This is a genomic window from Chryseobacterium barbadense, from assembly GCF_042849955.1.
GTDB lineage: Bacteria > Bacteroidota > Bacteroidia > Flavobacteriales > Weeksellaceae > Chryseobacterium.
Map to the genome: position 1 here is coordinate 1 of NZ_BAAFHL010000020.1, position 57,249 is coordinate 57,249.

General features: G+C 36.9%; 54 protein-coding genes and 2 tRNA genes. 30 read left to right on the forward strand and 26 right to left on the reverse strand.

Annotated features, from left to right (window positions below; genetic code table 11):
• Window positions 1-286: 286 nt before the first annotated feature.
• Complete coding sequence (gene uvrB / locus ACGHIN_RS09520; protein ID WP_390452858.1) at window positions 287-2,278, reverse strand: excinuclease ABC subunit UvrB; 1,992 nt, start codon at window positions 2,276-2,278, stop codon at window positions 287-289.
• 162 nt (window positions 2,279-2,440) lie between these two features.
• Window positions 2,441-3,928 carry a S41 family peptidase gene (locus ACGHIN_RS09525; protein WP_390452860.1) on the reverse strand — a complete coding sequence of 496 codons (1,488 nt, stop codon included), beginning with the start codon at window positions 3,926-3,928 and terminating at the stop codon, window positions 2,441-2,443.
• Between the two features lie 11 nt (window positions 3,929-3,939).
• Between ACGHIN_RS09525 and ACGHIN_RS09530 the strand changes: the two genes are divergently transcribed.
• Window positions 3,940-4,329 carry a hypothetical protein gene (locus ACGHIN_RS09530; RefSeq protein ID WP_390452862.1) on the forward strand — a complete coding sequence of 130 codons (390 nt, stop codon included), beginning with the start codon at window positions 3,940-3,942 and terminating at the stop codon, window positions 4,327-4,329.
• A 105-nt stretch (window positions 4,330-4,434) separates the two neighbouring features.
• Here ACGHIN_RS09530 and ACGHIN_RS09535 read toward each other — a convergent pair whose 3' ends face one another.
• Complete coding sequence (locus ACGHIN_RS09535; protein WP_390452863.1) at window positions 4,435-5,754, reverse strand: M56 family metallopeptidase; 1,320 nt, start codon at window positions 5,752-5,754, stop codon at window positions 4,435-4,437.
• An 83-nt stretch (window positions 5,755-5,837) separates the two neighbouring features.
• On the reverse strand, window positions 5,838-6,209 hold the full coding sequence (locus ACGHIN_RS09540) for a BlaI/MecI/CopY family transcriptional regulator (protein WP_390452864.1): 372 nt from the start codon (window positions 6,207-6,209) through the stop codon (window positions 5,838-5,840).
• 109 nt (window positions 6,210-6,318) lie between these two features.
• On the opposite strand from ACGHIN_RS09540, the gene ACGHIN_RS09545 reads away from it, so the two are divergent.
• Complete coding sequence (locus ACGHIN_RS09545; protein WP_390452865.1) at window positions 6,319-7,536, forward strand: PQQ-dependent sugar dehydrogenase; 1,218 nt, start codon at window positions 6,319-6,321, stop codon at window positions 7,534-7,536.
• A gap of 45 nt (window positions 7,537-7,581) precedes the next feature.
• Here ACGHIN_RS09545 and ACGHIN_RS09550 read toward each other — a convergent pair whose 3' ends face one another.
• From ACGHIN_RS09550 to ACGHIN_RS09575, 6 genes are all read right to left on the reverse strand, one after another.
• On the reverse strand, window positions 7,582-10,026 hold the full coding sequence (locus ACGHIN_RS09550; RefSeq protein ID WP_390452867.1) for a TonB-dependent receptor plug domain-containing protein: 2,445 nt from the start codon (window positions 10,024-10,026) through the stop codon (window positions 7,582-7,584).
• A 177-nt stretch (window positions 10,027-10,203) separates the two neighbouring features.
• Window positions 10,204-11,361, reverse strand: coding sequence for a pyridoxal phosphate-dependent aminotransferase (locus ACGHIN_RS09555; protein ID WP_390452868.1), 1,158 nt, complete (start codon window positions 11,359-11,361; stop codon window positions 10,204-10,206).
• 1 nt (window position 11,362) lies between these two features.
• Window positions 11,363-12,451 carry an FAD-dependent oxidoreductase gene (locus tag ACGHIN_RS09560; protein WP_390452870.1) on the reverse strand — a complete coding sequence of 363 codons (1,089 nt, stop codon included), beginning with the start codon at window positions 12,449-12,451 and terminating at the stop codon, window positions 11,363-11,365.
• An 18-nt stretch (window positions 12,452-12,469) separates the two neighbouring features.
• Window positions 12,470-13,399 (reverse strand): DsbA family protein, encoded by a 930-nt coding sequence (locus tag ACGHIN_RS09565; RefSeq protein ID WP_390452871.1) that lies wholly within the window; start codon window positions 13,397-13,399, stop codon window positions 12,470-12,472.
• Window positions 13,400-13,546: 147 nt separating this feature from the next.
• Window positions 13,547-14,164, reverse strand: coding sequence for a DUF502 domain-containing protein (locus tag ACGHIN_RS09570; RefSeq protein ID WP_390452873.1), 618 nt, complete (start codon window positions 14,162-14,164; stop codon window positions 13,547-13,549).
• Between the two features lie 6 nt (window positions 14,165-14,170).
• Complete coding sequence (locus ACGHIN_RS09575; protein WP_390452875.1) at window positions 14,171-14,749, reverse strand: MiaE family protein; 579 nt, start codon at window positions 14,747-14,749, stop codon at window positions 14,171-14,173.
• Window positions 14,750-14,902: 153 nt separating this feature from the next.
• On the opposite strand from ACGHIN_RS09575, the gene ACGHIN_RS09580 reads away from it, so the two are divergent.
• The gene (locus ACGHIN_RS09580; protein WP_390452877.1) at window positions 14,903-15,151 is read left to right on the forward strand and encodes a hypothetical protein; all 249 of its coding nucleotides are present in this window, start codon (window positions 14,903-14,905) and stop codon (window positions 15,149-15,151) included.
• Between the two features lie 10 nt (window positions 15,152-15,161).
• On the opposite strand, the gene ACGHIN_RS09585 is transcribed toward ACGHIN_RS09580, so the two are convergent.
• Both ACGHIN_RS09585 and ACGHIN_RS09590 read right to left on the reverse strand, forming a co-directional pair.
• A complete protein-coding gene (locus ACGHIN_RS09585; protein WP_390452879.1) occupies window positions 15,162-16,250 on the reverse strand; it encodes an acyltransferase family protein in 1,089 nt (362 codons plus the stop codon).
• 108 nt (window positions 16,251-16,358) lie between these two features.
• Window positions 16,359-17,243: a neutral zinc metallopeptidase gene (locus ACGHIN_RS09590; protein ID WP_390452881.1), complete on the reverse strand. Its 885-nt coding sequence runs from the start codon at window positions 17,241-17,243 to the stop codon at window positions 16,359-16,361.
• A 182-nt stretch (window positions 17,244-17,425) separates the two neighbouring features.
• On the opposite strand from ACGHIN_RS09590, the gene rplU reads away from it, so the two are divergent.
• The 3 genes from rplU (at window position 17,426) to ACGHIN_RS17340 (ending at window position 18,607) form a co-directional block, all read left to right on the forward strand.
• A complete protein-coding gene (gene rplU / locus ACGHIN_RS09595) occupies window positions 17,426-18,013 on the forward strand; it encodes a 50S ribosomal protein L21 (protein WP_121462701.1) in 588 nt (195 codons plus the stop codon).
• Between the two features lie 16 nt (window positions 18,014-18,029).
• Complete coding sequence (gene rpmA / locus ACGHIN_RS09600) at window positions 18,030-18,287, forward strand: 50S ribosomal protein L27 (RefSeq protein ID WP_390452882.1); 258 nt, start codon at window positions 18,030-18,032, stop codon at window positions 18,285-18,287.
• A gap of 158 nt (window positions 18,288-18,445) precedes the next feature.
• Window positions 18,446-18,607: a bacteriocin-like protein gene (locus tag ACGHIN_RS17340; RefSeq protein WP_166668354.1), complete on the forward strand. Its 162-nt coding sequence runs from the start codon at window positions 18,446-18,448 to the stop codon at window positions 18,605-18,607.
• Between the two features lie 217 nt (window positions 18,608-18,824).
• On the opposite strand, the gene ACGHIN_RS09605 is transcribed toward ACGHIN_RS17340, so the two are convergent.
• The 5 genes from ACGHIN_RS09605 to ACGHIN_RS09625 all read right to left on the reverse strand — a co-directional run bounded on the left by ACGHIN_RS09605 (window position 18,825) and on the right by ACGHIN_RS09625 (window position 23,965).
• Window positions 18,825-21,353 carry a DUF5686 family protein gene (locus ACGHIN_RS09605; protein ID WP_390452883.1) on the reverse strand — a complete coding sequence of 843 codons (2,529 nt, stop codon included), beginning with the start codon at window positions 21,351-21,353 and terminating at the stop codon, window positions 18,825-18,827.
• A 219-nt stretch (window positions 21,354-21,572) separates the two neighbouring features.
• Window positions 21,573-21,646, reverse strand: a tRNA-Asn gene (locus tag ACGHIN_RS09610).
• Between the two features lie 137 nt (window positions 21,647-21,783).
• Window positions 21,784-21,857, reverse strand: a tRNA-Asn gene (locus tag ACGHIN_RS09615).
• An 82-nt stretch (window positions 21,858-21,939) separates the two neighbouring features.
• Window positions 21,940-23,421 carry an RIP metalloprotease RseP gene (gene rseP / locus ACGHIN_RS09620; protein ID WP_390452885.1) on the reverse strand — a complete coding sequence of 494 codons (1,482 nt, stop codon included), beginning with the start codon at window positions 23,419-23,421 and terminating at the stop codon, window positions 21,940-21,942.
• A gap of 103 nt (window positions 23,422-23,524) precedes the next feature.
• Window positions 23,525-23,965, reverse strand: coding sequence for a DUF6646 family protein (locus ACGHIN_RS09625; RefSeq protein ID WP_390452887.1), 441 nt, complete (start codon window positions 23,963-23,965; stop codon window positions 23,525-23,527).
• 104 nt (window positions 23,966-24,069) lie between these two features.
• Between ACGHIN_RS09625 and ACGHIN_RS09630 the strand changes: the two genes are divergently transcribed.
• Window positions 24,070-24,822, forward strand: a complete 753-nt coding sequence (locus ACGHIN_RS09630; RefSeq protein WP_390452888.1) for a nitrilase-related carbon-nitrogen hydrolase — start codon at window positions 24,070-24,072, stop codon at window positions 24,820-24,822.
• A 33-nt stretch (window positions 24,823-24,855) separates the two neighbouring features.
• Here ACGHIN_RS09630 and ACGHIN_RS09635 read toward each other — a convergent pair whose 3' ends face one another.
• The 4 genes from ACGHIN_RS09635 to ACGHIN_RS09650 all read right to left on the reverse strand — a co-directional run bounded on the left by ACGHIN_RS09635 (window position 24,856) and on the right by ACGHIN_RS09650 (window position 28,116).
• Window positions 24,856-25,155, reverse strand: a complete 300-nt coding sequence (locus ACGHIN_RS09635) for a thioredoxin family protein (RefSeq protein ID WP_390452889.1) — start codon at window positions 25,153-25,155, stop codon at window positions 24,856-24,858.
• A gap of 21 nt (window positions 25,156-25,176) precedes the next feature.
• On the reverse strand, window positions 25,177-25,542 hold the full coding sequence (locus ACGHIN_RS09640) for a rhodanese-like domain-containing protein (protein WP_390452890.1): 366 nt from the start codon (window positions 25,540-25,542) through the stop codon (window positions 25,177-25,179).
• 1 nt (window position 25,543) lies between these two features.
• Window positions 25,544-26,953 (reverse strand): MBL fold metallo-hydrolase, encoded by a 1,410-nt coding sequence (locus tag ACGHIN_RS09645; protein ID WP_390452892.1) that lies wholly within the window; start codon window positions 26,951-26,953, stop codon window positions 25,544-25,546.
• A gap of 107 nt (window positions 26,954-27,060) precedes the next feature.
• Complete coding sequence (locus ACGHIN_RS09650) at window positions 27,061-28,116, reverse strand: hypothetical protein (protein WP_390452894.1); 1,056 nt, start codon at window positions 28,114-28,116, stop codon at window positions 27,061-27,063.
• Between the two features lie 125 nt (window positions 28,117-28,241).
• Here ACGHIN_RS09650 and ACGHIN_RS09655 point away from each other — a divergent pair, with 125 nt between their 5' ends.
• From ACGHIN_RS09655 to ACGHIN_RS09710, 12 genes are all read left to right on the forward strand, one after another.
• A complete protein-coding gene (locus ACGHIN_RS09655) occupies window positions 28,242-29,768 on the forward strand; it encodes a helicase HerA-like domain-containing protein (protein ID WP_390452896.1) in 1,527 nt (508 codons plus the stop codon).
• A gap of 16 nt (window positions 29,769-29,784) precedes the next feature.
• A complete protein-coding gene (locus ACGHIN_RS09660) occupies window positions 29,785-30,141 on the forward strand; it encodes a hypothetical protein (RefSeq protein WP_390452897.1) in 357 nt (118 codons plus the stop codon).
• Window positions 30,142-30,146: 5 nt separating this feature from the next.
• Entirely contained in the window at window positions 30,147-31,370 is a 1,224-nt protein-coding gene (locus tag ACGHIN_RS09665) for a 3'-5' exonuclease (RefSeq protein WP_390452899.1), read from the forward strand.
• Between the two features lie 255 nt (window positions 31,371-31,625).
• Window positions 31,626-32,828, forward strand: a complete 1,203-nt coding sequence (gene lysA, locus ACGHIN_RS09670; RefSeq protein WP_390452940.1) for a diaminopimelate decarboxylase — start codon at window positions 31,626-31,628, stop codon at window positions 32,826-32,828.
• A 104-nt stretch (window positions 32,829-32,932) separates the two neighbouring features.
• On the forward strand, window positions 32,933-33,415 hold the full coding sequence (locus ACGHIN_RS09675; protein ID WP_390452901.1) for an energy transducer TonB: 483 nt from the start codon (window positions 32,933-32,935) through the stop codon (window positions 33,413-33,415).
• An 88-nt stretch (window positions 33,416-33,503) separates the two neighbouring features.
• Window positions 33,504-34,229 carry an energy transducer TonB gene (locus ACGHIN_RS09680; protein ID WP_390452903.1) on the forward strand — a complete coding sequence of 242 codons (726 nt, stop codon included), beginning with the start codon at window positions 33,504-33,506 and terminating at the stop codon, window positions 34,227-34,229.
• A 94-nt stretch (window positions 34,230-34,323) separates the two neighbouring features.
• Entirely contained in the window at window positions 34,324-35,766 is a 1,443-nt protein-coding gene (gene miaB, locus ACGHIN_RS09685; RefSeq protein WP_390452905.1) for a tRNA (N6-isopentenyl adenosine(37)-C2)-methylthiotransferase MiaB, read from the forward strand.
• A gap of 60 nt (window positions 35,767-35,826) precedes the next feature.
• Complete coding sequence (locus ACGHIN_RS09690; protein ID WP_390452906.1) at window positions 35,827-36,252, forward strand: hypothetical protein; 426 nt, start codon at window positions 35,827-35,829, stop codon at window positions 36,250-36,252.
• A gap of 100 nt (window positions 36,253-36,352) precedes the next feature.
• Window positions 36,353-37,636, forward strand: a complete 1,284-nt coding sequence (locus ACGHIN_RS09695; RefSeq protein ID WP_390452908.1) for a sigma-54 interaction domain-containing protein — start codon at window positions 36,353-36,355, stop codon at window positions 37,634-37,636.
• Window positions 37,637-37,642: 6 nt separating this feature from the next.
• Window positions 37,643-38,338 (forward strand): hypothetical protein, encoded by a 696-nt coding sequence (locus tag ACGHIN_RS09700; protein WP_390452910.1) that lies wholly within the window; start codon window positions 37,643-37,645, stop codon window positions 38,336-38,338.
• Entirely contained in the window at window positions 38,328-38,876 is a 549-nt protein-coding gene (locus ACGHIN_RS09705) for an LptE family protein (RefSeq protein WP_390452911.1), read from the forward strand. The genes ACGHIN_RS09700 and ACGHIN_RS09705 overlap by 11 nt, the downstream gene beginning before the upstream one ends.
• Before the next feature lies 1 nt (window position 38,877).
• The gene (locus tag ACGHIN_RS09710; RefSeq protein WP_390452912.1) at window positions 38,878-40,902 is read left to right on the forward strand and encodes a hypothetical protein; all 2,025 of its coding nucleotides are present in this window, start codon (window positions 38,878-38,880) and stop codon (window positions 40,900-40,902) included.
• 62 nt (window positions 40,903-40,964) lie between these two features.
• Here ACGHIN_RS09710 and ACGHIN_RS09715 read toward each other — a convergent pair whose 3' ends face one another.
• From ACGHIN_RS09715 to ACGHIN_RS09730, 4 genes are all read right to left on the reverse strand, one after another.
• Entirely contained in the window at window positions 40,965-41,570 is a 606-nt protein-coding gene (locus ACGHIN_RS09715) for a DUF4126 domain-containing protein (protein ID WP_390452914.1), read from the reverse strand.
• A 122-nt stretch (window positions 41,571-41,692) separates the two neighbouring features.
• Window positions 41,693-42,067, reverse strand: a complete 375-nt coding sequence (gene rnpA, locus ACGHIN_RS09720) for a ribonuclease P protein component (protein ID WP_390452916.1) — start codon at window positions 42,065-42,067, stop codon at window positions 41,693-41,695.
• A 60-nt stretch (window positions 42,068-42,127) separates the two neighbouring features.
• Complete coding sequence (locus tag ACGHIN_RS09725; protein ID WP_390452918.1) at window positions 42,128-42,853, reverse strand: tRNA threonylcarbamoyladenosine dehydratase; 726 nt, start codon at window positions 42,851-42,853, stop codon at window positions 42,128-42,130.
• Entirely contained in the window at window positions 42,846-43,472 is a 627-nt protein-coding gene (locus ACGHIN_RS09730) for a TatD family hydrolase (protein ID WP_390452920.1), read from the reverse strand. The genes ACGHIN_RS09725 and ACGHIN_RS09730 overlap by 8 nt, the downstream gene beginning before the upstream one ends.
• Before the next feature lie 97 nt (window positions 43,473-43,569).
• Between ACGHIN_RS09730 and ACGHIN_RS09735 the strand changes: the two genes are divergently transcribed.
• From ACGHIN_RS09735 to ACGHIN_RS09775, 9 genes are all read left to right on the forward strand, one after another.
• Window positions 43,570-44,199 (forward strand): TetR/AcrR family transcriptional regulator, encoded by a 630-nt coding sequence (locus ACGHIN_RS09735; RefSeq protein WP_390452922.1) that lies wholly within the window; start codon window positions 43,570-43,572, stop codon window positions 44,197-44,199.
• A 98-nt stretch (window positions 44,200-44,297) separates the two neighbouring features.
• Window positions 44,298-45,293 (forward strand): outer membrane protein assembly factor BamD, encoded by a 996-nt coding sequence (locus ACGHIN_RS09740; RefSeq protein WP_390452923.1) that lies wholly within the window; start codon window positions 44,298-44,300, stop codon window positions 45,291-45,293.
• A 41-nt stretch (window positions 45,294-45,334) separates the two neighbouring features.
• Complete coding sequence (locus ACGHIN_RS09745; protein WP_123264213.1) at window positions 45,335-45,658, forward strand: DNA-directed RNA polymerase subunit omega; 324 nt, start codon at window positions 45,335-45,337, stop codon at window positions 45,656-45,658.
• Between the two features lie 114 nt (window positions 45,659-45,772).
• On the forward strand, window positions 45,773-46,978 hold the full coding sequence (gene coaBC / locus ACGHIN_RS09750) for a bifunctional phosphopantothenoylcysteine decarboxylase/phosphopantothenate--cysteine ligase CoaBC (protein ID WP_390452924.1): 1,206 nt from the start codon (window positions 45,773-45,775) through the stop codon (window positions 46,976-46,978).
• 37 nt (window positions 46,979-47,015) lie between these two features.
• Entirely contained in the window at window positions 47,016-47,918 is a 903-nt protein-coding gene (porD, locus tag ACGHIN_RS09755) for a type IX secretion system protein PorD (RefSeq protein ID WP_390452925.1), read from the forward strand.
• 81 nt (window positions 47,919-47,999) lie between these two features.
• Window positions 48,000-49,649 carry a DNA repair protein RecN gene (locus ACGHIN_RS09760; protein WP_390452926.1) on the forward strand — a complete coding sequence of 550 codons (1,650 nt, stop codon included), beginning with the start codon at window positions 48,000-48,002 and terminating at the stop codon, window positions 49,647-49,649.
• Window positions 49,650-49,699: 50 nt separating this feature from the next.
• Complete coding sequence (locus ACGHIN_RS09765; protein ID WP_390452928.1) at window positions 49,700-51,166, forward strand: DUF5687 family protein; 1,467 nt, start codon at window positions 49,700-49,702, stop codon at window positions 51,164-51,166.
• A 4-nt stretch (window positions 51,167-51,170) separates the two neighbouring features.
• Window positions 51,171-51,893, forward strand: coding sequence for an ABC transporter ATP-binding protein (locus tag ACGHIN_RS09770; RefSeq protein ID WP_390452930.1), 723 nt, complete (start codon window positions 51,171-51,173; stop codon window positions 51,891-51,893).
• Window positions 51,894-52,031: 138 nt separating this feature from the next.
• Window positions 52,032-53,660 (forward strand): ArnT family glycosyltransferase, encoded by a 1,629-nt coding sequence (locus ACGHIN_RS09775; RefSeq protein WP_390452932.1) that lies wholly within the window; start codon window positions 52,032-52,034, stop codon window positions 53,658-53,660.
• A gap of 57 nt (window positions 53,661-53,717) precedes the next feature.
• Here the strand turns inward: ACGHIN_RS09775 and fumC are convergent, their stop codons facing one another.
• The gene (gene fumC / locus ACGHIN_RS09780; RefSeq protein WP_390452934.1) at window positions 53,718-55,112 is read right to left on the reverse strand and encodes a class II fumarate hydratase; all 1,395 of its coding nucleotides are present in this window, start codon (window positions 55,110-55,112) and stop codon (window positions 53,718-53,720) included.
• 137 nt (window positions 55,113-55,249) lie between these two features.
• On the opposite strand from fumC, the gene ACGHIN_RS09785 reads away from it, so the two are divergent.
• Window positions 55,250-56,857 carry a fumarate hydratase gene (locus tag ACGHIN_RS09785; protein WP_390452936.1) on the forward strand — a complete coding sequence of 536 codons (1,608 nt, stop codon included), beginning with the start codon at window positions 55,250-55,252 and terminating at the stop codon, window positions 56,855-56,857.
• Window positions 56,858-56,949: 92 nt separating this feature from the next.
• Window positions 56,950-57,249 (forward strand): serine hydrolase domain-containing protein (locus ACGHIN_RS09790; RefSeq protein ID WP_390452938.1); only part of this gene is annotated, 300 nt, incomplete at its 3' end.

Here is a 57,249-nt window from a genome sequence, read left to right on the forward strand (position 1 = left end):
AAATAAAGCTGAATGGCTTGATGGATCTCCTGATTACCATTCGGGGAGCGGTCAGCAATGAGAAGCCTAAAAATAAAACGTATAAATTTTAATAGTTTCGGGGGCGTCGCACTTTGCGCCCCCACACTTTTTTTTTTTTTATTTTTTTAATATATGTTTATGGTTTTTTGGTACGCGTTGTCGCGGTGGGGGGGGGGGACACTAAATAAAACAAAAAAAAAAAAAATTAAAATATTAAAATGGGGCCGCCCCAACCAACCCCCCCCCCGAAACTATTTTTATGTCATTATTCTTTTAATGCCGCAATTTCATCCCTCAGTTTTGCAGCTTTGATAAAGTCGAGGTTTTTCGCTGCAGCTTCCATCTCCTTTTGCTTCTGTTCAATCATTTTTTCAATATCTTCACCGGAATAGCTTGCTTTGGCTTCGGCAACCTTCTGAAGAATTTCTTTTTGGGTATATTTTTCGTCCGGGAAGTCTTTGCTTCTGCCTACAAGGCTTTCGGAAATCTTTTTGTTCAACGCCTGAGGTACTAAACCGTTGTCTTCGTTGTACTTCATTTGTTTGGCTCTACGATATTCTGTTTCATCCAATGTTGCCTGCATGGATTTGGTGATCTTATCAGCATACATAATGGCTTTTCCATTGATATTTCTAGCAGCACGTCCCACCGTTTGAATCATCGATCTTCTGCTTCTCAGCATTCCTTCCTTATCTGCATCCAGAATAGCCACTAATGAAACTTCAGGTAAATCAAGTCCTTCCCTCAATAGGTTAACTCCGATTAATACATCAAAAAGCCCCAGACGCAGATCCTGCATAATCTGAATACGTTCTAAAGTTTCAACATCAGAATGAATATATCTCGTCCTGATCCCGAATTTCGTAAAATATTTTGTCAGTTCTTCTGCCATCTTCTTGGTTAAGGTCGTAACCAGAACCCTTTCATCAACATCTGCTCTTTTCTGGATTTCCTCCATCAGGTCATCAATCTGATTCAAAGTCGGCCTTATTTCAATAACCGGATCTAAAAGACCCGTCGGTCTGATGATCTGTTCAATATAAGCACCGCCTGTTTTTTCCAATTCATAATCTGCAGGGGTTGCAGACACATAGATAACCTGGTTTTGCATGCTTTCAAATTCATCAAACTTCAATGGCCTGTTATCCATGGCAGCCGGAAGCCTGAAACCATATTCCACAAGTGCCTCTTTTCGGCTTCGGTCTCCCCCGTACATGGCATGAACCTGTGGGACGGTTACATGGCTTTCATCAATGACCATTAAAAAGTCTTTCGGGAAATAGTCAATTAAACAGAAAGGTCTGGAACCCGGTAATCTTCCGTCTAAATATCTTGAGTAATTTTCAATTCCGGAACAGTAGCCGAGCTCTTTGATCATTTCAAGATCAAGCTCTGTCCTTTCCTGGAGCCTCTTGGCTTCCAAAGGTTTTTCAATGGAAGTAAAAAAGTCAACCTGCTTTACCAGATCATCCTGGATATTCCGGATAGCTCCATTTAAAGTTTCTTTTGATGTTACGAAGAGATTCGCTGGATAGATCTGAATCTGTTCGAAATTGGACGTCACATTTCCGCTAACGGGATCAAAGCTTTGAATTTTTTCTATCTCATCTCCAAAAAACTGTATTCGGATAGCATTATCGGCATAAGCCGGAAATACATCAATCACGTCTCCTTTTACCCTGAACGTACCTCGTTGAAACTCATTTAAAGTTCTGGAATATAAAGCATTAACTAAAGAATGGAGAAGGGCTGTTCTTGTAATTTTCTCACCAATTCCCACAGAAATTAATGACTTATGGAATTCTGTAGGATTTCCGATCCCGTAAATACATGAAACTGAAGCTACAATCAATACGTCCCTTCTGCCTGAAAGCAAGCTGGCTGTTGCTGAAAGACGCAATTTTTCAACCTCTTCATTAATGCTCAGGTCTTTTTCAATATAGGTTCCGGTAGTCGCGATATAAGCTTCAGGCTGATAATAATCGTAATAACTCACAAAATACTCAACGGCATTCTCAGGAAAGAATTCTTTGAACTCCATGAAAAGCTGCGCCGCCAAAGTTTTATTGTGCGCCAGGACTAAAGTCGGTTTTTGAACATTTTGAATAACGTTGGCGACGGTAAATGTTTTCCCAGACCCGGTAACACCCAGTAAAGTCTGGTATTTTTCACCAATCTCTATACCTTCTGTAAGCTTTTTAATGGCTTGCGGCTGATCTCCCGTAGGCTGATATTCTGATTGAAGTTTAAAATTCATATCTCAAATTTACAAAATAAAAAAGAGTCCTGAAGAGAACTCTTGCCATAAAATATTCTTAAAATCTTATTGAAATTGCAATTTTTCTTGTTAATAATTAAAATAATTCTAAAATCTTATAATTCAGATGTAGAGTGAATTTTTCACACCTGGAACCTTCTTTTATTTAAGATTTTGAATGTAGAGCTCTGTTTCGAACCTTTTCAGTGTCTTATTATTAGCGATAAAGCTTTGACTACGGCTAAAGTTGGTCTGAGGAAAGGATGTTTTAAATACATGCCCCGTAATAAGATAAAGTGCTTTAGAAAGAGCAGGATCAGTTGGATTTCCAAACTCTTTGATATTCCCGAAATTATCATAATTATTAATAGGATGATCGGGAATAAAGCCTTTCGTAGGATGAGGATCATTATTTGAATTGAAATAGGCAAACGTTATAGGCTGCATGGCCCAGTTGTGTCCTTTATTCCTTGCACTGTAGGATGTAAAGTCCTGACCGGGAGAATCAAATAAGGTGATAGATCCAACGAATTTCCCGTATGTCTCTGCTCCTATCGTAACCACATTGATGTAAGGGGATAATGAGTCGATAGTTAGCTCACTGGCAGAAGCCGTTCCGCCGGATGTAAGAATATATACGTTGTTTAAATTAAGACTATTGACGGTTTGTTCTCCTGTTTGCTGTGTACTTCCGTTAACGGATGAATATAATTTAACCTTATTGGAGAAGCTTTCCGTTTTGTCAAACTGATTATGCTTATCATTGAAGTCCGTCCTTACATAGGGGCTTCCGGTAAATTGCCCGGTAATCATCTGTCCTAAAGCAATGGCGGTTTCCACAGACCCTCCTCCATTATATCTTAAATCCAATATCAGGTCGGTAACCTGATCCTGCTTCATCTGTGCAAAAGCGGCGTTTAATTCATCATTGTAATTAGATTTAAAGCCATTATATACCAGATAGCCTACAGTTTTACTATTGTGAGAGAAGGTTTTATAAAATGCCACCGGATTTTCTTCAATAACGGCGGTTGTTATAGAGACTGTTTTGGATATTCCTGATGTAGTCACTCCGTTTCCGGACACGGAAACATTTTGTGCAATGGATAATGAAAATTGGTCATTAAGCAATTGACGATAATTATTAATATTCAAATCTGCGCCGTTTACAGCGACAATGACTTCTCCTCTGGACAATCCTGCCTGTGAAGCTGGAGAATTAGGAACAACATAATTAATGATCCCTGCCACATTGTAGTTACCATTGTCTTTATAATACAATGTAAAATCAATCCCAGAGCTTTTTGAAATTCCGTTAAAGCTTTGTAACAGGGCGTCTACATCATCTACAATCCAGGAATAGCGGTCTTTATTAGGATAATCGTACAGTAAGCTGTAAAAAAGATTATCAGGAGACTTATTGCTCAGGAATTCCTTATACTCAGAAGGTGAAGAAAAGGCATGATCGGCCAACGAGGGAACATTGGGTTTCCAATAGTACCAGGAATTGAGTCCTTTCCATACAAAATCATTGATGTCTGTCGTCGTAACGTCATCATCATCTTTATGGCATGAAAATATTAAAAAAACACTCAAAACCATAAGGGATATTTTGCGTAAAAATTTCATAGTTTCATATATTTGTTTCATAATTCAAAATTATGAAAGTCAGGGACATATACAATATTATTGTTTTATCTTTTTTTGGGAGTGTAGTATTTAGTTCTTGTCAACATAAGAATATGCCAAAAGATTTTCCTGAAATTAATAATGCAGAGTATTCTATTTACCAAAATAAAGATGAAAAGGGCTACGATGTTTCATTTGTATTATCAAACGAAAAATACCAGCCGATAGCGGTTGTGATCAATAAAATAGAACGAAAAATTGATCCGGAACACCAAAAAGGACTTCATTATCACATAGATGTAAAGGCTGAATCCAGGGTATTGCACAATTTTATTCCTAAGGCTTCAGATCATCCTAATGGAATACTATTTAAAACAAATTCTGGAAATTATTTTCAAAAAGTGAATTTTAAACGAAAATAGAAATTTTACAAAAGCAAACGTTCAATGAATGTCGCTGCGGATAAAGGGTTCTGGTTAGGCCTAAAAAAGAGCCCGCTCAGGGCTCTTATGGAATATTCCTGAAATTTAATCAAAACTCATGACTAATGGTATTTTCATTCGGTTGCGTACGGCCTTGCCTTCTTTGGTTGCAGGTTTCCATATAATTCCTTCATTGGCTTTTAAAAAGGAAGATTTTGCTTCAGCATTAAATGCCTCATTAGGTCCTTCTGCCTGAACGTCCATCACTTTACCTGTCTCATCAACGGTGAAATTGATCTCAGATTTATATTTCTCCTTGGAGACAATGCTTATTTTGGATGCATCAAAGAATGTTGCCATTTTAGTCCTAAGCTGCTGATTCCCTCCAGGATATTCAGGAGCCGTATCATCTTGAAACTCCGTCGGTGAGGGCGTTGTATCAAAGCTGGATTGAGATTGATAAGGTTCTTCTTCATTTGTATTTTTCATTTGCGAAGAAGTATCCTTACCAAAGTCTTCAAATTTTGTCATCATTTTGGATGGCTCATCCTTTTGTACGCTTTTGAACTCCTTATATTTATTGGATGGGGAGATGTTCTGATGTTTGTAAGAATCCTGAATATTACTGTTTTTATCAGGTTGAGGGCTTACAGTATGAGCATAGGTTTTTTGTACGAATATGCTGAATGCGATTACAAATACAGGTATGCTTACCAATTTTTTATATACGGTGAATTTTGACTTTTTGCTTGTCATCATGATAAATCTTTTTTTAATGTTATTAAAATGGAATGAATGGGTAAGATTATATTTTTGAGATGAAATAATTTCTTGCAGAATAAGGTTTTGGTATTCTTTTACGTTAAAATTTTCTTTCAGAACTGCGGCATCAGCTAAAAATTCATGATTCGCTATCATGGCTTTTTTATAAATATAAATAGCGGGATTGAACCATGAGAAAATTTTTAGAAATTCAACCAACAAAATATCTAAACTGTGTTTTTGGTCGAGGTGTCCTTTCTCATGCAGTAGGATTCTTGGATCTATCCGGTTATTTAACCAGTAGTTTTCTCCAAGATAAATGGTGTTCCAAAAACTAAATGGGGAGAGGTTTTCTTTTGTTAAAAAAATGTTGATGCCTTGATAATTAAGTTTTTTTCCTTTTAAATTTATTATTGTTAAAAATGAAATAATAGTCTTTATGAGAAGAATAAGCGTCACTATTCCGTAAACAATCCATACAAGATCCATCCAGTCAAATGTTTCCCGTCTTATTGGAAACACCATAATTTCCTGAGATTTTGTTTCGAGAACCAAAAGTGGATTAGCTGTCATTTCCGGTAACTCTGCTGTTATGGAAATGAAGGGTGCTGTGTAAGAAAAGACCAATGAAAACAGCAAATAAAACCTGTTAAATACATGCATTTTTTCTTTTCTTAAAAGGACAAAATAAATGCTGAGAAGTAGAGATGAACACAACATTATTTTTAGAATTATAAAGCCCATTGTTATTCTTTTATCTGTTGATCAATTATTTCACGTAGCTCTTTCAGCTGCTGTTGTGTCAGTTTAGCATTAGATGTAAAAAACGATGCAAATTGAGTCACCGAACTGTTGAAAAAGCGGTCAATCATAGAAGTCATTTCTTCCTTGAAATATTCCCCTTTTGCTATTTTAGGATAGTATTCACGGGAATTTCCATATAGCGTATAACCCACTAAATTTTTATTCTGCATTCTTTTCAGCATAGTAGCCACAGTTGTAACTGCAGGTTTTGGCTCCGGATAAGATTCCAAAATGTCTTTCATGAAAATCTTCTCTTTTTCCCAAAGAATTTCCATTAGAATTTTTTCGGAATCTGTTAACTTTATTTCTTTCATCTCTACAAAAATATAATGCCTTCTACAAATGTAGAATAAAAATTTAAATTACCAAATTTTTGTGGCATTATTTTTCCATTCATTTAATTAACTACCTAATCACAAAACTATGAGATTCAGCAATTTTTATGTACCGGTTCTAAGTGTTTTTCTGATCTTGACATCATGTCAGAAGAATAATGCAAATGCACAGCAAGTCAGTAAAAATGGAAGTGTGGAGACCCAAGAACCTAATTCTGATTATAAGCCCGCTTTTGAAGGACAAACCAGAATTAAGGCAGTAAAAACAAGCATTCCTTATAATGTAGAAGTATTGAGTACGGATTTGGGAAAACCGTGGGGAATTATTAATTTACCGGATGGAAGATTTTTAATTACCGATAAAAGAGGACATATGAATGTGGTTTCCACTGATGGAAAACAAGTTTCAAAAATTTCCGGATTTCCCAAAGTTGATTCTAAAGGCCAGGGCGGAATGCTGGATGTAGCTCTTGACCCGGATTTTAAAACCAATAATATTATTTATTTCAGCTTTTCCGAACCTTTTGGAGAAGGTAACTTAACATCTGTCGCAAAAGGCAAACTCTCAGCAGATGTAAAGAATATAACGGATGTGAAAGTTATTTTCAGGGCAGAACCCTCTTATGACGGGGATAAGCATTATGGAAGCAGGCTGTCATTTGATAAAGACGGGCATTTGTTTGTAAGTACCGGAGAAAGGTCAGATAAAGTCACCCGGGTATACGCTCAGAAAACAGATAATTATTTAGGAAAGATCCTTAAAATAACCAAAGACGGAAAACCGGCTCCCGGAAATCCTTTTATAGGTAAAGCAGGTTACAAACCTGAAATCTATGCTTATGGAGTAAGAAATCCACAGGGAATGGCCATTGATTCTAATGGAAACCTCTGGGATGTGGAAATGGGACCACGTGGAGGAGACGAGATCAACCTTATTCAACCGGGTAAAAACTATGGTTGGGGGGATGTTACTTATGGAATCGAATATTCGGGAGAGAAAGTAGGAAAGGGAATTACGCAAAAAGAAGGAACGGAACAGCCGGTCTATTATTGGGATCCGGTAATTTCTCCGAGTGGAGTTACTTTTTATACCGGAAATATGGAAGAATGGAAAGGTAACCTGATCATCGGATGCTTAAGTGGAGAGCATATTGCAAGAATTGTCATGAAAGACAATAAAGTGGTAGGTGAGGAACGCCTCCTTGCAGATCAGAAAGAAAGATTCAGAGATGTGCTGGATGGGATGGACGGTAACCTGTATGCGGTGACAGACAGCGGAAAGCTATATAAAATTTCCAAAAAATAAAATAAAAAGCTCCCGGAATTTCCGGGAGCTTTTTTAAAAATAATATTAAAATTTGAAATTGAGTCTGGCAAAAGCCTGTCTCCCGGAAAACCCCATTTGCACAGGGTCAAAGATTCCTCCGGATTCGGTATTTCCATCAGAGACATGGTTGGTTTGTAATGTAGGATATCTGTTGAATAAGTTCTTGCTTCCGATCGTCAGATTAAGATTTTTCGAAAATTCATATCCGAAAGAAATGTCGGTAGTCACTTTTGGGTTATAGATTTGATAATCATCTGCTCCGCCGTATCCGATAAGGGTTACTTTATCAAATCTCACCAATTGTAAATTCGCATTGAACTTGCTGATTTTATAGTTTACATTTAAATTGATTTTTGTTTTTGGAGCGGAAGCCAGGATAAAAGCACGCTCTCTCGGACTTAAATAAATTTCTTCTTTTCCCGCTAATCTTTCAGAAGTATGCACATCCGTGATCTCCATTTCATTATAATTTCCGGCTAAAGTAGTTGTTAGCTTCCCGCTTCCCAGATTATCACTATAGCTTATGATAACATCAACTCCTTTAGTGCGTGTGTCAATAGCATTGGAGAAAAACTGTGCCTGATCAATATACGGATAGGCATCCTGAACATTTTGCGGCAAGTCCTCTCTTGAAAAGTTTCCAGTAAGTACAATTCTGTCCTTTACCTTAATATAATATCCGTCAATAGTTGCCGTAAATTTCCCGGTGTTAAATGTAAAACCGGCACTTCCATTCAGGGAAGTTTCCTGCTTTAATTCCGGAATCCCCGTGTCTTTTGCAAGATTACTGTCATTAGATGCCAATTGGATGGTTACTAATTCATTACCCTGGAAATTGGTGAATTGAAGGCTGTAATATTTCTGTGCAAGAGAAGGCGCCCTAAACCCGGTAGAAACAGAGCCCCTGAAAGCAAATTGAGGCGTAAAGGCATATCGTGTTGCAAATTTACCATTGATAGTGCTCCCAAAATCATTATAATTTTCAAATCTTCCGGCAAGACTGATCATCCATTGTTTGGTGATATCAAGCTCCGTATCGATATATGCCGCAAAATTGTTTCTACTTTTATTAACTTCTTGTGAATAGCCGGGAAAACCCTGTGAGCCGCCTGGTCTGATGCTTCCTGGCGGATCCGAAAGTGGGTTTGTGACCAATAATCCGGGATCCGTATCAGGTGTTACGATATTTCCATTTATGTCATACATGGCATAAGAAGCTTCTTCTCCCTTAATGATATTGAATTTCTCATATCTAAATTCAGAACCAAAGGCAATATTCAATCCTTTCAGTACCTCGAATGCCTTCGTGGCATTAAAACCAGTTGTATTTTGTAGCAAAGAATGACCGCCGGCATCAAAACTTCTTGGTGAATTGACTCCTAAGGTAGCATTAATGGTATTTTCAATCTGATATGTAAAACGGTTGCTTCCGAAAGCGTTGTAAAAATCAACATCCCAGTCGGCTACTTTGAATTTCAGTCCGTTATCAAATGTGAAATCGGTAATGCTGGTATTCTGTACAGGATTAAATCCGTTAGGATATACTTCAGGAACGTTTCCGTCTGCATCCGCACTTCTTGTCCAGGCATAAGCATCAGTATTTCTTTGAGAAAAGCCGGGACGCGAATAGAATTTTAAATTATCGGTTAAAGGAACCTCAATATTTCCAAAGAAATAAAAATTCTGGGATTTGGCATCACCAAAACGTTGTCTCGGAGCTTCATACTTTTCCGGATTGGCATTTCTGATCGCAAAATCTTTATTGACGAATTCTGCTGTGAAATTAGCAAAGCCTCCTTTAGAACCTATTTTTGTTCCGTAGTTACCACTGAAGTCAAAAGTAATTCCATCTACTTTTTTATCTGAGACCACATCATGGTCGCCGGGACTTTTAAAAAGGTTCATTCCATAAAACATATTCCCTTCAAAACCATGGTCACGATCATTCAGAACTACATTAATAACCCCTGCAATGGCATCGGAACCGTATTGCGCAGAAGCACCGTCACGAAGCACTTCCACTCTTTTGATCGCCCCAATGGGAATGGTATTCATATCTGAGCCTGTATTTCCTCTTCCTTTGGTTCCGAAAAGATTGATGAGAGAAGATTGATGATATCTTTTACCATTCAATAATAACAGCGTCTGGTCAGGACCCAATCCTCTTAAGGTCGCCGGATCCACTGCATCCGCCCCATCTGAACCGGATTGTTTATTGGAATTAAACGAAGGGGCTGAAAATTGAAGAAGCTGATTCACTTCAACCTGTCCGGTTGACTGGCTTACCTGCTTGATGTCAATTATATCAATAGGGACCGGTGTATTGACGACCGTTCTCTTTTTATTTCGGCTACCGGTAATAGATACTTCTTCCAATTGAGATTCTTTTGAAATCGTATCTTTTACTTCCTGCGAATACAACATCGAGGCTGTACCCAAAAAAAAGGCGGCAATACATCTGTTTCTCATACTCTTTTTCAGTTTTTCAGATTGTTAATTATATCAAATGTATTAAATTTTGATGGCAAATTGGCAAAAAAAATCACACTTCTTTGAGGAAAAGTGTGAAATTTGTATGCAATGTATATAAATCAGAAAAATTTCAATTTGTAATACTTTTGCTTAGAATTTTTTTAACATAAAGATCTAAAAACTATTAATGATTCTATGCAGACCTTCTTTTAAAATCTCCTGAGAGGTTGAAAAGCATATTCTCACGTGTCCTTCAGCACCTTTTCCAAACCATCTTTCTGAGCCCGGAACAATGGCTACTCTTCCTTCTTTCAGCACATGTTGTGCAAAAGCATCACTGGATAATCCGTTTTGTATTTTCGGAAAAATAACAAATGTGGCTTCAGGATGGTTAGGTGCTAAAATCCCGGAATTACTGAGCATGCTGTATGCAAGATCACGGTTATGTTGCAAATGAGTGAGAAAATCTCTGAACCATGGTTTTGCCCTGTCGATAGCTACACTTGCAGCAATCTGAGATAATGTGGAAACCCCCTCTATGGTTGAATTGAAGTTTGATTTTTCAGTAAAATCATCCAACAGCTCCTGATCGTTACAAAGAACAGCTCCTATTCTCAATCCTGCAATTCCAAAGGATTTGGAAAATCCGAATACGGTAAAGCTTTTTCTCTTAGCTTCTTCGGAGACAGAAGAATAAGTATTGAATTCAATATGGTCATAAACAATGTCGCTCCATATTTCATCACTCATTACCCACAGGTCATGGGCGGCGGCAATCTCGGAAATTTTCTTCAGAATTTCTTTAGAATAGACTCTTCCTACGGGGTTATGGGGATTGCAGATGCTGATTAGTTTCGTTTTTGGAGAAATTAAAGAAACCAGCATTTCAAAATCAATATCTCCTGTTTTAGAGTCTACGGCGCAAAGCTTAATGTTTCCGCCAACAGCATCAACCGTTTTTTTGAAAAGGAAATCAACAGGATCGAAGATAATGGCCTCATCTCCTGGCTCCAAAACATATTTGGCAATTAAAAACATTCCCTGTGCGGCACTATTTACGGCAAGCACATTGTCCGGAGTGAAAGTTCCTTTCTTTTCAGTATTAAAATGTTCCGCAACACTTTTTTTAAACTCCGGAATACCTGAGAAAGGGCCATAGCTTAAATAACCGTCTTTAATGTATTCTATGATTCCCTTTTCTATTTCTTCAGACATTCTGAAATCCGGGTCTGCGGCTGTAAGGGGAATAATTCCGTCTTCCAGGGTAGCCCACCTTCCGTTATATGCTTTTCTTTTAAGGGCCTCGAAATTAATATCAGTATTTGTAAACATTTTATTTATAAGAGATTGGTAAAGTATTTTTGGGTTGCTGATTCAAAGGCAGCAAGAATTGATCTAATAAAGTTCTTCCATTTTTGATATGTGTTTCAATTTCAGGCTTTCTTTCATTCTCATATTTAATAAAGGCATCCTGTATGTTTTTTTCATCCAGCAAAAGGTTCGTTAAGGTATAAGAATCTTTTAAAGCAGAAGTGACACCCTGGCTGGTAAAAGGAATCAGAGGATGAGCAGAATCACCAATAAAAACAACATTGTTATGATGGAAGGGATTGAGTTTTTCAAGCTCATAGACCCTCCAGATATGTGCGTTTTCGTAGCTTGAGCCTTCTATAATGGAGGAAACTAAAGGGTTCCACTTCCCGAAATGATCCAGCATGAATTGTCTGATACAATCCGGCGTATAATCTTCGTTGATGAAGAAGCGGGTAATGTCGAACTGGCAATACCATAATATTTTAGTGGAAGAAAGCTTTAAAACACCGAATGTTAATCCCCCGTCTTCATGATGAAATTTTAAAAAGTTACTTTCAATCTGGCCTGCAAGTTCTTCGTTTTCAATAATATTAACGACTTCATTTTCCAAAACAGCCTTCATGATCTCATCTTCGAAAATATTTCTTCTGATTCTGCTTCGCGAACCATCTGAAGCTACAATTACATCGGCATCTAAAACAGAACGGTCGTCAAAATGTATTTCCGCTTTACCTTCATGTGAAAACCCCTGGAGATTAAGCGTTTTCTCATAAGTGATCTTCTCTGCAGGAATGTTTTTACTTAAAATCTCAATCAAAGAGCTTCTTGAAACTACAAAAACATCTTCAAGGTCTTTCTCTGAGATAATTTCCCCGGTGTGATTGTAATGAATATATTTTTTCAGAAAACTGCCTCTTTCATAAAGTTCGTTGATATCGATGATATTAGAAAGGTATTCAATGCCTTCTTTAGGAAGAATAAAGCCATGCCCTTTCAGGTCATCTTTTTTTCTTCTTTCGTAAAGGTGATAATCAATATTATTCTTTTCCAGATAATTCGCCATGCTGAGTCCTGAAACTCCTGCACCGATGATTGCTACTGTATTCATTCTTAGTATAAATGGTTCTTAGTTATTATGCTCATTTAAGATCCAAAGATCTCCGTTCTTTATTTTCTTGCGAGCGATTTTATGTTCGGAGGTAAGATTTTCTAAAACTTCCAGCGCCTTTTCAAAAGAAATATTGGAAAGAACTGCAAATTCCTGTGTCGTAAGAGTCGGGTAAATGGCAAACAGCTTTTTCCATTCTGTAGAGTAAGTGTTTTTCTTGGCCTCAGGATTAATTTTTTTTACTCTGTGCTCAAAGTCAGCATAAGGCTTGGATCCATAAAGCACATCCAGCATCTCTTCATCTTTTACGAAGATCAGGGTAGGAAATCCTCGTACTCCTAACTGTCTTCCTAAGTCAAGATCTTTTTTAAACTCCAGTTGGGCGGTAGATTCATAATCCTGTTTCCATTGCTCTACATTGAGTTTGGCTAAAGAAGCCGCTTTTTCAAGGTGCTCTACCTTGGTAATATTCAGTTTATCCAGGAAAACCATTTCGCGGATGATTCTCAGGAATGTAATTGCTTTGTTTTTATCCTGCATCTGTGCAGCCTTAAAAGCAATAGAAGGGGGGTAAGATGAGTTCAAAGGATCTTCCAGCCATACGCCTCCATCTATAGGCATTTTATAATAAGGGCTCACTTCTTCCCAATGCACTGCTACATCACTTGGCTTACTGATTCCCCCGGAATTGTAAATATCCCATGAAGGCAGTAATCCACCCATCCGGTAATCGATATCTACGTAATCACCATATTCAAGTTTCAGTTTTCTTAGTTGAGGCTCTATCCCCCAGCAAGAGGAGCAGATAGGGTCTGTATAATATATAATGTGGATTTTATCAGCAGTTAAATCTTTTAATTGTTCAGAAGACGATTCTTGGGCAGGAGTTTCAAGAACTTCACACACACCTTTTTCATAATCGCAATTTAAAAGAGGATTCTTGTTCATTTTATTAGAATTATTGGGATTGATTAGATTAATTAATAGAGATAAAAATGTAATTAGGGTAATATCCAAAGTATATGATTTTGGTTAACATAATATTTGAAAATACTAAAGCACTGAGAGTCAGAACGACATTAAGAACACAACTGCTTATTCAGGAGCCTTGAAAATATTATCATCTGAGTGGAAGCCTGCCACACCACCGCTTACAGCAAATTTCATGGCAGAAGCAGCTGTCATCCCAACCACAGGTTTGATATTTTTTTCTTCAGTAATAATTACCCATCCGGAAATTGCATAAGAATGAGGCAGATACACAGCTACATAATTATGTTTCTCAACATCGGCCATTTCTTTTTGAGTTAAAAATCCTATCCTCCAAATTTCGGGGTTTTCATTGGTTTTTACCCAGACGGGATCATTGAATTTCTTTTTATCACCCACAAATGATGACATTACATCTTTGGTGGGTGTGTAAATATGTTTTACTCCCGGAGTTCTTTCCAGGAGACTGTCCATTGTGTCAAAAAAGAAACGTCCTACCACAAACTTATTCCCTAAATATCCTAGAATAGCGGTCATTAAGATAAGGGAAACAAAAACGAGTCCGGGAATTTCTTTAGCAACAGAAGGAATAATATTATCAATAGAAGTAACGACGTACCAGATGACAAAAACCGTAAGACCAATTGGGCCAATAATAACCAGGCCCTGAAAGAAATTTTTCAGGAAAAAATTGGCGATATTTTCAAAGGTCAGTTTTTTCACAGTGGTTTATCCGTGTATTGTTTGTTTATTTCCGTATGAACTGATGATTTGGGCTTCATATTCAAGCCATTCTTCCCAGCGTTTATTTACCTTTTCAGGGTCTCCCAGCTGTCTTGCAAATCCGATAAAAGTAGTATAATGATTAGCCTCAGAGATCATCAGTTCGCGATAGAACGTTTTCAGTTCTTCATCTTTGATATTCTCCGTAAGAACCTTAAATCTCTCACAGCTTCTGGCTTCAATCATCGCTGCAAAAAGCATTTTATCAACAATCAGGTTTTCTCTGCTCCCCTGAACGATAAATCGTGCAAGCTCATTCACATAATCATCCTTTCTCGCTCTCCCGAAAGTATAGCCTCTCTTTTTTATAATTTCATGCACTTGGTTGAAGTGGTCCAGCTCTTCCTGTGCAATGGCAAGAAGTTCAGTAACGATTTCCGGGTATTCAGGAAGCATGGTAATGAGGCCAATCGCATTAGTGGCCGCTTTCTGTTCACACCAGGCATGATCCGTCAAAATTTCTTCAATGTTTCCTTCCGCAATATTTGCCCACCTTGGATCAGTAGGAAGTTTCAACTTAAACATGCTACAAATTTTCTGTAAATTTAAAATAAATTGTCGTAAGTAAGAAGCATTATTGTGATTTGTGATTGGCAATACTTTTTAAAAAATTATTAGAATCTGGTAAAAAGCTGGTATTTTTTTTGATATTACCATGATAAGTTAAAAAATTAAACAATGGAAACAATTGCACTTTTAAAAAATAAGGGTAATAAACTAATGGTTTATTTATTGACAGTATTCTTTTCCGCAATGGCTTTTGCCCAAGACAAAGTCGGAGAAGCACAAACCACTGAAAATTCAACATCTACAAAAAGTACCACAACTACGGAATGGTATGCCGATCCTGTTTATCTCATTGCAGGGGCTGCTATTCTTATCATCATCGTTGCTTTTTTAACAAGAGCGAGAAATAAAGAAGATTAAAAAGACTGCTCTAAGAAGCAGTCTTTTTTCGTAAGAATTCTAATATTTTCCATCCTGACTGATCTACTTTCTTCAATCCTTCGGCAATGAGGAAAGCCAGAACGATATTGATAATATAGATAATGATCATTAATATCCACCACGGCATCTTCTCCTGAAGCGGAACAACAATAAAGTAAACCAGGGAGGAGCTGATTCCTTGTGCAAAATAAAAGAAGATGGCATTTTTCCCAATATGGGTGATGAAGTTTTCTTTCGAAATCTTTAATCTGTTATATAAGACAAATAAAGTAACCAGAGAAAATAATGACCATATAATATAAGGAATCTTCGGCGGGAATTTATTCCTGTTGATCTTATAAAAAATATCATTTCCGTAATACCAGAACATCCAAATCAATGCTGCTGCAATGATTGCATAAAGGATTGGAGTTGCTTTGGCCGGGATTTTTTTACCCCGCATCTTATGAGCAATTAAAAATATACTTAAATAAAAAGCGACATAGCCAACCTGTCCTGTCGGATAATACCAGGGAAAAATGTTAAAAATTAATGTTAAGAGAATGCAGGCTACAATAAACCAGTTGATATGCTTTGGAAAAAATCTTAATATTAAAACTCCAAAAACCGTCAGGATAAAATAGACTTTTAAATACCAGAAACTTCCCATCACCACCGGAAAAGTATCTGCATTGGTATATTGATGAAGATACCAATTGCCCAGGTTTTGCCACTGCGGATTTGTAGAAATGCTTGTGGTAGCATACTTGGAACCAAATGTTGAATAGAAATTCTGAAGCCATTCCAAAGAGAAAAAGCTTAATCCAAATACTTTGAAAAAATAATCCACAAAAAACAGGAATGTTACAAAGATCATATAAGTGACCTGTAATTTTAATAAGCGGTAAAACGTTTTTTCAATATTAGATCCTGATGTAATTCCGCTTAATGCATAGAATAAAGCAACATCGAAAACCAAAGAGAAAACCCTTACTTCCGCCGGAATATAAAATTGTCCCGACCAGAAAGCCGTATGAATGAAAATAATGGATAACGTTGCTAATCCTTTAGCAAAATCTATGTAGAGATCTCTGTTCATTGTTAGGTTAATATGATCAAAAGTAAATAAAGTTTATGAAAAAATAGAAATAAAAAAGAGGCAAGCCAATGCTTCCCTCTTTTTTGAAAATATGTTAATAATGAATGTTTACAGATTTTTAAACTCTTCTGCAGAAATTTCGCCGGACTGAATTTTTCTCAGCTCATCCATATATTGACTCATATACGCATCAATTTCAGGATTTCTTGTGTTTTTCCCCATTTTATAAGTGCCATCCAGTACTCCTTGGTAGTAATAGAAGAAATTATAATCAAAATCGGAAGCGGAAAGGCTGTATTGTCCTAAAAGGAAACCTAAACGAACGGCAGATCTTCTTTGTGCCGGAGTTCCATGATGTCCCGGATCTGTTGTGTAATAATCTCCTATGCTTTGAGCAAATTCGTAAGCTGCGGCAATCTCTGAAAAGTTAGTTTTGTTGTATCCTGCAGGTCGTCTCAGGTAATACCCTGCAAACCCGTCAGCCTCAAGTTCATTGGGTCTTGCTGTAGACTCATTTACAGAAGGCAAATTAAAGATGTATTGTAACTGATGGCCATATTCATGAGCAAGGATCATGGCGTTCACGATATCTCCGCCTTTGGATTTTGCATCATAATAGATAGCGTAGCCATAGTAGATTTTTCCGGTGGAATAAGAGATTGCATTATAAGTAGAACTGGGGTTGTTGGGGTCATCTACAAAACGTAGCGTGGGATTACTTCTTCCCCAAAGACTGGCAATTTTTGTCATTTGCCCGGTCATGAAATTGGTATCCGTAGTAGTTTTTAATGATGTCTTCAATACAGAAGATGAGGTCCAGTACTGGTCTACATAAGCACAAATCTTTTCGAGATCTCCCGGTTGCTCAATTTTGGCTGCTTCCGTTTGGGATTCTGGTAAGACGGTGTCTTCCATTTGGTCGTCGTTACAGGCTGTAAGGGTGAACGCAGCCATTGCTCCTGCTAATAAGCAGAATTTAAAGTTGTTTTTCATATAATATTGGTTTGGTGAAAACGAAGTTATAAAATTATCTTCTATGTATGAGCACTTTAGAGTAAAAAATTATTCAAAACATAGTGAATTTTTGTTTTAAGAAAAAACATGGAGTTGATTGTTAATTAATTAGAAAATTATTATTATATTTGCACCTCGAAATAACTAAAAATTTATAAACAATGTTTGCAATTGTAGAAATAGCAGGGCTTCAATACAAAGTTGAGCAAGACCAGAAGTTGTTTGTAAACCGTTTAAAAGGAGAAAAAGGAGATTCAGTTTCTTTTGATAAAGTTCTTCTTACTGTAAACGGTACAATCACTGTAGGCGCCCCGGCTGTAAACGGTATTACTGTTAATGCTGAAATCTTAGATCACGTAAAAGCTGATAAAGTAATCGTTTTCAAAAAGAAAAGAAGAAAAGGTTACAAAGTGAAAAATGGTCACAGACAATCTTTAACTCAAATTCAAATTACTGGTATTACAGGTTTTGAAGGAGCTCCAAAGAAAGCGGCTAAAAAAGAAACAGCAAAAGCAGAAGCTAAAACAGAAGTTCTTTCAGACAGCGCAACAGTTAACTTCGGTGAAGATCATGAATTGAACTACCACTTGAAGAAACACGGATTGTCTCAGTCTAAAGAAAATAGAGAAACTTTAATTACTTTAGGTAAAGCAGTTAAAGTTGAATTAGAAAAGACTGTTCTTACTCACGAAGAAGTAGATGCTGCTATCGTAAAGAACATCGATACTTTTAAAGCACTTAATAAATAAATAATCCACTAATACAATGGCACACAAGAAAGGAGTTGGTAGTTCCAAAAACGGTAGAGAATCTCACTCTAAAAGATTAGGGGTGAAGATTTTCGGAGGTCAAGAAGCTATTGCTGGAAATATTATCGTTAGACAAAGAGGTACTCAGCACCACCCAGGTTTAAACGTTGGGATCGGTAAAGACCACACTTTGTTTGCTTTAGTAGACGGTAAAGTAGTTTTCACTAAAAAAGCAAATAACAGATCTTTCGTATCTGTAGAACCAAACGCATAATCAGCGTTTCATAAAATAAAAAAGCTTCAACACTTGTTGAGGCTTTTTTTTATTTAAAAAATCAATATAATGTGAAATATTTTTTATATTTGTTTAATATCAAATCAGTTGCGGGCGCCGAAAAGCATATAGAGTAGGCCAAATTAAAACAAAATATTATGAAAAATCTAAAAAAACTTAACAAGAAAGAATTGAAGTCAATCGGTGGAGCTGGTTCTTGCCCTCCACTAGCAAGTTGGTGCGCCGACTGGTGTACCTGGACCGAATGGCAAAAACAACATTGCTTAAACGCAGTTATTGATACTCCATGTAACTGCTAATCATAACTTAACTATTCATTGATAAACAAACAGTAGAAATTTGTTTTAGATTGAGCCTCAGCATATGTTGGGGCTTGATTGTTTTATGTATAGAATACTATTTTGAATTATTACCCGTTTAGATGATATAGAAACCGGACAAATATTTTTAAATCTACCTACTATTTTAAATGGTAAATAAAAAAGAGCGCTCCTTAAAAGCGCTCTTTTATTTTTTTTAAAATCCAAACTGGAAACCGGCTTTGATTCCAAATTTGGAAATGTCTGGTCTGTCGAGATAATTTCCACGCCAGTTAAAATCTACCCTGAAAATTCTTAAGTTTCCAAAACCTATATTCTCAATCCCGAAACCATATTCATAATAAATATGCTCACTTGGGGCGGAATATTTAAAACCTTCCACGTTTATTGCCTTTGAAGCATCGCTTAATGTTCCATAGGCTCCTCTGATAAAAGCCACTTCTCTCAACTTCAATTTCTTAACTAAAGGGATGAAAGAAAGAATTTTACCGTTGAAATGATGCTCCAAATGTAATGTAGTGTAGGTGTCAGCTACAAATTCATAATAGTTCAGCTGGGCAAAAGTATTAGCCGCTAAGCTGTATGACTGGTTCCCGGGGATTACGTTCTGTAAAGCCAAAGGAACTGTATTGAAGTTTTTACCCGCTTCAAAATTAATTAAAGTCTTACCCCAGCTACCTATCAATACAGGCTTGTAGAACATGAACTGTAATTTATTGTAGTTGAAGTCAGCATTGAATAGTCCTTCGATTCCCCTTGTGTATTTTAAAACAATGGTAGGGGCTAAAGTACCGTGCTCATACCTGTCGATACCGGTTTGTGAGAACTTGGCTCCCGGTCTTGCAATCAGGCTGATCGTAACGTGGGAGTCATTTGTTGTTTTTCTTAAATCTCCATTTTTATAATACATCAGATTAAATCCGGCTGGATTAGCAGACTTGATGCTTTGCATTGTTCCGTCTACTCTGATCTGGAAATTTTTCCAGGGTTCAATAGCGGCAAAAACACTGGTTTGGTTCACAGAGCTTAATGATGCATTTTCTCCTCTTGCAAACACTGTTGACGAAGCAAATGAACGAGCCATAATTCCATCATCGTTGGTAAGCTGAACTCCCAGCTGCATCACGTCTCTCCTTGTTCCTGCGCCAATCATGAACCGGTTTACTCTGTTAAACATATATCTTGCTTCTGCTCCGTATTTAAACTGCTGATCCTTGAAACCGTAAGCAGTGTAAAACTGAACCCTCCACGGATCATTTCGCGTAAAATAGGTTCTTGCTCCCAATCGTATTCTGTCTCCTTCTACCTCGTTTACTCCGTATACGGAAAATATAGGTCCCAGATCAATTCCTTTGGTAATATTATAATATCCTGAACCAAGGGTCTCATATAGTTTTACAATTCTGTTGAATTTTGGAGTTTGCTGAAGCTTGTCCAGCATATCATAAATTCCTTGCTCACTTTTAGACAAAGAATCCGGTCTCGCCTTCAACCAATATGCATCATCTTTATCTGCAAACTTATCATCATATTCCTCCTCTTTTCTAATGAACACATTAGCGTCAAGCGGTTTATTAAACTCATATTCAGAATAATCTACCGTACGTTTGGCAACGATACTCTTTGAGGTTTTCTTTTTAGAAAAAGGGGTCATTTCAATCTCGGTGACAAACTTTTTCGGGAGAAATGTATTTTCGTCTGGATTATCATATTCAAGCTCTGTGGAAATACTGTTAATGAAGTTGACATTAATTTTTTGGGTGGATTTCAATGTAGCCCCCAAAACGGCATAATTATCCGTATCTATATATAAATATCCCTGAAAAGCAAGGACTTCTGTTCTTTTAGGCTGGTATCTGATTTTATAGGCATTTTCCCCGCGAACAGATACCGTGTCGATCAGATTATAGTCATAGGTACTAAAACCGTCTGTCCCTACAGGGCTGGGAAATCCAATGTCAAAATAATTTAAAGTATTGTTGTAAATATTAATGTCACGGTACAGATTCTTGGCGGTTAATGTAACCACCTGGTTATCTTGGAATCCGGAAGTTTTCTGGGCAACTAAAAGCTTTTTGGCCTTTTTTCCGGGCTTATTTTCACCATAATTTTCATAAACGGCTTCATTCAGGAAAATAGGAAGAGCCATTTTGCCCCTTGCAGTGGAATCGGCATAATCAAAGATAAAATCTAATTTATTAAAGATCTTTTTCTTCATAAAGGCACTATCCAGATTATTGGCGTCAAACTGTATTTTTTCGTATTCCTTATATGTGTAAGTATCAAATTTATCTAAACCGTTGTTTCTTTTTCTTTTCCAGACCTCCTGCATGATGGCGTAAGCCGGATTTTCCTTTTTATTCTTGAATTTAGGTCTTTCGTTATGGATCACTACTTCATCAATGCTGCTCACTTTTGCCTGAGAAAGTTGTATAACCAGATTGTCGGAATTTTCAGGACTGATATCTACACTTTCCAACGTGTAGTTTTTTCTTACAAATTTCAATTTATAGATAACGCTATCGGACTGCACCCTAAAGTTGCCGGAGGTAGTCGTTGCATACGGCTTATTGCTGTCATTGATAAAAATATCAACCCCGCTGATCTCTTTATTGGTCCTGTCGTCAACAATTTTACCGGATGCTGTATTTTGAGCACGGATAAAACCTGTGAAAACTATTAAAAAAAATAAATAGTAGTATTTAGAATTATTATTTAACATCATTCGTTTCTTCGAGCATTTAGCATAAACAAAAAGCGTGCACTTATTTAAAAATATTAATAAAAATTTAATGACTTTATAATTTGGGTATAAAACTGCAAATGTAATGAATTAACGCGATGTATCTTATTATATTATGAATCAAATATTTAATATGAAATCATGAAATAAAACAGGTTGAATATTTAATAAAAAAAGACCTACATTTCTGTAAGTCTTTTGCTCCTCCTGCTGGGCTCGAACCAGCGACCCTCTGATTAACAGTCAGATGCTCTAACCAACTGAGCTAAGGAGGAATGTCCTTTGTTTTTAAGTGGTGCAAATATAGAAGGAAAATCTATATCAAGCAAATAAAATTCACCAATTTCATCAAAAAAAGATGTGAAAAGATATTTGAAATAAAAAGACCTACATTTCTGTAAGTCTTTTTTTGCTCCTCCTGCTGGGCTCGAACCAGCGACCCTCTGATTAACAGTCAGATGCTCTAACCAACTGAGCTAAGGAGGAATGTCCTTTGTTTTAAGTGGTGCAAATATAGGACGAATATTTATACCGGACAAATTTTTTCAGGCAAAATTTTGAAAAAAAATTATAGATTCCCTGTGATGGATTTTACAATATCATTTCCGAAAATCAGTAACATCAAGCCTAACAGGAAGATAACCCCGATCATCTGAGCGTTTTCCAAAACCTTCTGCGGAACCGGTTTTCCTGTAATGATCTCCCACAGGGTAAATAATACATGTCCCCCATCCAACCCTGGAATAGGAATCAGGTTTAAGAAAGCTAACCACACAGAGAACATCGCGGTAAAACTCCAGAAAGCAGTCCAGTTGATAGAAATACTACCATCTTTGGCTTTATCTACAGGCATATTTTTTACAATCGCAATGGGTCCACCTACTTTTTTATATCCCTGAACTTTTCTGTTGAAAATCAGTTTGAATTGCTTAACCTGATATGTTAAGCTTTCAATACTTCTTGTAAGGCCTCTTCCAATAGACTGTCCTACTGTAAAGTGCTGTGTTTTTGCATATTTTTCTAATTGCTTATAGGAAGCAATACCAATAGCTCCTTCTTTGGACACAGGAATGGTTAAAGGTAATATATTTCCATTTCTTGAAACTTCTACATCAAGGTTTTTTCCGCCGCTTTTCTCCACAATGCTCCTGAATTCATCATAATAACTGATTTTCTGACCATTCACAGAAACTACCTGGTCGCCTACTTTTAAACCGGCAGCAATGGTTGTCGGGTTGAAAATAGAATCAATGACCGGGGCATATCTGGGAGTAAGGAATGCTTTCGGGTTTTCATCCTTGAAGGCTAATGCTTTACCATCATCATTCGTATTGAACGTAACTTCCTGTCCGTTTCTCAACACGGTAACCTGGTCACTTAAAAGGATATCTAGTGATAATTTATCCAGGCTATTCTGTACTTTGCCGTCTACTTTCAGGATTTTATCTCCATCCTGGAACCCCATCGCTTTAGCGATATGCGTATAATGCATTGGAGCATCTACTTTTGTCGTATCAAATGAAGTTTCACCATTGAAATAAGAAAGACATCCATAGATAAGCCATGCTAAAAAGAAGTTAACAGTAACTCCGCCAAGCATAATGATCAGCCTCTGCCAAGCCGGCTTAGATCTGAACTCCCACGATTGAGCGGGCTTTTTCAATTGCTCGGTATCCATGCTTTCATCCACCATTCCGGCAATTTTTACGTAACCTCCTAAGGGAAGCCAGCCGATACCGTATTTGGTTTGTTCAGGATATTTTCTCCAGTCGTTATCAGGTAACTTGGATATATCAATAGCAACTTCTTTCTTTTCACCGTTTACTTCAATGATTTCTGTATCCGGAAGGTTTTTTGAGAAAAATTTGTATTTCCATTTTCCATTGATTTTTTTCATGGAAAATAAAGAAAACCACGGATCAAAAAACAGGAAGAATTTTTCTGCTCTGGTTTTAAACCATTTAGCGGGTAAAAAATGCCCGAGCTCGTGAAGAATTACTAAGATTGAGATACTTAATATAAATTGAAAGATCTTGATTGCTAATTCCATTAATACATTTAGATTTTAATTTGCAAAGGTAACAATTATCAAAACTATGCCAAATAAAAAAGCTTCCCGAAAAGAGAAGCTTTGTCATATTTATGATGGTTCCTTATAAATTAAATGAAACACCAAGGCTGCCATTGTTACCAACTTCTGCAAAAACACCTATTTTATCATTGAAAAAGTAACGGGCACCAATGTGAGCGCCTATTCCAAAATCTTTTCCAAGAACTCCAAGGTCAACGCCCGGATAAATATCCCATTGCTCCGGAAGCTGTAGTGCTTCCTGAAGATGGAAATTTAATCTTCCGAAAACAAACACCCTGTTGTCTTTATCATCATCCTTATAGCCATCAAAATAAGCATTCAATCCTGCTCCGATTGATAGGAGCTTATTCAGACCATAATCATACGTTCCCGTAACACCGGTCCCATATCCCCAGGCATTAAGCCCTAATTGTATTTTCTGATCTCCTTTCCCCGTCCATGCCTGTGCACTGGCAGCCGTTCCTAGAAAAACCACCATCAACATAAAAACTAATTTCTTCATAAATTTTAAATGTTTATTGTTACTATCCGAAAATAATGAGAAGCAAAAATGAAACCGAAATCAATTAAAAATCTTATTTTTATAGAGATTTTGAATACGATTTTATGAAAATTACGGGACTTAATTTAGATATTACCTGGAAAGATAAAACAGCCAACTTTCAACAGATTGAAAAGCAACTTGAAAATCAGGAAGCCGATATTTTTCTCCTTCCCGAAATGTTTTCAACCGGTTTTTGCATGGATGCTGCTGAAGTTTCGGACAGGAATTACGAGTCCCTGGAATTTCTGGGAAAAATATCGAAAGAAAAGAATGCCGCTTTTTGTGGAAGCGCTCCTGTTGAACAGGACGGAAGTTTTTATAACAGGATGTATTTTGTTCAACCTAATGGGGAAACTGTTCATTATGATAAAAGACATTTATTTTCTTTTTCGGGGGAAGATAAAGTATATACTCCGGGAAAAGAAAGAGTGGTTGTCAATTACAAAGGAATCCGGTTTCTGTTGCAAGTTTGCTATGACCTCCGATTTCCGGTGTTTGCCAGAAATAATGATGATTATGATGCTGTTTTGTATGTTGCCAATTGGCCTCAAAAAAGAGTGGAAGCTTGGGAACATCTTTTAAAAGCCAGAGCTATTGAAAATTTATCTTTTGTCTTTGGACTTAACAGGATAGGAACGGATGGGAATCATCTTTTTTATCAGGAAAGCTCTCATTGTTTTTTTGCGGATGGAACCAAGATCTCTCAAAAAACCGGAAATTTAGTTGCTGCTGAATTGAATTTGGATGAGTTGAAAGATTTCAGAAATCATTTCCAGTTTCTGAATGACAGGGATCGTTTTTCCATAGAATTATAAAAACAAACCCTGTGAAACTCACAGGGTTTTTATTTAAATATATTGTTTCAAAAGTTGAGTTAATGTATTGACATCATGTACTCCGCTTTCTTTCCACAGCATTTCGCCATTTTTAAAAATCGCCAGAGTAGGCACTCCGCGAACGCCATATTGTGCTGCCAAAGCCGGATACTGGTCCACATCCACTTTGATGATTCTTGCGCCTTCACCTACGTTTTCTTTTACCGTATTTAAAACCGAAGACTGAACCTTGCATGGCTGACACCAGGTTGCAAAGAAGTCAATGAGAACGGGTCTCTCGGAATTAATGATTTCTTGAAATTTTTGTGACATAGCTCTAATTTTAGCTTTAATTTATTGTTTTTGTTCCTGGATAGCTTTTACGTTTTTCCATGTTGTACCATCATAAGCTTCAATCCCGTTTTTCTTTAGAATATCCATCGCCTGATCGGCCTGCATTCCTTTATTACAAAATACCACCACTTTTTTACCTTTGAGAGCTTCAATATTGTTTTGAATTTCCGCCAGAGGAATATTGATGGCATTTTTTGCTGTTCCCTCCGCATATTGTTCAGGAATTCTTACATCTACCAATGTTACATCGGGGCTGCTGACAACGTCTATGATATTTAATGCAGTCACTGACGGTTTTGATGCTGTTTTACATGAGCTCAATACAAGAGAGGTGACCAGAACAAAGCCGAAGAATATATTTTTCATTCTACAATGTTTTAGACTGGCAGACGAAATCTGTTGTCGGAAATTTTTCCGTCTTTTTGATCCCGTTGAATCCGCCTTCTATTTCAGTGAAATTTCTGATTCCGTGTGAGTTAAGGATGCTGGCTGCGATCATGCTTCGGTATCCTCCCGCACAATGTAAAAAGAAATGCTCAGAATCATCAATAGAACTTACCCAATCACTGATGGTGTCCAAAGGTTTGTTATAAGCATTAGCGATATGTTCTGCTGAGTATTCTGTAAGCTTTCTCACATCTATTACAGTAGAATTTCCGGTAAATTGCTCAGCAAATTCAGCAGGGGATATTCTTTTAATTTCATCAATCTCTTTATCTGAGGATTTCCAGGCTTCAAAACCGCCTTTTAAATATCCTAATACATGATCGAAACCGACCCTGCTTAATCTTGTGATAACTTCTTCCTCGGTTCCTTCATCAGAAACCAATAGAATCGGATGTTTTACATCTACAATCAAAGTTCCTACCCAAGGGGCAAAATCACCTTTCAGTCCTATATTGATAGAGTTGGGAATAAACCCTTTGTGGAACTCTGCGGCACTTCTGGTATCCAGGATCAAAGCACCGGTTTCTTCTGCGTAGGCTTCGAAATCTTCTACGGGAATAGGGGTTAAACCTTTATCCATAACCACATCAAGACTTTCATAGCCTCCTTTATTCATAGCAACGTTCATTCCGAAGTATTTTGGCGGAGCAGTAAGCCCATCCAGAACTTCCCTGATGAAAGACTCCTTATCCGGCTGATTCAATGCGTAATTGGTTTTTTTCTGATTCCCTAAGATGTCTACGGTTTCCTTTTGCATGTTTTTCCCACAGGCAGAGCCTGCTCCATGTGCAGGGTACACCGTAATACTGTCGTCTAAAGGCATGATTTTGTTCTGCAGGCTGTCATATAAAATTCCCGCCAGATCTTCCTGGGTTAAATTAGTTGCTTTTTGGGCAAGATCAGGTCTTCCAACATCTCCCAGAAAAAGGGTGTCCCCTGTAAAAATTGCATTTTCAACACCATTTTCATCAATTAAAAGATAAGTTGTACTCTCCATCGTATGGCCAGGAGTGTGTAGTACTTTTATTTTTATCTTTCCGATATTGAAAACCTGATTGTCTTCCGCAATAATGGCTTCAAATTGCGGCTGAGCTGTAGGCCCATACACAATAGGGGCCCCTGTTTTTTGACTTAGATCTAAATGCCCCGAAACAAAATCGGCGTGAAAATGAGTTTCGAAAATATATTTTAAAGTTACCTTGTCTTTCTCCAGACGATCCAGGTAAGGTTTTACTTCTCTTAGAGGATCTATAATGGCAGCTTCATTTTCTGATACTATATAGTACGCACCCTGAGCCAGACATCCTGTATATATTTGTTCAACTTTCATTTATTGAGGTAGCTTTTATTATTAAAGTACAAAAATCGTGTTTATTTTTTTAAAACCGGCTAAAATAAAACATCGGTACCGATAGAATAAATCTATAAAGTAGGGAATTATTCTAATTCATAAAAGATTTTATAAAAAATTTCATTCGTATTTTCGGAAATATTCTTATCTATTTTGAATTGAATGTAATCTGCTTTTCGTGATTCTCCTTCAGGATAATTAATTATACCATGATATTTCTCATAAATATGATCTTTTAATCTGTCGCTTTCTGAGATTCTGATCATTTCAGCAAAATACTTTTTGGTGTCGTCTGTCATTTCTCCGTCTTTTTCATGAATTTTATAATATTCAAGCATTTTTTGAAGAGAATAAACTTCAGAATCAATATTTACATCATTGAAACCCGTTAAAAAATCCTTTCGATCCAAATTCCTTGCCATCCAGTCAATTTTTGCTCTGGCTGCTTCTGAGATTGCCTTGATCATCATAGAATCTCGTTTTACAACTGGAGATAAAAGGATACCTGGGGCATCGTATTTCGGAAGGGTTTTTATGGAGGCTATCTGTAAAACGTTGAAATACTGCTCAGCTTTGTTTTTGAGTTCCTTTAATTGCCCCTCGGTCATTTCATCACTGGAGATTCTTATTTTAAAACCCCAGCCACCACACTCATAAATGGAAAGCAAAGAATTTTTATTAACATATTTTACCCCTTTGAAAAAATCAGACTGACCCATTGAATTATTGAAAACAGTATAGATGTAATTTACTCTCAGACTATCATTTGACAGATTTCCGAATAAAGGTTTTAACTCAATGTTTTTATTAGAGTTTTGATTGAGCACATAGTCGTATGAATAAAACTCGTCCCGCAACAATTGATTGTCTACCATCTCCTTAGGGTAAAGATAAATATTAATAACAGTTTTACTCTTTTTAGATATTTGCTGTACATAGCTTACGGCAATGTGCTTGTTTTTTAGGTCATAAGAAAAAACGGCTTCTCTCTGAAAACCGGACCATAACGTTGGGAAAAGGGTTTTCGTCCATACATGGGTATAGTCATTTTTTATTTTCAGATCAATGGCTTGCTTTCTATTTTGAGATAAAGCTGTAACAAAAATTAAGCAAAAAATTAAAAGAAGATTCCTCTTTATCATAGGTTGTGTTAAGGGGACTAAATTAAAAAATATTACAGACAATAATAACAGAACATATTTATATTATTACTTTGATACGTAAATATTTTATAAAAAACTTTATATTTATAGGTTAAAAATATCAAATGGCAGACAAAGCGCAATTTATTGAAGAACTCAACGCAAGGTACACTCCGAAAGGAGAGCATATTATATTAGGAAAGGGAATGTTAGACGGAGAAGTTGTTCCTGAAGTAAACGTTACCATCCCTTTAAAAACCATCAATCGTCATGGCCTTATAGCCGGGGCTACGGGAACAGGAAAAACCAAAACATTGCAGGTTTTTGCCGAACAGCTTTCCCACGCAGGAGTTCCGTCCTTGGTTTTAGATATCAAAGGTGATTTTTCCGGCATTGCAGAATCTGGAGAGAAGAATTCCATTATTGAAGAAAGGTATGCAAAAACGCAACTGCCTTACAACCCGCAGGCTTTTCCGGTGGAGCTCATGAGCATTTCCGGAGGAAAAGGTGTCAAATTAAGAGCTACGGTTACGGAATTTGGTCCGGTTTTGTTGAGCAAGATTTTAGAATTGAATGATACTCAGCAAAGTATCATGTCTATCGTTTTTAAATATTGTGATGATAAAGGTCTGCCGCTGATTGATCTTAATGACCTGAAGAAAGTTTTACAATATGTAACGGATAATCCACAGGGCAAAGCCGAGCTTTCTGCCAATTATGGTTCCATTGCGCCAGCTTCACTCGGTGCCATCTTACGATCTATCGTAGCGTTGGAGCAGCAGGGAGCCGCAGGTTTCTTCGGAGAATTAAGCTTCGACGTTGAGGATTTGCTTCAGACAAGAGATGGAAAAGGGGTTGTCAATATTTTAAGAGTGGCAGATATTCAGAATAAGCCTCAACTTTTCTCTACGTTCATGTTGTCACTTTTTGCTGAAATCTATATGACGTTTCCGGAGGAAGGAGATAGTGGAAAACCAAAATTAGTGTTATTTATTGATGAAGCTCACCTGATTTTTGATGAATCTTCCAAAGCATTGTTGTCACAAATTGAAACTATGGTAAAACTGATTCGCTCCAAAGGAGTCGGAATTTATTTTATCACCCAAATTCCGGGAGATGTTCCTGAAAATGTGCTTTCACAGTTAGGATTGAAAATTCAGCATGCTTTAAGAGGATTTACGGCAAAAGATAAAAAAGAAATATCAAAAGCGGTAGAAAATTATCCGACTACGGAGTTTTATGATGCTTCCACCCTGATCCAGAATTTAGGGATTGGAGAAGCATTTGTAACGGCTTTGGATGAAAAAGGAATTCCAACTCCTTTAGTGCATACGTATCTGATCTCACCGGAATCTCGAATGGACGTTCTTAATGATGCTGAAGTTTCAGAATTAACGAGTAAATCTGCGTTGGTCGCTAAATATGAACAGGTTGTAGATAGTGAATCCGCTTATGAAATGTTAGTCAACAGAATGGAACAGGCTGTTCAAAATTCAGCCCCAACACAAAAAACAAAACCGGTAAAAGAAGAGCCGGGAATGTTTGAACAGGTATTACAAAGCAAAGCCGGAAGAACATTTACCAGCACATTAATGAGAGAAGGAGCCAAAGCCATCTTAGGAATGTTTGGATTGGGAGGAAGAAGGAGATAAACTAAAAACAATAACCATGAAAAAATTATCACCTTTCTATTTTATCGATTTGGCTGTCTTGGATTTAATGATGAATGGTGTTTATAGACGCCTTAGTTTTTTTGATATTATTTTTGTTATATTAGCGATATCGCCTTTACACATCAATAAAAAAAGAATATATCAGATTTATGGAGGAAGTGTTTTTTTATTCTGTCTATATATTCTTTTAGCAATTTTTGTTTCTCAGGGCATGCAAAATCAGCCGAAGCATCTGAACCGGCTTTGGACGTATGGCATAGGTTATGTATTGAGCTTGATAACGCTCTGTTTCGGGCTTCTTATGACAGGAATTATTAACATTAATCACACAAAGTTAGTTGTTAACAGATAAAGTAGATGTATTCAATAATAGATATAGAAAGTAATGGTGCAGGTTATAGAAAAGAATGCATTATAGATATTGCTATTTACAGGTATGATGGTCAGAAAATTGTCGATCAGTTTATTTCTCTGGTCAACCCTGAAAGCGATATTACCCCTTTTGTGCAAAAATTAACCAGCATTACTCCTAAAATGGTTAAGACGGCACCCAAATTCCATGAAATTGCCCGCAGGGTTATTGAGATTACGGAAAATACGACTCTTGTGGGGCATAATATTGATTTTGACTACAGGATGCTGCGTCAGTCTTTCAAAAGGCTGGGTTATGATTTTAAAATCAATACCTTGGATACGATTCCTCTGGCGCAGAAGCTTATTCCGGACGAAGTAAGCTATTCTTTGGGGAAATTGGTCAGATCATTAGGAATTCCTTTAACCAACCATCATAGAGCAGAAGGGGATGCCAGAGCAACATTGGAATTATTCAAGCTTTTGATTTCAAAAGATACAGAAAATGAAATCATTCAGAAACAGCATGAGGAAACCAATGCCAAAACCTATATCAATAAAATCAAGGAATTAACTCAGGACCTTCCCAATGAAAAAGGTTTTGTTTACTTTCAGGATGAGGCTGGAAAAATTGTTTTTACGGATCATGTTCAGGATATTAATAAGTTTTCAAAAAAGGTCTTTAATTCTAAGTCCAAAAAATGGGATGAGATTCAAAAAAATACGGAACAGGTTAATTTTGAACTTACCGGAACTGATATCATCGCTAAGCTTATCCTGAATTCCAAAAATATAAAGAAAAGAGAAGCCTTTCCTTTCGGCCTTTATTTCAGAAACAATAAATATATTGTAGAGAAAAATAAACTGAATAAAACTGAAAAACCGATTTTAAAATTCAGATCGTTTACACAGGGGTCTAAAGCGATTCAGTTTATTAACACACAGGAAGCTTTCAAAGAAATCAATTCTTTCAAGAAAAAAATAGATTTCAAAAAAAGAAATGAACTTTGGCTTGGGCAGGGAAGGAAGCTTGGAGAAAAATTATTTTTGATCATAGAAAACGGAAAAGTGAGTTCCTATGGTTTTTATGAGCTTTTTACTCAGATTCAGACTTTAAGTAAGCTTTCTAAGCTAAAAATAGACCTTCCTGTTTCTTCATCGGATTTAAATAATGAACTGCAGTTGGCCTTACTTCGTGGCGATTTCGAAACGCTGCCATTGCCAAAGTAACTTCTTAAATCGATAAGGTTCCGCATAATTTTGTAGTGCGGTTAGTTTGTCTGATTCTGATTTTAACTGGTTTTCTTCAATTGGGAATTGTTCAAATAGCTAAAATAAAAAGCTTTTAAAGTAACCTTTAAAAGTTTTTTATTCTGAAAAAATGAAATTAAAAGAATAATGTTCTATGTTGTTGATTTTAAATTATAAACAATTTCTTAGTACCTTTGCACTTTCTTATTAACAAAAAAGAAGTTTACCTTATTAATTATGAATTCAAAAGATTTGCTACAGATTGCCAATGAATATGGCACACCGGTGTACGTTTACGATGCTGAATCTATTAAAACTCAATACGAGAAACTTACATCTTCTTTTTTAAAACATACGAAGTTCTTTTATGCTGCAAAGGCATTAACCAACATAAATATCTTAAAATACGTCAAGAGCCTGGGTGCTTCTTTGGACTGTGTATCAATTAATGAAGTTAAACTGGGTCTAAAAGCGGGTTTTCCGAAAGAAAAAATATTGTTTACTCCCAATTGTGTTGATCTGGCTGAAATTGAAGAAGCTATGCAGTATGGAGTACATATTAATATTGATAATATTTCTATCCTTGAACAGTTTGGGAATAAATACGGAAATACCTATCCGATTTTTGTAAGAATCAATCCGCACATTTTTGCGGGAGGAAACTATAAAATCTCTACAGGGCATATAGACAGCAAATTCGGGATCTCCATTCACCAGCTTCGTCACATCGAAAGGGTAATGAAAACAACTAATTTAAATGTAGAAGGTCTTCATATGCATACCGGGAGTGAAATTAAAGATCCGGAAGTATTTATTCAGGCATTGGATATTATGCTGGAACTTTCCGAGCATTTCCCTAATTTAAAATATCTGGATATGGGAAGCGGTTTCAAAATTCCTTATCAGGATAGTGAAATGGAGACGGATGTGAAAACTTTAGGTAAAAAAGTAGAGAAAGTACTTTCTGAATTTGCGAAAACAAACGGAAGAAAGTTCGAACTTTGGTTTGAGCCCGGGAAATTTTTGGTAGGAAAAAGCGGTTACCTTTTGGTAAAAGCCAATGTAATCAAGCAAACGACAGCAACGGTTTTTGTAGGAGTCAACTCCGGGTTTAACCATTTAATCCGTCCAATGTTCTATGATTCTTACCATGTAATCGAAAACTTATCTAACCCGAAGGGAGCGGAAAGAATCTACACTGTCGTAGGGAATATCTGCGAAACGGATACTTTCGCATGGGACAGAAAACTGAATGAAGTAAGAGAAGGCGATATCCTGGCTTTCCATAATGCAGGAGCATACGGTTTTGAAATGAGCTCCAATTTTAATTCAAGACTAAAGCCTGCGGAAGTTTTATTCCTGGATGGTAAAGCTCATTTGATCCGTAAAAGAGACGAGTTTGAAGACCTGTTGAGAAACCAGATAGAAGTATTGTAGCTTTTATCAGAATTGAAATAAATAAAAGAAAACTTCACACAACAGTGTGAAGTTTTTCTTTTTGTAAATTGTAATTTTGCAGTATAATCACAAATAGAAATCTTATGAAAGCATTAGCATTATTAATAGGAATTTTCTTCGCAGGCTTTTCATTTGCCCAGGATCTCGAAGACAGAGATGATTCTTTCATCACAGAAAATAATAAGAATATTTTAAAAATAGATATCAAAGAGCCTTTTATGCAGGTGGGTATAAAAAGCTGCAATGATTTTAAGCCGGCAAGTTTTGAAGGAGGTGCCTCTGCATATAAAGAAATTCTTAAAAAATATATGTATACTTATTTAAATTCGGATTTCTATACATTAAACGGAGAATTTACTTTTACCCTTACCATTGATGCTACTGGTAAAGTAGTCGATGTCGAGGGAGACCCAAAAGTTGTAAACAGCGAAATATTCTTCGATGATATGCAATATGTCGTAAGAAGAATTAAGAAAAACTGGGCTCCGGCTGTATGTAACGGCCAACCCGTAAAATCTGAAATGAAACTGAAAATGAATTTTTCTTCGCTTTCTGCGGATATGTAGTACTAAGGGAAGTATTTTACAGATTAAAAAGGAACCAATCGCCTCAAAGAAAATAATTAAAATTAATTTTACAACAAACCATTTGACCATGATTAAGAATATTATTGTTTTTTGCTTGATATCTTTGTCTTTCTGTAATGCACAAGTTCTTGATGAATATCCTAAAAAACAGGACTTTTATGAGGGTGGTTTAACAAACTTCTATAAAGAAGCACATGATTACCTTCTGAACAATAATTTTAAAGAATGTGATGCAAGGGAGATATATCAGCCTAGGATTTTAGTGACTAAAGATGCTGTTGTTAAAGTGGTAAAAGACAATGATACGGCTTATATTGCAAAAAATAAATGCGCATATGACTTATCAATTGAAATTATCAAGAATCTTAAACATTGGAAATCCGCAGAAGTGAAAGGGGGGAAAATAGGCGCTATTACCGAATTTATATTTTATCCGAAAGATATAATGAGCAATTACAAAGATAAATATAATGCTAATAATTTTGTGATTTCTGCTCAATATCCTAAAGGTGATAAAGCCTTTCATAGAGATTTTCATGACGAGTTTATGGCCCTTTTTGCCGACTATCATATTAATGGGACTATTAATCTTGAATTTTATATTGATAAAGAGGGTCATATCACAAACTCAAGGATTTATCCTCAGATAAGTGATAAAAAATTTAATATAGATTTTCTGCGAACCCTTTCAAGATTAAAAGAAACTTGGAAGCCTGCATTATATTTAAATATCCCAATTAAAGAGAGATTTGTATATCCAATGAATTTTTCCACAAATTTTCGGGAGAGATAATCCTGCCATTCTGTCACAATATTTTGTATCTTTGCAAACTAAACTATTTTTGAATCAGGACCATGTCTGATTCATAAATTTAAGATTTATAAAAGTGCAGGAAAAATATATAGATGAAACAAAACAGGGAGAAGCTTTTGCTATTGCAGAAAAGGAGGGGAATTCCAAGAAATTATTCTTGGAAAGCTATGGCTGTCAGATGAATTTCTCTGATTCCGAGATCGTTGCCTCTATCCTTAACGAGCAAGGTTACAATACAACCCTGAAAGCCGAGGAAGCCGATCTTATTCTTTTAAATACATGTTCTATTCGTGAGAAAGCAGAGCAAACCGTAAGAATGCGTCTTTCTCAATTCAAAAATCTTAAGAAAGAAAAACCAAACATGACCGTTGGGGTTTTAGGATGCATGGCGGAAAGATTAAAAACTAAGTTTTTAGAAGAAGAACAATTAGTAGATCTTGTTGTAGGTCCCGATGCATACAGGGATTTACCTAACCTTTTAAAAGAGACTGAAGACGGAAGAGATGCCATCAACGTCATTCTTTCCAAAGAAGAAACCTATGCAGATATCAATCCTGTCCGTTTAGGCGGAAATGGAGTGACAGCTTTTGTTACCATTACAAGAGGTTGCGATAACATGTGTACCTTCTGTGTGGTACCATTCACAAGAGGAAGAGAAAGAAGCCGCGATCCACATTCTATTATTGAGGAATGTAAAGGCCTTTGGAACAATGGGTATAAAGAAATTACCTTATTGGGACAAAATGTAGACTCTTACCTTTGGTATGGAGGCGGCCCTAAAAAAGACTTCGCAAAAGCATCTGAAATGCAGAAAGCTACAGCCGTAAACTTCGCACAGCTCCTTGATCTTGTTGCTAAAGCTGTACCTGACATGAGAATCAGATTCTCTACATCCAACCCTCAGGATATGAGCCTGGATGTATTCAGAATGATCGCAAAGCATGATAATATTTGTAAATATGTCCATCTGCCAGTTCAGAGTGGAAGCGACAATATGCTGCAGCTGATGAACAGGCAGCATACCCGTCAGGAATATCTGGATTTAGTGAGAGAAGCTAAAACTATTGTTCCGGACATTGCCTTTTCACAGGATATGATCGTTGGCTTTTGTAACGAAACGGAACAAGATCATCAGGATACTCTAAGCTTGATGAGAGAAGTGGAATATGATTACGGATATATGTTCGCTTACTCTGAAAGACCGGGAACTCCGGCTCACAAAAAACTGGAAGACAATATTCCTGCAGATATTAAACAGAGACGTCTTGCGGAAGTAATTGCTTTACAGGGTGAACTTTCAAGAAAACGTATGGCTTCTTATGTAGGAAGAGTACATCAGATCCTTATTGAAGGAACCTCTAAAAAGAATGAAAATCAATGGAAAGGAAGAAATTCTCAGAATGCCGTTTGCGTATTCGATAAATTGGATGGCCAGAAAATTGGTGACATTGTGGACGTTTTTGTCTTTAATAATACACAAGGCACACTTTTAGGGGAAACAGTAGAGAATAAATAACCTTTTCAGGAATTTTATGAATAACAAATTATTATCAACACCTTTTAATAAGCTCAGACAATGGAAAAATTGCAGAAATATTGCCTCAGTGTTTTATTGGTGATAATTTGTGGAAATATTCCAGCACAGATCGCTAATGGTAGCACTGAGCCTACCGAATACAACAACCTGTGTGAAATATATACTCAGCTTTTAGGGCAGAAGCCTGGGGATACACACCAGAGCTGTGCTTCAAAAAAGCCAAAATATTATCATGCGATACATCATAAGCAGAATGCAATTGGTGTTATAGGAAAAGCAGGCTTTGAAAAAGAATACAACAAGGTTAATCCTCATGATGCTGTTCCCTGTCTTGGAATTAAAAAGCATGATCTTGTAAGGGTAAATTTTAAAAGTTATAATAAGAATAGTTCTACAGGAACGTTATATTTTAGAACCATAGTTTCGAAAATCAGGAACAAAGATTATTTGGATTTATTAGGTTAATAATTAGAAAAAAGACATTCAAATTTTAAAAAATTAACCGGAATTCTACAAAAATCAGATCAGTAGAATTGTAATTAAAACCATAATCTAACATTTACTTATGAGCAACGAGTTACAAAATATAAAAAACCGTTTCGGAATTATCGGAAACTTTCCGGCCTTAAATCGTGCTTTGGAAAAAGCGATCCAGGTAGCACCAACAGATATTTCAGTATTGGTTATTGGAGAAAGTGGTGTAGGAAAGGAATTCATCCCCAAAATTATTCATTCGGAATCCAGAAGAAAACACCAGCCTTATATTGTAGTGAATTGCGGAGCTATTCCGGAAGGGACCATAGACTCCGAATTGTTCGGACATGAAAAAGGAGCCTTCACGGGAGCTACAGCCACGAGGAAAGGATATTTTGAAGTGGCAGACGGAGGAACGATCTTTTTGGATGAGGTAGGAGAATTGCCATTGCAGACACAGGTACGTTTGTTAAGGGTTCTAGAAAGCGGAGAGTTCATGAAAGTAGGTTCTTCGCAGGTACAGAAAACGAATGTAAGGATTGTGGCTGCCACCAATGTAAACATGATGAAGGCTATCCAGGACGGAAGATTCCGAGAAGATTTATATTACCGTCTGAATACGGTGCAGATCGACATGCCGCCGTTAAGAGACAGAAAAGGGGATATTCACCTGCTGTTCAGAAAATTTGCTATCGATTTTGCCGAAAAATACAGAATGCCGGAATTGGAGCTGGATCCAAGCGCCGTTCATTATATTGAAAATTATACCTTTCCGGGGAACGTCCGTCAATTGAGAAATCTGGTGGAACAAATGACCGTCGTAGAGAGAAACAGAAATGTTACCGTAGAAAAACTGGCGGAATATATCCCGATGGAAAGCCACCTTCCAATGGTCGTTAATACGCCTAATACACCCAAGCAAAACGATTTTGCAAGTGAAAGAGAGATCATGTATAAGATCCTCTTTGATATGCGAAGTGATATTAATGATTTAAAATCCTTAACTTCGGAACTGATAAAGAACAGAGGAACGGCAGATCTGAGCAGTCATGAAAAAAGCCTGATTAACAGAATTTACACTCCTGAATCTCAACAAGCCGTCAACCCGAATTCATTATTGTATTTTGAAAATAATAACAACCCGGTTCAGACCCCGACGATTATTTCAAATCCTGATGACAGCTATGAAGATGTGGAAGATATTGAAGTGGAAGAGAACCAGCCGGAATCACTTTCATTGCAGAATAATGAAAAAGATCTGATCATCAAAGCGCTGGAAAAGCATAAAGGACGCAGAAATAAAGCGGCAGATGAATTAGGCATTTCACAAAGAACATTATATAGAAAAATAAAACAATATAACCTGGAAGAATAGACAAATATGAGTAAATCAATCACAGCAAGACCCATTAATTTTAAATTCAATGAATATCTCAACAAAGGGTATGAGCTTTTAAAGAAAGATTTTGGAAATTTCTTATTGGCTTTTATTTTTTGCATGGTCTTATCCATCATTCCATTCTGTGGTCTGATGGCTGCAGGAAACTTTTATAAATATTGCAGAAAAGTAAACAGAGGGCAACAGGCCAATCCTTCGGAGATATTTAATTTTGATGACTTTTCAGCGTATATTATCTATCAGCTGATCATTATAGGGATTGTACTGGCCATTTACATTCCTATGCTTTTTGTCGTTCCTTTTATGGGAAATGGTGAACAGCCTTCCCCTGTTTTCGGATTGTTCTTTATGTTCTATGTATTTTTGATCGTCATTGCAATAATATATCTGGCTTTGAAAGCATTTTATATTCCGGCCCTGATCTCTCTGGGAGGAGTAAGAGACATCAAAACAGCTTGGAATATGTCTAAAATAATGACTAAAGATAACTTGTTGTCAATCTTCTTATTTAGTATTGTCATCAGTTTTCTTTCCCAATTAGGAGTCCTGCTTTGTGGAATTGGCTTGCTGATAACGTTACCCTATTTATATACTACTCACTATTTTGCCTTTGAAGATGCCATTCAGCAGATTGAATATGACGAGATCAAAGAAATCGGACAGAAAAATGAATATTAAAAACAAGAATATCTTTATAAAACAGTCTTTAGTTGGGCTTTTGCTTCTTTGCCTGAGTGTTTTACATTCGTGCTACAGTTTTACCGGATCGTCTCTGACTGATGAAAAAACAGTGCAGATTAATGAATTCCCTAATAATGCAGCCTATGTAAACCCAACATTATCACAGCAGTTTTCCACAGATATTCAAAACAGGTTCCTGCAAAGAACAACATTGAAAGGAACCAAAGAAAACCCGGATATTCTGATCGAAGGAGAGATCACGGATTACTCCATATCCCCTACGACCATTAGTTCCAATACCCAAACTACCAATACAGGAGGAGTTATCCAGGAATCACAGAATAAACTTACGATTACCGTAAAAGTACATTATGAAAATAAACTTCATCCGGATGTAAGTTTCGATAGAACTTATTCTGATGAAGCCGTATTCAACAGCAATTTATCCCAAAGTGACATTGAAGCATCTCAGGTGAAAATTGTGACAGATAGAATCATTAATAAAATATTTAACGATATTGTAGCGAATTGGTAACATGAATCCAAGAGTTTTAGAATTATTAAAAAACCCGAAAAACATTCAGTCAGAAGACTTAGGACTTCTGAAAGAGGAGATCAGTTCCTTTCCCTATATTCAAAATATAAGAGCACTTCATTTATACGGAATTCACCTTTATGATAAAGAAAACTATCAGAGAGAACTTTCCGTTACAGCAGCTTATACTACCGATAAAAAAATTCTGTATCAATTAATTAACGGTAAGGCTCAACCACAGCCGAAGCCAGAAATCGTTGAAAGAAAAGAAGAAATTTCAGAGCCTGTCCGGGAAAAGGAAAACCTTCCTGCAGAAGAACCTGTCATTGAAGATAAAAAATCTTCAGAGAAACGGTTTGAAGAAGCTGCATGCTTAATGGCTAAACCACAGCCTGAAGTTAAGCACATTTATGTAAACGGAGAAAGAAACAGGATTCTATTTGAAGGAGAAGAGAATTTCCTTGAAGACGATAATCGGGAAACCATCGATCTGGAATCAACATTCGAATCCGGAATTATTGTTACCCAAAAACAGGAGAAAGCCGAAGAAATAAGCCTGCAGGAATCTGTCGAACCATTAAAAGAAGACAGTTCCGAAGAAAAGCAGGCACCTGAAAAACCTCTGGAAGGGCATTCCTTTACTCCTGAAACCATCATTGAAGAAGAAAAGATTTCTTCAAAGGAAGAAAAAGAAGAGATCACCGATCCTGCAGAGCTAAGTTTCCATGAAACAGAATCATTCCTTCCCGAAGTTACAGTTCAGGCGAACAAGGAAGAAATAAAGGAGAATCCGGAAGAAAAGAAAAAACAGGAAGGTGTTGCAGACTTTACACCGGAAAAGATCATCAATGAAGAAGAAATTTCTTCAGAGCAAGAAAAAAGATCAGTCCGTGATGATGAAGAACTAAGCTTCCATGGATTAGAATCATTCCTGCCCGGGGTGACGATCCAGTCTACTCCTTCTGCTGAAACAGCAAAACATGATGTCTCCAGGCCTTCTGTCAATAAACATGAAGAAGAGATGAGGCGCCTGATTGAAGAAGTGGAGAAAAAAATGAAGGCTAAAAAGGGAACTTCTCCTGAAAAAGAGAAAGCTGAGCCTGAAATTCAAAGTCATGACATCAATTTTGCAGAAACTCAAAGTTTTGAGGTTATTTCAGAACAGAAGACGGAAATAAAAGATGAGGTAAAAGAGAGTCAGCCTGAAAACATCAAGCCGGAAACTTCTCCAAATGCACAGTCTGCCGTTCAAGAATCTCATGTTGTCGAGGCTAAGGAAGAAATTAAAACAACATGGAAGCCGATGAACTTTGAATCCAACGTTCCGGACTCACTCATCAATAAACCTAAGCCTGTTGAAATTGCTGCTCCTGAGGTTGAAGCCGTTATTGAACCGCCAAAACAGAAAAGCATTCTGCCTCTTTTAGAAAATATACCGGAATTGATCGAAGACCAGTCTGAAAAATTCGAAAAGAATACAGAAGAGCTTAAAGAAGATAAGGAAGCTCCAAAAATGGAGAATGAAGATAGAAAACGGGAAGAAGTTCCGGTAATGAATGTTTCTTTCTTCAGCTCAAACTGGGCAATTAACGAGCCTCAAAAAGAGCAGAAAGAAGAACCTGAGAAAGAGGTTAAAGAAACGCCAAAACAAGACGCTAAAACTTCTGTTATGGAGGATAGCAATGTTCCCGGATTTATCAATACATGGCAAAACTGGCTGAAGATCGACAGATCGCAGGAGATTGAAAAAACAAAAGTTGAAAATAAGATCAAAGCTATAGATTCCTTTATTGAAAATAATCCTAAAATCACTCAGCTCAAAGACGAAAGCAGCTATGTTGTAAAAGAAAGAACGGATGATATTTCGCACTTAATGACGGAAACGCTGGCCAAACTTTATTTTGAGCAAAAGCTGTATACCAAGGCGATTAATGCTTTCCAGATACTGGCCGGCAAACACCCTGAAAAAAGAGATTATTTTGAAGCTAAAATTCAGGAAATAAAAGACATCCGAGGTAAAAATTAATCTCAAAGGAATCAGGAAAAATCCAGATACATAAAAAAATCCCGGCGAAAGCCGGGATTTTTTTATGTATCGATTACTTTTTTATTATTTCTCAATTTCCGCCAGGCTTTCCGACCGACAACAAGAACAAGTATCACCAATATAATAGCAAAGATGGCTGCAATAACCGGTGCGGCCATTGCTAAAACAGACATGATTCCTGCACCTGCTGTTTCTGTAGTAGCCACTACAGAATTTCCAATCCCGCCAGTAGTGGCAGTTGAAGCGGCCCTTGTTCCCGCAAATCCTGAACTGATCGCTGCAGCAGTTCCTCCCCCTGCAATTAATGCCAATGCCCACTGCGGAAAAGTTCCCAAATCGGCAAACTGACTTGCAAACAAAACGGATCCGGCCACTGTAGCCAACGGAACGGAAAGTGTATCCAGCAAATGATCAATATAAGGAATATAATAAGCTAAAATCTCCACGACAGTCGCAATGCCTGTGGTAATAAGTGTCGGGAGACCGGAAAGCCATTGAAAATGCTCATTCATTGGAATCCAGCCCATATAAGAAGCTAAACTTACGGCAAACATCGGGAGAAATACCCTGAAACCGGATGCAGCAGCCAGACCAATACCGATAAAGGCACTGATGACATATGGCAAATAGGGAACTTGATCTAACATTTTAATTTTCAGTATTTGTTTTCCCTAAAGTTACAAAAAGTATGCAAAGATTGATGATATGGTTAGAATATATTCGGGCCATAGATTTCACAAATTTTTCATCTGTTTAGTCTCCGCTAAGGCTAAGCCTTCTTTTGAGCTTCGCAAAGCTTTATAAACTGGTCTTCTGCCTCCTGGAATTTCTGTGGCATTTCAGAAGAAACCCAAAACATCATTGCAAGGGTTTTTTCCCCGAAAGTCTCTTTAAATAAATCTTTATGCAGGCGATAACATTCCCTCAGTAATCTTTTGATTCGATTCCTGTGGACGGCTCTTTTAAAATACCTTTTGGATACGGAAACTCCGAACTTGGTGCTTTCAACAGGATGGTTGGGCTTATCCTTAAGAATAATGATTCTCAGATTTCCAGAAGTTCTCCATTTACCTTTTTCAAAAAGTAAAGAGATCTCACTGTTTTTTTTGAGCTTTTCTTCTCTGGGATATCTAAATTGAGCCATTTATAGAACGGAATAGTTTGTTTTTATAGTAATGTCATGCTGAGAGAGTCGGTATTTCAATTATTCTTTTTTCACTAAGTAATTGATCACTTCTGCCGCTGCATATAACCCGAAAATAGCGGGAATGAAGCTGATGGTTCCGTAAAACGATTTTTTGAAATTGCTCCCGTCGGTCATTTTTAGACTTTCCTCGTTCTGAATTTCATTAGAAAATACGCATCGGAAGCCTTTATGGATCTTTTCTTTTTTAAGTCTTTTTCTCACCTGCTTGGCCAGGAAACAGTTGTGGGTTTTGCTGATGTCTCTTACCATTACTTTACTAGGATCGGTTTTTCCGCCGGCGCCCATGGAACTGATGATCTTGATTTTTCTTCTTCTTGCTGATTTAATCAGACATAGCTTAGGAGTTACACTGTCGATGCAATCCAGGACATAATCGAAGTTTCCCGAATCCAAAACTTCGTCCATTCTTTCCGGATTCAGGAACTCGTTGATTTTGATAAGATTAAGTTCAGGGTTGATGTCTAAAAGCCTTTCCGCAACCACTTCCACTTTATGTTGTCCAACGGTAGAATGTAACGCCGGAAGCTGCCTGTTAATATTGGTAATATCCACAGTATCACCATCTACAATAGTCATTTTCCCTACTCCGGCTCTTGCTAAGAATTCAGCAGCAAAAGAACCTACACCACCTAAACCAACAACCAGAATATGAGCGTTGCTTAACTTCTTAATCCCGTCTTCCTTAATTAAAAGTTCCGTTCTTTCCAGCCAGTATTTATCCATTTTTTATTGTCTCTAAATTTTCTATAATCTGCTCATTAAGCCTTTCCAAAGAAATTCCTTTGATCTCTGAAACCTTTTGGTACAATTCACCGATGATAAAATCATCATTGTCAGTTTCTAAAAAGATCTTATCTAAAGGAACCGTTTTTAAAGTTTCCTGCAAAGATAAATTATACAAAACTGCTTTTCCAAAACTCAGATAAAAATTATTTTTCAGCAGGTCATCTGCGATAGCCTGTTTTTTATTAAAACCATGAATAACCATGGCTTGTTCCGCCCTTTTTCTGAACGAGATCACTTCATAAAATTTTCTTACACAATGGATGATTAACGGTTTCCTGAATTCATTGGAAATTTCAATCTGTTTTAAAAAAACATTTTCCTGAATAGACTGATCTATGGGAACAAAAGAGTCCAAACCACATTCTCCGATCGCAAAACAATTTTCTGAGAGATGGTATCGTAACCATTGAAACTGATTTTCCGTAGAATCAACCAGAATATCTTTAGGATGAATTCCGATGGAGTAAAAATGATCCGGAGGAACCTCCCCGGCATTTACATTGTAAACCCCAAACGAGACATGCTTCTTATGATGGTGAAAATCAAAAAAATCCATCGTCAAAAATACTCATTATTTAGGATTAACGTAAAATTCTTAAACAAACGTTTATAATTCTGTTAAAAATTTCTTAACTTTACTCAAACTACACTTCATGAGAAAAAAATTTACGGAAAAACAAATCCACATTTTAGACATTGCCGAAGAGCTTATTGCTATGAAAGGTTATGAAGGAACATCTGTCCGGGATATCTGTTCCAAAGCCAATATTAATGTCGCTATGATCTCTTATTATTTTGGTTCCAAAGAGAAAATGATGTCCTATCTTTATCAATACAGAGTATTGAAAACCAGAGAAAATTTTTCTGAATTTGCCGATACCATTAAAGACGGCAAGCCGGAAATGCAGATGAAGGAAATCATTAAATATATTGTCGCCCAACTATTCAAGTATAACTATTTCCATGGGTTTGTCACTCAGGAATTACGCCATACGGAAAATCTTAAAGATGAATTACTGGATTTCTATCAACTGTTTGTCAAAAAACTGGATGAGGTTATCAAAAAAGGGGTCGCTTCCGGGGTTTTTACTTTCACCCCGAAACCGGAGGATATTCTTACCACTATTATTGGGTCAACCCTTTTTGTGATCCGCAATAAAAACTTCTATGAATTATATGTTCCCAACAAAAATGAGGAAACCTATGTAAAAGAAGCTGAAAAAAAAGTAAGAATGAATCTCTTACTCAGTGTTTTTGCTATTCTGGGATACGCTGCAGACTAAAATTACGTTAAATAATCATAAAAAGAAACGTATTGGCAAAAAAGTTATATTTTTGCAAATTAGTAGATCGGAAAAATCCGGAAACTGTTGAATTTTTTATGAAAAAATATATTTTAGGTCTTTTAGCAGCAGTGGTGGTTGCTTCATGTGTGAGCCAACAGGATAAAGCCATGAAAAGTGCAGACAAGAACTACATTTTGAAAGTTGCTAATGAAAACTTTGCTAAAAAGAAATGGAAAAATGCACTGGCTCTATATGACAGGCTTCCGAACCTTGTAGCAGGAACAGATGATGCTCCGAATGTGGTTTTCAACTCTGCATATGCCAACTATTACGACAAAAACTATAAATTAGCCGGGCACCAGTTCAAAAACTTTGCGATAAGCTTTCCCCAGGACAGCAGAAAAGAAGAAGCGGCTTATATGTCTGCACTTTGTTATTATGAAGGGTCTATGGATTATAACCTGGATCAGTCGAGTACAGAATTGGCTATTAATGAACTGCAGGACTTCCTGAATAATTATCCGAACTCTGAGAGATCTAAAAATATCAGTCAGCTTATTGATGAATTGTCTTATAAACTGGAGTTTAAAGCATACGAAAATGCAAGACAGTATTTTAAAATGGGTGATTACAAAGCAGCGAATGTGGCGTTGGAAAATGTATTGGAAGATTTCCCAAGTACAAAACTTCGTGCAAAAATCTATGACTATATTGTAAAATCTCGTTATCAGCTGGCAGTTCACTCGGTGTATGATCTGAAAGAAGAACGTATAGAAAGTGCTTTGGCATTTACAAGACAGATAGAAAAAGAACTTCCCAATACAGAATACTCTAAAACAGCTTTGGATTTAAGAGAAAAGCTTGAGAAGGAGAAAAAAGATTTTGTGGTTGTAAAAAAACAAACGGAAGCCAGGATTGCGGCTTTAACGGCTAAGCAGAAAAAAGAAGCGGATAAACTGGCAGAGAAAAGTAAAACAGAACAACAGATGAAAGATCAGGTGGATGCAGAAAAGAAGGCAATGCAGATCCAGAGAGACAGTGCAGCGCTTCAAACACCTCCTCCGGCCGCTACTTTCAAAATTCAAAGATAATTCGTAAATTTGCCATCTTAAAATAAAATAAATTTCTCAAAATGAGCGTAAAAGATACAAAAGCAGAAGTAAATACAATTACTTACGATAGAGATAAGATTGAAGAAAAAGTAGGTTCAATCTATGAGGCTATTGTTATCATGGGAAAGAGAGCAGAGCAGATCAATGCAGAAATCCGTACGGAATTACATAATAAACTGGATGAATTTGCAGTGCACAATTCTACTTTGGAAGAAGTGTTCGAAAACAGAGAGCAGATTGAGATCTCCAAGCATTATGAAAAACTTCCGAAGCCGACTTCAATTGCTATTGAAGAATGGATGAATGAAGATATCTATTTCAGAAAAACAGAAGACAGAAAATAATTTTTCTGTAGTATTATAAACCGAAGGTCGTAAAGGAATAAACTCTTTTATGACCTTTGCTGTTTCTGAACCTGAGAAAAAATAAGTAATTTAGTATTCTAAAATTAAAACTACATGGGTGTTTCCGGAAAAAAGATCCTTATTGCCGTTTCTGGAGGAATTGCTGCATATAAGATACATTTTCTGATCAGGGATTTTGTGAAGAAAGGAGCCGAAGTTCAGGTGATTATGACTCCTGATGCAGAACACTTCGTTACCAAACTCAGCTTATCTACTTTATCCAAAAAACCTGTTTACACAGACTTTTACAGTGATAACGGAACATGGAACAGCCATGTGGAAATGGCATTATGGGCAGATGTAATGATCGTTGCCCCATGTACAGCCAATACGTTAGCTAAGATGGTACACGGAATGTGTGACAATTTGGTTATTGCGACATATATGTCTGCTAAATGTCCTGTTTTTATTGCTCCGGCAATGGATCTGGATATGTACCAACATCCGTCTACAAAGCAGAACCTGGAATTGGCAGAAGATTATGGACACCTTATTATTCCTGCAGAAAACGGAGAATTGGCAAGTGGCTTAATCGGGCAGGGGAGAATGGCGGAACCGGAAACCATTGTTAAAACAGTAGAAGATTTCTTTACTTCAGAAAATACAAATAAAACCCTTGAAGGAAAAACGGTTTTGATTACTGCAGGGCCCACTTATGAAGCCATTGATCCGGTAAGATTCATTGGAAACCATTCATCGGGGAAGATGGGATTTTCATTAGCCGAAGAGGCTTCCAAAAGAGGGGCAAAGGTAATCTTGATTTCAGGACCGAGTTCTCAGGTGATTAATGACAATAATGTGGACCTGTACAGGGTTACTTCGGCAAAAGAAATGCTTGCAAAAGTATTTGAGTTTTATGAAAATGTTGATATTGCCATTGCAAGTGCAGCGGTTGCAGATTATGCACCGAAAGAAGTTGCCAAGGAAAAAATTAAAAAGAACGACGATAATTTGACCATTGAACTGGTTAAAAATCCGGATATCCTTAAAACGATGGGCGAGAAAAAATCGCATCAGTTTTTAGTAGGTTTTGCTTTGGAAACCCAGAATGAAGAAGAAAATGCCAAAGGAAAGCTGGAAAAGAAAAACCTGGATATGATCGTGCTGAATTCTCTTCGTGATGAAGGTGCCGGCTTTAAAAACGATACCAACAAAATAAAAATATTTACTAAGGCGGAAAGAAAGGAATTTGACCTGAAATCTAAGGATGATGTAGCAAAAGATATTCTCAACTTTGTTGAAACTCAGATTTTAAAATAATTTTAATAAATTTCCGTTCTCAATTTTTACTAACAGAATGAAAAAGATCATAAGCTTATTTTTACTGCTTTTCCTATATAATATCAGTTTTTCTCAGGAAATCCTGGCCACGGTGCAGGTAAATTCCCAATTGTTGGGAGGAAGTAACCAGCAGGCTTACAAAGCATTGGAGAAAAGCCTCAGAGATTTTATCAACAATACAAGCTGGACGGGGAAAAAGCTTCAGAACTTTGAAAAAGTGAAATCAAACTTTGCTATAGTGATCGATGAAAAAGATGGGAACAGATATAAAGGAAGAATTGTAGTTCAGGCTGTTCGTCCGGTATATAATACAACGTACGAATCTCCTTTGCTTAACCTTCAGGATACTAAGTTTGCTTTCGAATATGTGGAAAATGAGAACCTGATCTTCAATGAAAGGCAGTTTTCAGGTAAAAACTTAATTGATGTTATCAGTTTTTATGTTTATCTGATCTTGGGTTATGATGCAGACAGCTTCCAGTCTATGGCAGGATCGCAATGGTTTGCAAAAGCACAGCAGATCGCTCAGAATGCCCAGAATAGGGGGTATGAAGGATGGAGCCAGATCAATGAGCCAAGAAGTCGTGCTATTTTAATCGGGGAGATTGTAAACCCTAATTTAAGTCAGTTGCGTTCCATTATATACACATATCATCGTGCCGGGCTGGATAATTTATTCAATCAGGATCAAGCAGCGGCAAAAAAGATTATCTTTAATGCCTTGATGCAGCTGAAAACCTATGAAAACTCATTCCAGCAGAATTATTTCATCAATCTTTTCCTGGATAATAAAAGCGATGAGATCTTCAATATTTTCAATACAGGAAATAACGGTGGAATTATATTGAATGATCTGAAACAGCTTATGATCACCTTCTCACCAAAGAATACCGAGTCTAAATGGAATAAGTGGAAATAACAAAACCTTCGTTTTCTTCTATTGAATTCTGAATTCTAAAGTTCTATATTTGCAGGACCTAACGTAATCTGCTACTGATTCATGCTTTCGAGAATTTACATTAAAAATTTTGCTTTGATTGATACCCTTGAAGTATCATTGCATAACGGTTTACAAGTGATAACCGGGGAAACGGGAGCAGGTAAATCCATTATTTTGGGAGCTTTGCGGCTTATTTTGGGTGAAAGAGCAGATGTGAAGTCCATTTCCAATACCGATGAAAAAAGCATCGTGGAAACAGAATTTGCACTTCATAACCAGTTCAAAAAATTCTTTATCGAAAATGATCTGGATTATGAACATCAGACCATTATCCGTAGGGAAATCCTGCCTTCGGGAAAATCACGGGCTTTTATCAATGACGTTCCGGTAACTCTGGATGTGTTGAAAGAACTTTCTTCCCAGCTTATCGATATCCATTCCCAGTTTGAAACCTCCAATCTTTTTACTTCAGAATATCAGTTTAAAATTATTGACGGACTTTCGGATAATAAAAAGATCATAGAAGACTATCAATATGAGTTTTCTGAATTTCAAAGCCTGAAAACACAGCTTAAAAGACTACAATCCCAGCTTTTTGAAAATAATAAAGAGAGCGATTATAAACAGTTTTTATTAAACGAGCTTGAAGAGCTGAGGTTGGATGACGTAGACTATGAAGATTTGCAAAACCAGCTTTCCATTCAGGAAAATGCTGAAATGATCTCTGAAAATCTTGGACAAATTTTATCGAGATTCCATCAGGAAGAAATCGGAATCCTGTCTTTTTTTAATGAAGCGAAAAATAAGCTTTCCAAAATTTCCGAAGTTTCATCAGCGTTTTCTGAGCTGGATGAGAGAATGGAGACCTCTTTTGTAGAGCTAAAAGATATTATTTCCGAACTTGAAAACGAATCGGAAAAGATAGAGATCAATCCTGAAGCGTTAACGCTGTTATCTGATCTCAATAATAAAATTAATGCCTTATTCCTCAAACATAATGTTTCGGATATTCATGAACTGAAAGAAATCAGAGATGAGTTGGCTGGAGAACAAAAAGGAGCGTCTGAAATTGAAGGCCTGATTGCAGAAATCGAAGAAAATATTGCTAAAAAATCAAAAAATCTTCAAATTTTAGCTGAAAAATTATCCAAAAACAGAAAAAAGAGCATTCCGGATTTCATCAAAAAAGCGGAAGAACTCCTTAAAAAACTGGGTCTTGAAAAAGCGAGAGTGGATATTGAGCTTCAGAATACCACAGATTTCAATTTGTTTGGGAAAGAAAATATCCAGTTATTGTTTCAGGCGAATTCAGGATTTCCTTTAAAGCCCATTCAAACAGCTATTTCAGGTGGGGAAAGATCAAGAGTGATGTTAGCGGTGAAAAAGATCATTGCAGAAAGTGATGAGCTCCCAACACTTATTTTAGATGAAATTGATACCGGAGTTTCCGGAAAAGTAGCAGAAGAGATAGGAAATCTGATGCGTGAAATGTCCCGAGACATGCAGCTTATTGTGATTTCTCATCTTGCTCAGGTAGCCGCCAAAGGAAATAATAACTATAAGGTGATCAAACAGGATGTTTCCGGGAAAACACAATCTACCATTATTCCATTAAGTGAGGAAGAAAAGCTCAACGAAATTGCCCAACTTCTCTCCGGAAGTAAAATTACGGAAGCCGCTTTAGCACAGGCGAAAGAATTAATTGGTTAAAAAGCTGTAACATATTTTACATTACATTTACTAATGTAAAAAAGTAAACTATGTTTTTTAAGTTCCTCAGATTAGAAATAAAAAGTTTTTTTCGCGGTACTTCAGTAGGCATTAATCTGGCAATGAAAATTCTCAGGTTGATGGGAATTGTTTATTTCATTGCATGTTTAGTAATAGGAGCATTTGTTGCTTTCTTTTACATACAGGAAGAAATGTACGCAGACCCCTTGAAAATTGTTTCCAGATATCTGATCATAGCCTGGGTTTTGGATCTTATCGTCAAATATCTTTGGCAGGAAATGCCGACTCAGAATATTAAGCCATTTCTCACGCTTAATGTTCCCAAGAAAACATTGGTCAATTATATGCTGATCAAAACGTTCTTATCGGCATTCAGCTGGCTGAACTCCTTCTTTTTAATTACGTTTGCAGGCATCTGTATGTTTAATGGATATGGAATATTAGGAACGTTTGCATGGGTAATAGGAGCTTCCCTGCTTTTTTATCTCAATAATTTTATCAATATCCTTTTTAATGATAAGGAAACGATTGCCATTATTGTAGGAAGTATTTTTACGGTGTTGGGAATTCTTACCTATTACAACATTATTCCTTTATTATCGTATACAGAAAGACTCTTTTACAACTTTTATGAAAGACCTTATTTTGCGGTGCTGTCAATCATGTTATTTTTAGGATTATGGAGAATATGTTTCAGGAATGTGTATCAGGAATTTTATCTTGACCAGGGACTTGAAGCAAAGAAAACAGTGGGGAAGACAGAAAATATCGCTTTCTTAAACAAATATGGCGTTCTTGGAAGCTTTATCAACAATGATATTAAAATGCTCAGAAGAAATAAAGTTACTAAAGGGGTTTTACTGGGAAGCTTTCTGTTCATTTTTTACGGCTTGCTGATTTTTACATCTTCGGTATACAAAACTTCGTATATGATGATGTTTATGGGATTGTTTGTGACAGGAGGTTTTCAGTTTCTGTTCGGGCAGAGAGTGCCATCTTTCGATAGTTCATATTATCCTTTAATGATGACCTTGAACGTTCCTTACAAGGAATATTTGAAAGCAAAATGGTGGCTGATGAATATCGTAACGGCTGTATCCATTGTTGTAGCCTTATTTTATGCTTATTTCGGTTGGGAATTGTATATTACCTTCTTTGCGGCAGGACTTTATAATATGGGTGTGAATTCTCAATTTACGCTTTGGTCGGGAGCGTTTAACAAAACCCAGATCGATCTGAATTCTAAAGAAAAAAGAATAGGACAGAAAAACAGCTTCAGTATGAAAGCCCTATTATTACTGATTCCTAAAATGCTTTTACCGATGGCTGTTTTCGGAATCACAAAATATTTCTTCGGAATGACGGGCGGAGTAGTGAGTATCACTATTTTAGGTCTGATCGGGTTTTTACTCCGTGAGAAAATTTTTGATATTATCGTAAAACAATATAAAGCAGAGAAGTACAGTACTTTAGACGCATTCAAATCTAAAAATTAATATAATGATCACTATAAATAATCTATCCAAAACATACGGAACGGCAACTGTTCTTAATATTGAGCATCTTGAAATCCCAAATGGAGAAACTTTCGGGCTGGTTGGAAATAACGGAGCAGGAAAAACAACCCTTTTCAGCTTAATGCTTGATTTGATCCAGGCGACAACAGGATCTGTAAGCATAGACGGAATCAAAGTCAGCGAATCCGAAGCATGGAAAAGCAAAGTCTCCGCTTTTGTAGATGATACTTTCCTGATCGGCTATCTGACTCCGGAAGAATATTTTTATTTCATCGGAGAATTGAGAGGTCAAAACAAAGCAACGGTAGATGAGTTTTTAAAACAATTTCATGATCTTTTTAACGGGGAAATTTTAAACTCTGGGAAATATGTCCGTGATTTATCGAAAGGGAATCAGAAAAAAGTAGGAATTGTAGGCGCTATCATCGGAAACCCTGAAATTATCATTCTGGATGAGCCGTTTGCCAATCTTGACCCTTCCACACAGATCAAACTGAAAAATCTCATTAAAGAGTTATCCAAGCAGGAAGGCGTAACGTTCTTAATATCAAGCCATGATCTGTCTCACACCACGGAAGTCTGCAACAGAATTGTAGTGGTGAATAAAGGACAACTTGTAAAAGATATCCAAACGAACCCGGAAACATTACGGGAACTTGAACAATATTTTGCAGACCAGGTTACAGCCAATTATGCAAACAGCTAAAAGAATCGGGCGGAAATTTATTTCCGCCCGATTCTTTTCATTCTTAAAAATGTAAAGAAAAATTAAAGATTTCTAAAAGTAGTAGGGACAATACTGTATCTAACTTTACCCTGTCACTGAAGTTCAAAAAGGCAAGTTATGATACCCAAAAATATCCTTACCCAACAGCAGATTGTTTTGCTTTATCTGTCTTTCGCGATAGTTTATATTTCCGGGCTGTTCATTCCCCTGATGGAAAATGATTCTGCGCAGCATGCTTCCATGGCGATGAGGATGACACTCAGCAATAATTTTCTCGAACTTTACAAAGGAGATGCTCCTTATTTGGATAAGCCCCATCTGCATTTCTGGCTGTCCGCTTTTTTCATGAAGATTTTCGGGATCAATGATTTTACGTATAGAATTCCTGCATTCCTATCTATTATTCTGGCGGCTTATTCCACAAAAAAACTGGCGTATCTTCTCTATAAAAATGAAAATCTCAGTTACCTGGCTTCATTAATATTTCTTTCTTCACAAACCATTATCCTTTCCGCTCATGATGTAAGAACGGATGCTGTTCTTACAGGATTCATCATATTTTCAATTTGGCAGCTGGTCTATTTTATTAAAACGCATAAAATTTCGGCTGCGGTATTGTCCGGATTTGGAACTGCAATGGCATTTTCCTCCAAAGGAATGATGGCGTTGGCGATTATAGGATTATGTATCATATCGTATCTCGCTTTTTCGGGAGAATGGAAAAGAGCTTTCCATAAAAGAATTTTCCTGCTGATCCTCTTTTTTGCCGTAGGAGTCCTGCCTATTTTCTATGCGTATTATTATCAGTTTGGAAATGAAGGGATTAGCTTTATATTGTTCAATCAGAGTTATAATCGGTTAACGGCTAACGGATTTGGAGAAACCAACTCGGATTATTTTTTCTTTTTCCACACCTTGTTGTGGGTATTTCTTCCTTTCTCGCTGTTATTTTATACAGGAATTATCGATAAAACGGTATTATCCTTCCGAACCTTGTTTTGCAGGAATATTACGCCTGAATTTCTTACCATCGGAGGATTCTGGGTAACGATTTTTCTGTTTTCCTATTCCAAGTTCAAGCTTCCTCATTATCTGAACGGATTAATTGCCATTATCTCCATCTTCGTGGCGTATTATATTTTTGACCTGATCAGCAAAAGGAAAATAAAAACCATGAAAGTACTATATACCATTCAGGTTGTTGTTATCTTTTCAAGCATTATTGGAATCGGATTACTTACCTATTTCTTTACAAGGATTCCTCATCCTCTAATGTTTGTATTGGTTTTGGCGGTGATTGGGATTTTACTTTTTTATATTTTCAAAAAAGATAACCTGTTCCGTAAATTTATCCTGGTGTCCTTTCTCTTCACGATTTTTGTAAATATCTATCTCAATACCCAGTTTTATCCCATTCTTACCCAGTATCAGGGCAGCCTTAAGCTTGCGGAGTTTGTCAAAAAACACCACATCAATCCCGAAAGGGTTGTTGTCCCTAAAAATTATGGAATCTGGAATTTTGATTTTTACACGCATCATAACACACCAAGAATTGAAATTGATCAGGTGAAAGCAGGGGATTATTTAATTATCTGTCAGGAAGATGTAAAAAATATACATAAAAAATACACACTGATCAAAAGAGAGAACAATTACAGAATCACTAAACTTTCCCTGAAATTCCTCAACCCCGAAACACGCCAAAAACAGTTGGAAAATTACTATATCGTTAAAATAGAACAATAAAAAACCTCAGATTTCCGAGGTTTTTTCTAACATTTACTCTATACTTACTGAAAATTACTATTTCAGGCTTCCTACCATATCTTCAGGTTTTACCCATTCATCAAACTGTTCGGCGGTCAATAATCCGAGATTAATGGCTTCTTCTTTTAAGGTAGTTCCGTTTTTATGAGCGGTTTTGGCGATTTTAGCCGCATTTTCATACCCAATATGTGTATTTAAGGCCGTAACAAGCATTAAGGATTTATCCACCAATTCTTTAATTCTTTCACGATTTGGCTCAATTCCTACTGCGCAATGATCATTGAAGGAGATGCATGCGTCCGCAATTAACTGGGCAGACTGTAAAAAGTTATAGGCCATTACGGGTTTGAAAACATTCAGCTCATAATTTCCCTGAGTTCCTGCAAAAGAAATAGTCGTGTCATTTCCTAACACCTGTGCACAAACCATTGTCATCGCTTCATTTTGAGTCGGATTTACTTTTCCCGGCATAATGGATGAGCCGGGTTCATTTTCAGGGATATAGATTTCCCCGATCCCGGAACGTGGCCCCGAAGCCAATAGCCTGATATCCTGAGCAATTTTGAATAGGGAAACAGCCAGTTGCTTAAGAGCTCCATGAGATTCAACAATGGCGTCGTGTGCTGCCAAGGCTTCAAACTTATTTTCTGCTGTGATGAAAGGAAGATTGGTAAATTGTGCAATATATTCAGCTACTTTTACATCATAACCTTGCGGAGTGTTCAAACCCGTTCCCACGGCTGTGCCACCTAAAGCAAGCTCGGAAAGATGTGGTAACGTATTTTTTAAAGCTCTCAATCCGAATTCCAATTGAGCGACATATCCTGAAAATTCCTGTCCCAAAGTCAACGGAGTGGCATCCATCAAATGCGTTCTTCCGATCTTTACGATATCTTTAAAGGCAATCACCTTTTCTGCTAAAGTATTTTTTAATTTTTCAACCGCAGGAATCGTTACCTCCACTACTTTTTTATAAGCAGCGATATGCATTGCTGTCGGATAAGTATCGTTAGATGACTGAGATTTGTTTACATCATCATTTGGATGAACTTCTGAATGGCCTCCCAAAATTCCGCCGTTATTTACATGGGCTTTGTTGGAAATCACTTCATTCACATTCATGTTCGATTGAGTTCCCGAACCGGTTTGCCAGATGACCAACGGAAACTGATCATTCAGCTTTCCTTCCAGAATTTCGTCACAAACTTTAGCGATCATATCTCTTTTTTCAATAGGAAGAACCCCTAAATCTGTATTGGTATAAGCTGCTGCTTTCTTTAAATAAGCAAAGGCTTCGATAATTTCATGGGGCATAGAGCCTTCAGGACCAATCTTAAAATTATTTCTTGAACGTTCCGTTTGAGCACCCCAAAACTTATCTGCGGGAACCTGCACCTCACCCATGGTGTCTTTTTCTATTCTGTAATTCATTGTGATTGAAATTTTTATAAAGTTAGTCATAACATGAAAATTTCACAATTTATAATCATTATAAATATCAATCTGAGTCACTGATTTTACTCATGTTTTTTTAGTAAGCCGTATTTTTGCACCCAAAGAAAAGTAGAATGGATTTTAGATATCAGGATCCGTATCCGATTCAGAAAGATGATACGGTATACAAGAAACTTACATCAGATTATGTAAAAGTTGAAAAGCTTGGAGACAGGGAAATTCTAGCCATAGACCCGAAAGGTCTTGAGCTGTTGGCTGAAGAAGCCATGGCAGACGTTTCTTTCATGCTTCGTTCTTCCCACCTGGAAAGTCTTAGAAGAATTATTGATGATCCTGAAGCAACAGATAATGACAGATTTGTTGCCTATAATTTGTTACAAAATGCTGCGGTTGCTGCCGAAGGAGCTTTGCCTTCTTGCCAGGATACGGGAACAGCGATCGTAATGGGTAAAAAAGGAGAGAATGTATATACGGGAGTTGATGATGGGGAATATTTAAGTAAAGGAATTTTCAATACCTATCAGAAAAGAAACTTAAGATATTCTCAGGTGGTCCCTTTAACCATGTTTGATGAGAAGAATTCCGGATCAAACCTTCCGGCACAGATTGATATTTATGCTAAAAAAGGAGATTACTATGAATTTTTATTCTTGACGAAAGGAGGAGGTTCAGCCAACAAAACTTTCCTTTACCAAAAGACAAAATCTTTATTGAACGAAAAATCTCTTGAAGAATTCATCAAAGATAAAATTTCAGATTTAGGAACAGCTGCCTGTCCGCCATACCACTTGGCTTTGGTTATTGGCGGAACTTCTGCGGAAGCCAATTTAGCGGCGGTGAAAAAAGCATCAGCCAAATATTATGATCATCTTCCGACGGAAGGAAATGAAGCAGGACAGGCTTTCAGAGATCTTGAATGGGAAGCCAAAGTTCAGAAAATCTGTCAAGAAAGTGCTATCGGAGCGCAGTTTGGAGGTAAATACCTGACTCACGACGTTAGAGTGATCAGACTTCCTCGCCACGCGGCTTCTTGTCCTGTTGGAATGGGTGTTTCATGTTCAGCAGATAGAAATATCAAAGGAAAGATCACCAAAGAAGGGATTTTCCTTGAACAACTGGAACAGGATCCTAAAAGATTTTTGCCAGATACTCCGCCACACCTGGAGGAAGCGGTTGAAATTGATTTGAACAAGCCAATGCCTGAAATTCTGGCAGAACTTTCCAAATATCCAATCAAAACAAGATTAAAACTGAACGGAACTTTAATTGTTGCCAGAGATATTGCCCACGCAAAAATCAAAGAAATTCTGGACAGCGGAAAACCCATGCCGGAATATTTCAAAAACCACCCGATTTATTACGCCGGACCGGCAAAAACTCCGGAGGGAATGGCTTCAGGAAGTTTCGGACCAACAACTGCGGGAAGAATGGATGTATATGTGGATGAATTTCAAAGTCATGGCGGAAGCATGATCATGTTGGCAAAAGGAAACAGAAGCAAAGATGTGACGAATGCATGTAATAAGTATGGAGGGTTCTATTTAGGATCTATCGGTGGCCCTGCTGCTATTCTGGCAAAAGAAAACATCGTATCTGTAGATGTGGTGGATTTCCCTGAATTAGGAATGGAGGCTGTAAGAAAAATTGAAGTGAAAGACTTCCCTGCATTTATCATCACCGATGATAAAGGGAACGATTTCTTTGCAGATTTAGCGCACTAAGAGCAAGATAAAATATTTATATTAAAACAAGCTACTTTGTATTGCATGGTACATGAATAATATGTACATTTGAAATACAAAGTAGCTTTATTATGAAAAAAATCTTACTCACTTTATTATTTGTTGTTTCTACTTTTTCTTTTGCTCAGCTTAATAAAAAAATAGATAGTATTATTCAGAAAGAATTCCATGATCAAAATGACCCGGGTGGCGTTTTTCTGGTCACAAAAAAAGGAAAAACACTATTTGAAAAAGCATTCGGGAAGGCGAATCTGGAGTTGGATGTCAATATGACTCCACAGAATGTTTTCCAAATTGGGTCCATGACTAAACAATTTACTGCCATTTCAATTCTGATACTGGAATCACAGGGGAAATTACAAGTAAATGAC

Coding starts and splice junctions, on each gene's coding strand:
- uvrB (WP_390452858.1), bottom strand. CDS start 2,278: ATGAATTTTAAACTTCAATCAGAATATCAGCCTACGGGAGATCAGCCG.
- ACGHIN_RS09525 (WP_390452860.1), bottom strand. CDS start 3,928: ATGAAACAAATATATGAAACTATGAAATTTTTACGCAAAATATCCCTT.
- ACGHIN_RS09530 (WP_390452862.1), top strand. CDS start 3,940: ATGAAAGTCAGGGACATATACAATATTATTGTTTTATCTTTTTTTGGG.
- ACGHIN_RS09535 (WP_390452863.1), bottom strand. CDS start 5,754: ATGCATGTATTTAACAGGTTTTATTTGCTGTTTTCATTGGTCTTTTCT.
- ACGHIN_RS09540 (WP_390452864.1), bottom strand. CDS start 6,209: ATGAAAGAAATAAAGTTAACAGATTCCGAAAAAATTCTAATGGAAATT.
- ACGHIN_RS09545 (WP_390452865.1), top strand. CDS start 6,319: ATGAGATTCAGCAATTTTTATGTACCGGTTCTAAGTGTTTTTCTGATC.
- ACGHIN_RS09550 (WP_390452867.1), bottom strand. CDS start 10,026: ATGAGAAACAGATGTATTGCCGCCTTTTTTTTGGGTACAGCCTCGATG.
- ACGHIN_RS09555 (WP_390452868.1), bottom strand. CDS start 11,361: ATGTTTACAAATACTGATATTAATTTCGAGGCCCTTAAAAGAAAAGCA.
- ACGHIN_RS09560 (WP_390452870.1), bottom strand. CDS start 12,451: ATGAATACAGTAGCAATCATCGGTGCAGGAGTTTCAGGACTCAGCATG.
- ACGHIN_RS09565 (WP_390452871.1), bottom strand. CDS start 13,399: ATGAACAAGAATCCTCTTTTAAATTGCGATTATGAAAAAGGTGTGTGT.
- ACGHIN_RS09575 (WP_390452875.1), bottom strand. CDS start 14,749: ATGTTTAAGTTGAAACTTCCTACTGATCCAAGGTGGGCAAATATTGCG.
- ACGHIN_RS09580 (WP_390452877.1), top strand. CDS start 14,903: ATGGAAACAATTGCACTTTTAAAAAATAAGGGTAATAAACTAATGGTT.
- ACGHIN_RS09585 (WP_390452879.1), bottom strand. CDS start 16,250: ATGAACAGAGATCTCTACATAGATTTTGCTAAAGGATTAGCAACGTTA.
- ACGHIN_RS09590 (WP_390452881.1), bottom strand. CDS start 17,243: ATGAAAAACAACTTTAAATTCTGCTTATTAGCAGGAGCAATGGCTGCG.
- rplU (WP_121462701.1), top strand. CDS start 17,426: ATGTTTGCAATTGTAGAAATAGCAGGGCTTCAATACAAAGTTGAGCAA.
- rpmA (WP_390452882.1), top strand. CDS start 18,030: ATGGCACACAAGAAAGGAGTTGGTAGTTCCAAAAACGGTAGAGAATCT.
- ACGHIN_RS17340 (WP_166668354.1), top strand. CDS start 18,446: ATGAAAAATCTAAAAAAACTTAACAAGAAAGAATTGAAGTCAATCGGT.
- ACGHIN_RS09605 (WP_390452883.1), bottom strand. CDS start 21,353: ATGATGTTAAATAATAATTCTAAATACTACTATTTATTTTTTTTAATA.
- rseP (WP_390452885.1), bottom strand. CDS start 23,421: ATGGAATTAGCAATCAAGATCTTTCAATTTATATTAAGTATCTCAATC.
- ACGHIN_RS09625 (WP_390452887.1), bottom strand. CDS start 23,965: ATGAAGAAATTAGTTTTTATGTTGATGGTGGTTTTTCTAGGAACGGCT.
- ACGHIN_RS09630 (WP_390452888.1), top strand. CDS start 24,070: ATGAAAATTACGGGACTTAATTTAGATATTACCTGGAAAGATAAAACA.
- ACGHIN_RS09635 (WP_390452889.1), bottom strand. CDS start 25,155: ATGTCACAAAAATTTCAAGAAATCATTAATTCCGAGAGACCCGTTCTC.
- ACGHIN_RS09640 (WP_390452890.1), bottom strand. CDS start 25,542: ATGAAAAATATATTCTTCGGCTTTGTTCTGGTCACCTCTCTTGTATTG.
- ACGHIN_RS09645 (WP_390452892.1), bottom strand. CDS start 26,953: ATGAAAGTTGAACAAATATATACAGGATGTCTGGCTCAGGGTGCGTAC.
- ACGHIN_RS09650 (WP_390452894.1), bottom strand. CDS start 28,116: ATGATAAAGAGGAATCTTCTTTTAATTTTTTGCTTAATTTTTGTTACA.
- ACGHIN_RS09655 (WP_390452896.1), top strand. CDS start 28,242: ATGGCAGACAAAGCGCAATTTATTGAAGAACTCAACGCAAGGTACACT.
- ACGHIN_RS09660 (WP_390452897.1), top strand. CDS start 29,785: ATGAAAAAATTATCACCTTTCTATTTTATCGATTTGGCTGTCTTGGAT.
- ACGHIN_RS09665 (WP_390452899.1), top strand. CDS start 30,147: ATGTATTCAATAATAGATATAGAAAGTAATGGTGCAGGTTATAGAAAA.
- ACGHIN_RS09675 (WP_390452901.1), top strand. CDS start 32,933: ATGAAAGCATTAGCATTATTAATAGGAATTTTCTTCGCAGGCTTTTCA.
- ACGHIN_RS09680 (WP_390452903.1), top strand. CDS start 33,504: ATGATTAAGAATATTATTGTTTTTTGCTTGATATCTTTGTCTTTCTGT.
- ACGHIN_RS09690 (WP_390452906.1), top strand. CDS start 35,827: ATGGAAAAATTGCAGAAATATTGCCTCAGTGTTTTATTGGTGATAATT.
- ACGHIN_RS09695 (WP_390452908.1), top strand. CDS start 36,353: ATGAGCAACGAGTTACAAAATATAAAAAACCGTTTCGGAATTATCGGA.
- ACGHIN_RS09700 (WP_390452910.1), top strand. CDS start 37,643: ATGAGTAAATCAATCACAGCAAGACCCATTAATTTTAAATTCAATGAA.
- ACGHIN_RS09705 (WP_390452911.1), top strand. CDS start 38,328: ATGAATATTAAAAACAAGAATATCTTTATAAAACAGTCTTTAGTTGGG.
- ACGHIN_RS09710 (WP_390452912.1), top strand. CDS start 38,878: ATGAATCCAAGAGTTTTAGAATTATTAAAAAACCCGAAAAACATTCAG.
- ACGHIN_RS09715 (WP_390452914.1), bottom strand. CDS start 41,570: ATGTTAGATCAAGTTCCCTATTTGCCATATGTCATCAGTGCCTTTATC.
- rnpA (WP_390452916.1), bottom strand. CDS start 42,067: ATGGCTCAATTTAGATATCCCAGAGAAGAAAAGCTCAAAAAAAACAGT.
- ACGHIN_RS09725 (WP_390452918.1), bottom strand. CDS start 42,853: ATGGATAAATACTGGCTGGAAAGAACGGAACTTTTAATTAAGGAAGAC.
- ACGHIN_RS09730 (WP_390452920.1), bottom strand. CDS start 43,472: ATGGATTTTTTTGATTTTCACCATCATAAGAAGCATGTCTCGTTTGGG.
- ACGHIN_RS09735 (WP_390452922.1), top strand. CDS start 43,570: ATGAGAAAAAAATTTACGGAAAAACAAATCCACATTTTAGACATTGCC.
- ACGHIN_RS09740 (WP_390452923.1), top strand. CDS start 44,298: ATGAAAAAATATATTTTAGGTCTTTTAGCAGCAGTGGTGGTTGCTTCA.
- ACGHIN_RS09745 (WP_123264213.1), top strand. CDS start 45,335: ATGAGCGTAAAAGATACAAAAGCAGAAGTAAATACAATTACTTACGAT.
- coaBC (WP_390452924.1), top strand. CDS start 45,773: ATGGGTGTTTCCGGAAAAAAGATCCTTATTGCCGTTTCTGGAGGAATT.
- porD (WP_390452925.1), top strand. CDS start 47,016: ATGAAAAAGATCATAAGCTTATTTTTACTGCTTTTCCTATATAATATC.
- ACGHIN_RS09760 (WP_390452926.1), top strand. CDS start 48,000: ATGCTTTCGAGAATTTACATTAAAAATTTTGCTTTGATTGATACCCTT.
- ACGHIN_RS09765 (WP_390452928.1), top strand. CDS start 49,700: ATGTTTTTTAAGTTCCTCAGATTAGAAATAAAAAGTTTTTTTCGCGGT.
- ACGHIN_RS09770 (WP_390452930.1), top strand. CDS start 51,171: ATGATCACTATAAATAATCTATCCAAAACATACGGAACGGCAACTGTT.
- ACGHIN_RS09775 (WP_390452932.1), top strand. CDS start 52,032: ATGATACCCAAAAATATCCTTACCCAACAGCAGATTGTTTTGCTTTAT.
- fumC (WP_390452934.1), bottom strand. CDS start 55,112: ATGAATTACAGAATAGAAAAAGACACCATGGGTGAGGTGCAGGTTCCC.
- ACGHIN_RS09785 (WP_390452936.1), top strand. CDS start 55,250: ATGGATTTTAGATATCAGGATCCGTATCCGATTCAGAAAGATGATACG.